Origin of the sequence: Bradyrhizobium diversitatis (genome assembly GCF_016031635.1) — a bacterium.
GTDB lineage: Bacteria > Pseudomonadota > Alphaproteobacteria > Rhizobiales > Xanthobacteraceae > Bradyrhizobium > Bradyrhizobium diversitatis.
Window position 1 is genome coordinate 40,001 of record NZ_JACEGD010000009.1, and the last position, 54,819, is coordinate 94,819.

Here is a 54,819-nt window from a genome sequence, read left to right on the forward strand (position 1 = left end):
GTCGCCGGAAGCAGCCATTGTGACGGTTGAGCTCCAGGGAGCACGCGTGGAGGTGCGGGGGGCGCCTGGCCTTGCTGTGTTGAGTGATGTGTTCTTGGCGCTTCGACGGACACGTTCATGCTGACGCCGCCTGCGAACCTTACGATTTACGTGGCGACGCAACCTGTGGACTTCAGAAAAGGTGCGGAGGGCTTGGCGCTTTTGGCGAAGGAGACGCTGGGCCATGATCCGATGAAGGGCGTGGCGGTGGTGTTCCGCGCGAAGCGCGCCGATCGGGTGAAGATTGTCGTCTGGGATGGCAGCGGCCTTGTGATGTATTGGAAGCGGCTCGATAGCAACGGCTTCAAATGGCCTCCCATCGTGGCCGGCGTGATGCGGATGAATACCGCGCAGTTGTCGGCGCTTCTGGCCGGCATGGATTGGACGCGGATGCACGCGCCTCGGATCCCGCAGCCGAAAGCGCTTGCGTAAAGATACAAATCTCGCTGCATCGGGGCGCGAAGCATGGCAGACTCGGGCCAATGAGTGATTTGCCTGATGAGCTGCCGAGTGATCCAGCTGAGTTGCGTGTCTTTGCCGCGGCTCTGCTGGATCGCTGCGCCAGGCTCGAGCGGTTGCTCAAGCTTGCAAAAGATGCGCAGTTCGGTCGGTCCTCGGAAAAGCTGGACGCTGATCAGCTGCAGCTTGTTCTGGAGGACATCGAAGAGGCCGTCGCGGCCCTCGAAGCAGCCGAGGATCGCGCCAATCCCAGAACCTGCGAGAAGAGGACGGCCGAGCGCAAAGCCAACCGTGGTCAGCTGCCGGAGCATTTGCCGCGCATCATCGAGATCCTGATGCCCGCTGCAACCTGCTGTCCGTCCTGCAAAGGCGATCTCTTTGAGATCGGTCACGATGAGAGCCAGAGGTTGGACGTCGTACCGGCGCAGTATCGCGTGATCGTCACCCGCCGGCCCAAACTGGCCTGCCGCGCCTGTCACGGTGTCATCCTCCAGCATGCTGCTCCCGAGCGACTGATCAGGGGAGGATTGCCCACTGAGCGGCTGGTCGCGCATGTGATCGACGCGAAGTATCATTGGCATTTGCCGCTTTATCGCCAGGCGCAGATGCTGGAGACCCACGGAATAGCGCTGGACCGTTCCACGCTCGCCTTCTGGGTTGGCTACGCCGCCCAGGAATTGAAGCCCTTGTGGCATCGTCTGCGCCAGCTTCTGCTGGCCTCCTCGAAGCTCTGTGTCGATGAGACCCCGGCGCCGGTGCTGGATCCGGGGCGCGGCAGGACAAAAGCCGGCTACTTCTGGGCGCTGTCACGCGATGACAGGCCTTGGGCCGGACCTGATCCGCCTGGGGTGGTCTATGCCTATGCACCGGGCCGCGGCGCCGTTCATGGCTTGCGGCTGCTTGAGGGCTATCGCGGCATCATCCACTGCGACGGCTATCAGGCTTACAAGACCATGACCCGAGAGACGCGTGCGGACGCCCTGTCCGGGACGCTCGCCTTCTGCTGGTCGCATCTGCGGCGCCAGTTTGTGAAGATCGAGCGGGAGGCTGCGCCGGCGCCAGCTCCGGTTGCCCGCGAGGCGCTCGCGCGCATTGCCCAGCTCTACGCGGTCGAGAAGGCACTGCGCGGCCGCTCTGCTTCCGAGCGCTGCGCCGGCCGACAAGCGCATGCCCGGCCTCTGGCTACAGCCTTGAAGCAGTGGTTTGAGGCCAAGCTTGATCACCTTGCGGGGAAGAGCGACACGGCGAAGGCTTTGCGTTATGCGCTACGCCATTGGGACGGCCTGACGCTCTACCTTGATGACGGGCGCATCGAGATGGACACGAATGCGGTCGAGCGTGCGATGCGGCCGATCAAGCTCAACGCCAAGAACTCCCTTTTTGCCGGTTGCGACGAAGGTGCCGAGAATTGGGCATTGCTGGCTTCGCTCATTGAGACCTGTAAGCTCAATGGCGTCAGTGCCGAGCACTGGCTCGCTGACGTTCTCGCCAAGCTCGTCAATGGTTGGCCTGCGGCGCGACTGGACGAGCTGCTTCCCTGGGCGTCGACCTATACGATGCATGCGCACGATCCGAGGCTGGCGGCATGAGCCTGAACACGACCGCGGTCCGGATCAGGGTGACCCTCAAGGATGTGAAGCCGGAGGTGATGCGTCGCCTTGTCGTACCCGTCACCCTGCGCCTTGATCGGTTGCATCTGACGCTTCAGGAGGCATTCGGCTGGACGAACAGTCACCTCTTCGAGTTCTTCGCTGGTGAGGTCCGTTGGGGGATTCCTGATCCGCACAACGATTACGGCCACCAGCCCATGGATGCCCGCAAAGCGCGGCTTTGCGATATCGTTCGCGAGACCGGCGCCAAGACGATCCACTATCTCTATGACTTCGGCGACAGCTGGGACCATGTGATCAAGCTCGAAAAATGGTTCGAGAACACCACGACGGAGGGGCTTCCCTTCCTGCTCGAGGCCGCCGGCCGTTGTCCTCCGGAAGACGTCGGCGGTGCGCCAGGCTATGCCGAATACCTCGCCGCCATCAGCGACCCCGGCCATCCCGAGCACGAACACATGCGCCTCTGGGGCCCGGAGCGGTTCGATCCCAACGTCGTCGACCGGAAGGCGCTCGAAGCCGCCGTCAACGCGTTGTCCGACACATGGATACCGCGGCGACGCGCCACGCGAACAAAATAGGCGTCAAGCGTCATTCAAAAGGGCTGCAGAGCTACGCTTACGATACAGGTGTCTGCGTCCAACGAGCATCGGAGGCCGCGCGCTTCGGCCGGGACGGAATAGAAATACAGCGGCGCCTCGGCCGAATAGCCGGGCATTCCTTCGTGCCATTCGTCGCAGCAAGTGCACCTGAAGCGGAACATGAATCTCACCGTTTCGTGAGGCGATCGAGAAGCGCGATATCAGCGTACCCGCTCCGATTGGTCAAACAGAGCTGCGATCAGCGACCACCGAGTTGTGATCATTCAGCCATGATCTGCCGTTAGCAGGGATGCGCGGAGTTCATGCGTAGTTCATTCCGTGGCCCCTAGCTTCCGGCCACCAAGACCAGCCATCGCCTTCACGAGGAGACCCACATGCCAGCATTGCTTCGTCCCGCCCTCACCGCGCTGAGCGTTGCGTGCCTTCTTTCTGCAGCCTCGTTCGCCTCCTCCGGCGCTGCTTTAGCGCAGGCCAAGCAGCAGGCAGCGCCCACTCAGCCGGCCGCGCCGGCGCAGCAGCAGGCGCCCGCGTTGAAGCAGATCGCGCTGACCGACAAGCAGCTCGACGGCGTGCTCGCTGCGCAGAAGGACATGGACGCGATCACGGAGAAGCTTCCGGAGAACACCGCGCCCGACCAGAAGGTGATGGCGCAGCTCGAGGAGGTCGCCAAGAAGCATGGCTTTGCCAGCTATGACGACTACAACAACGTCGTGGACAATATCAGCCTCGTGATCGGCGGCTTCGATCCCGCGACCAAGAAGTATGTCGGCCCCGAAGCCGTCATCAAGGCGCAGATCGCAGAGGTCCAGGCAGACAAGAAGATGCCGGCCAAAGACAAGAAGGAAGCCCTCGACGAGCTCAACGAGGCGCTGAAGACGCCGGCCCCGCCAATCGAGAACAAGGGCAACATCGATCTCGTCGGCAAGTACTACGACAAGCTGGTCGCTGCGCTCGGTGACGAGGAAAATTGAGGATGCCGGTGCTGCTACCGCGTTCAGTGCAAGCCACACGAAAGGCTGTCATGCCCGCGAAAGCGGGCATCCAGTACGCTGCGGCAGCCGTGGTGAGAGCGAACTCTCGAACGTAGGTCTCTGGAATACTGGATCGCCCGCCTGCGCGGGCGATGACACCTCTTGTATGGCCTAGGCTTTCGTGTACCTGTATCGCCATGAACACAAAAAAGCCCCGGAGAAATCTCCGGGGCCTTCGTCGCTTGCAGCGCGATGCGACTACGTCCTCGTCCGCATCCGCATCATGAATGTGTCGAAGCTGAGCTCGGCCACCTGCATCCAGGCGAGCGACTCGCTGCGGAAGGCGGTGAGGCTCGCATACATCTTGGCGAAATGCGGGTTGCTCTTGGCGAGACCAGCATAGATCTCGTTGGCTGCGCCGTAGCAGGCTTCGAGCACCTCCTGCGGGAAGGGCTTGAGGATCGCGCCGGCAGCGAGCAACCGCTTGAGGGCGGGTGGATTGACCGAGTCGTACTTGCCGGTCACCCAGGTGAACGTATCGAGCGATGCCGTCGAGATCGCCGCCTGATAGTGTTTCGGCAGCGCGTTCCATTTCTCCAGATTCATGATGTTGTGGCCCTGTCCGGTGCCTTCCCACCAGCCCGGATAGTAATAGTACTTTGCCACCTTCACGAAGCCGAGCTTCTCGTCGTCATAGGGCCCGACCCACTCTGCCGCGTCGATCGTCCCCTTTTCCAGCGCCGGATAGATGTCGCCGGCCGCGATCTGCTGCGGCACGCCACCAAGCTTCGAAATGATGGTGCCGGCGAAGCCGCCGACGCGGAACTTCAGGCCCTTGAGATCGTCGACGGTCTTGATCTCCTTGCGAAACCAGCCGCCCATCTGGGCTCCGGTCGAGCCTGTGGGAACGCCGACCGCATTGTGCTCCTTCAGGAGATCGTTGAGCATGTCCTGACCGCCGTTCCACAACAGCCAGGAGATGTGCTGGCGCGTGTTGAGACCGAAGGGCAGCGACGTGCCGAAGGTGAATGCCGGGTTCTTGCCCCAATAGTAATAGAGCGCAGTGTTGCCCATCTCGACCGTGCCGTTGGAGACCGCGTCGAGCACCTGCAGGCCCGGCACGATTTCACCGGCAGCAAAGGGCTGGATCTGAAAGCGGTTGTCCGTGATCTCGGCGACGCGCTTGCAGAAATATTCGCAGCCGCCATAGAGCGTGTCGAGCGATTTCGGCCAGCTCGCCGTCAGCCGCCATTTCACCTCGGGCATCGACTGCGCGATAGCCGGCGAAGCAACGGCACTTGCGGCCAGGCCCAATCCGCCTGCCGTCAGGAATTTACGACGTTCCATGCGTTTCCCTCCTGTGTTGTCGTGTCCTCGACGAGGGATCGCGGTCTTGGCGCCGCTTTCGTCTTCGCCGGTGGCCGACGTTTCCTTATTGTCCGAAATTCAGTATTCCCGGATCGCAGTCAGCATGACCAAAGGGGAACCGCAAATCAAGCGCACTTTGGTTGAGGCGCCGGCAGACCGGTCAATGCTGCGCTGCGAACGCGGCTTCCATGGCCTTGCGCGTCTTCACCGTTTCGTTGCCCGGGTCGAATTCGACATCGTTCCAGCGCACGACCGCGCCATGGGCGACGTCATGTTTCAGCTTCACGCGATGTGCTAGTCCGATGGGCAGGGCGCCGGCCCTCAGGCTCGCAGCCGCCGGTACCAGCTTGCCCCACACCGTATAGCCCCCCTCGCCGTCGAGCATCTCGCCGGCGCGCAGATTGCGTTTGGCCACCGCTGCGACGTCGCCGCGGAAGCCGATGGCCTGCCCGGTCGGTTCGCCCCGCAGCGCGGCCGACAGCACCGAAATGTTCAGCTCGAGCCCGATCAGATGATAGGGCTTGTACATCGCGGCGAAGCGTCCGCTGGCGTCGGTCTTCAGGCCATATTGCCTGAAGCAGTCGGCGGCATAATCGTTCGGCGCCTCCAGCACGACATAGACGCCCCAGCGCAGATCGCGAAACACCGGCCGGCCGTCGCGCTCGAGCGAGGAGACGACCTCGACGACGCCGGACCGCTCCAGTACGCCGCCGCGCGAGCGCGGCCGCATGATGTGCGGCAGATCGTCGACGCCGCAGGGCGGAAACAGCAGGCCGTCCGTGGGCACGTCGAGGCCGCAGGCGTTCGCAATCGCGGCCATCTCGATCGCCGATTTGGTGCCGTCGAGAAAGGAATTGAACATCTGCGGATTCATGCCGGCCGATTGCGCCTCGCCCGCAGTCAGGCCGTAATGCTGCCAGACGCCGTCGGGCGTCACGTCGTGATAGGCCGGCAGATATTTCGTGCCTTTGCCGGCAGCGACGACGCGGAAGCCGGTGGCCCGCGCCCAATCCACCATCTCCGCGGTCAGCGCCGGCTGGTCGCCATAGGCGAGCGAATAGACCACGCCGGCCTTGCGCGCTTCCTCGGCGAGCAGGGGGCCTGCTAGAACATCGGCCTCGACATTCACCATCACGATATGCTTGCCGGCCGCGATCGCGGCGCGCGCATGCTTGATGCCGACCGCAGGATTGCCGGTCGCCTCCACCACCACGTCCATCGCGCCGCCGGCAATGGCGCGCGCGCCGTCATCGGTGAACATGGTTGCGGCGATCCGCTCGGCGCTCCAGCCGACGGTGCGGCAGGCCTCACGCGCGCGGTCACGGTCGATGTCGACGATGATGGGCACCTCCAGCCCAGGCGTGTGCGGCACCTGCGCCAGGAACATCGAGCCGAATTTGCCCGCGCCGATCAGCGCGACTCGGACCGGCTTGCCGGCGGACGCGCGGGCCTGGAGGAGGCGGAAGAGGTTCATGTTGTCATCCGATAAGTCTCGTGTCCCGGACGCGGTGCAGCGCTTCTTCAGCGCTGCTCCGCAGAGCCGGGACCCAGTGCAGGGAATTCGGCGCGGCGTGGGCCCCGGCTCAGCAGCGCAACACACCGGACGATGCTCCGCATCGCCGGGAGTGCTGCGCTGCATCCGGGGCACGAGAGCATCCTACTCGGCCGCCTGCCGAGGTGCACGGGCGAGCCGCACCAGCGCGTCGTCGTCCACCGTCTTGATCGGCGTGAAGTCGCGATGCGCGATGTAGTCCGGCCGGGTCGGTGTGCGGATGTGGTTCGAGACCGCGTTCAGCGTCAGGTACACGATCTTGCGCGGGTAGGGCGTGATGTTGCCGGCAGATCCATGCACGAGATTGCCGTGGAACATCAGCATGCCGCCGGGCTTGCCGGTCGGTGCGACTATGCCGCCCTGCTTGACGAGGCGCGTCACGGTGTCTTCGTCCAGCGTCCACAGCGGATAGGAGGTGGTGGCGAGGTCATGCGAGGCCTCCAGGTCGCCGGCATTCTGGCTGCGCGGCACCAGCATCAGGGGGCCGTTGATCGGCATCACCTCGTCGAGGAAGATCGCGATGTTCATCGCACGCGGCTCCGGCATCCCGTCGTCGCGCTTCCAGGTGCCGTAGTCCTGATGCCACTGCCAGACGTCGCCCGTGAAGGCCGATTTCGCGTTGATCTTGAACTGGTGCATGTAGACTGGCTCGCCGAACACCTGCTCGACCGGCTCGATCATGCGCGGATGCGCGCCGAGGAGTCCGAAGGCCTCGTTGTAGAGGTGTGCGGCAAAGGCCGTGCGCGGCGCGCCGCTCTTCTCGCGCCAGACCTCCGGCCGGTTGGCGTCGTAGATGCCGACCGCCTCGCGCGCCAGCAGATCGACCTCCTCTTGGGCGAACAACTCGGGCAAAAACAGCCAGCCCTCGCGCTGGAAGAACTCCAGTTGCTCCTGAGACAGTTTCATGGGTCGTCCTCCTGTTTTGATTTGTTCTCTTTCTCGTCATGGCCGGGCTTGACCCGGCCATCCACGTCTTTGCGGCTCGTCAAGAAAGAACGTGGGTGCCCGGCACAAGACCGGGCATGACGGCGCCTGCCGCTACGCCGCCGCCTCGTCCGTCGCCCTCAATCTTTCCTCAGTCATCCGTCCCGCCGTCTGCGCATGCGCCAGCGCCGCGCGTTCGGCTCCGTTCACGTCGCCGGCGAGAATGTGTGCGGCGATCTCGGCATGCTCGGCCCAGGCACTGTCGCGATAATCGAGCTCCGACAGCACCGTCGCCATCGAGCGCCGCATATGCGGCCATTGCGGTGCGATCGTTTCCTCGATGACGGGATTGCCGGCGAGCTGATAGATCGCGCGGTGGAAGTCGACATCGAGCGCGATGAGCTCGGCCAGCGTCGTGCTGCGGTCGCTGCGGCGTCCGGCGGCAAGCGCCGCGTCGAGCCGTGCGCGTCCGGCCGCGTCAGTGCCTGCGCGCGCCGCGGCGAGTCGGGCCGCCAGCGCGTCGATGGCACCGCGTACCTCGTAAAGCTGGCGGATGCGCGCGGGATCGAGCTGGGTGACTTCAAATCCCCGGCGGCCGCTTTCGGCGACCAAGCCCTGGCGGTGCAACAGATGCAGTGCATGCGAGACCGGCTGGCGCGACACGCCGAGCTTATCGGCGAGCTCGTTCTGCCGGATGCGCTGGCCGGGGCGCAGCGTGCGGTCGGAGATCGCTTCCAGGATCCGCGCATAGACCTGGTCGATCAGATTCGGGAGCGGGTCGAGAGGGATCACGCCGACGGCTCCTCGTACGGAATACGGAATTCCGTATCGGAAGGTATGCCGGGACGGTTGGGGCGTCAAGGCGAACCTTCGAGATCCCGCTCAAGCGGCTTTTCGGCCTCCGCTAAGCCGTTGATATCTCTAGGCCCTTCTACTGTGCATGGGGTTGTTTTCGAAGTCTGGAGGCGGGCAGCCGCCCCTACTTCGCCAGGAACCTGTTCACGACTTCACCGAACTCCAGCGGCGCCTGCTCGAACATCCAGTGGCCCGCGTTCGGGATCACCGCCGTCTCGGCTCCGGCGATGTGGTCGGCCAGCACGCGCCACATCACCGACAGGCTGCCGGTGGTGGCGCCGCCGCCGACCAGCAGCGTCGGCGTTCTGATCGCCTGCGCGTCGCTGAGCGTGTAGGGCCGGCGCTGCTCGTTGAGCTGGCCGAGAAAGGTCAGCGCATTGTCGCGCAATTGCTGCTTGGCCGCGGCGGGCACGCGCCGCCAGGAGCCGTCGCCCTCGATGCCTTCGTAGAAATTCTGTAGCGCGCCTTCGATATCGCCGGCGCGGATCATCTCGACCGATCGCACGGTGCGGGCCGCCAGCGGCGGATGCGCGGGCGTGCCTTCCGGCACCGGCAGGGACGCGTCGAGATCGCCGCCGGGCTCGGCCAGCACCAGCTTGCGCAACAGGTCAGGCCTCGCCTGCGCGACACGAAAGGCGATATGCCCGCCGCGCGAATGGCCCATGAGATCGACCGGCGCAGGCTCAACCTGCTCGATGAAGGCGATCACGTCAGCAACATGCTGCGCCATCTTGTAGTCGTCGCCGACCGCATCCCAATGCTCGGGGAAGAAATGCCGCAGGCTCACCGAGATCACCCGGTGTGCTCTCGACAGTGGGCCGAGCACCGAATACCAGGTGCGGAAGTCCCCGAGCGTGCCATGCACGCAGACCAGCGGATGGCCGCTTCCGACTTCCAGATAGGCCATGTCGTAGCCGTTGACGCGAATTGTCTGCATGGGTCAGCTCGCCAAAATCAACCTGCTAAGAAATCCAGCACCACTTCGGAATATTTCTGCGGCGCCTGCTCGAACATCGGATGCGTCGCGTTCGGGATGATCGCCGTCTTCGAATAGGGCACATGCGCGGCCAGCGCGTGCAGCACTTTCGGCAGCAGGCCCTTGGTCCGCGCGCCCAGGATGAACAGGGTCGGCATCTTGATGGACTCCGCGTCCGCCTTCGAGAACGGCGGGCGGTTGTCGCGGACCTGGCCGATCAGCGTCATGGCGTTGTCGCGCAGATTCTGCTTCACCATCGCCGGCAGTCGCGGCCAGGTGCCGGGCCCCTCCAGCGTATCGACGAAGACGGCGAGGCCGCCATCGACATCGCCGGCAGCGATCTTCTCTGCGGAAGCCGTGAAGCGCGCCAGCAGGGGAGAGGGGCCGCCGACGTAATCAGGATCGAGGCTCGCATCGAGCTCGCCGCCGGGCTCGGCCAGGACCAGCCGCCGGAGCAGATCCGGCCGCCGTTGCGCCACGCGGAAGCAGATGTGCCCGCCGCGGGAATGTCCCATCAGGTCGACCGGTCCGAGATCGAGCTCGTCGATGAAAGCGATGACGTCTTGGACATGCTGGGCGATCGAATAGGTGTCACCAAGGCCGTCCCAGCGCTCCGGGAAGAAGTGCCGCAGGCTGACGGCGATCACCCGATGTCGCTGCGACAGCGGGCCGAGCACGCAGCCCCAGACGCGGAAGTCGTTGAGCGAGCCGTGTACGCAGACCAGAGGCGGACGGCCTCTGTCTTCGCCCACGTCGAGATAGGGCATGTCGTATCCGTTGACGTGCAGGCTTTGCATTCCGGGCTCGCGCGGGGTTGGAACTCCTGTGCAAGATTCCCGGAAACCGGGTGGATCGCAACTATTTCCAAGCCTAGAGTCGGGCCGAGATCACATTGGGGGCATGCGACAAGGAAGGCAGCCAGGAACCAAGCCATGACCGACCAGCATTTTGCCCTGTTCGACACCCGGATCGGCCTCTGCGCCATCGCCTGGGGCCCGCGCGGCATCAACGGCACGCAATTGCCGATGGGTGGTGAGCAGAAGATCCGCACCCGCATCCAGCAGCGCCATGCCGACGCCAGCGAAGCCGAGCCGACCGCCGAGGTGCAGCAGGCGATCGACCGCATCACGAAACTGCTCGCGGGCGAGCCCGATGATCTCATCGACATTCCGCTCGACCTCGACGGCGTGCCCGAGTTCAACCGCGGCGTCTACGACATCGCCCGCACCATTCCGCCGGGCAAGACGATCACCTATGGCGACATCGCCAAGCAGCTCGGCGGCGTCCAGCTGTCGCGCGACGTCGGCCAGGCGCTCGGCCGCAACCCCTGCCCGATCGTCGTGCCCTGCCATCGCGTGCTGGCGGCCGGCAACAAGCCCGGCGGCTTCTCGGCGAACGGCGGCGTGGTGACGAAGCTGAAGATGCTCGAGATCGAAGGCGCGTTGGTGAACCACACGCCGAGTTTGTTTGATTGAGGTTGCGAAAGCTTGATCGGCGTCATGGCCGGGCTTGACCGGGCCATCCACGTCTTGCTTCGCAGCACAAAGAACGTGGATGCCCGGGACAAGCCCGGGCACGACGGTGTTGGGAGCGGCCGGTCGCCCTAAATCTTCGTCGCCGTCTTCGGCCAATACCGATCGCGCAGATGCCGCTTCACCAGCTTGCCGGTCGGCGTGCGCGGCAGTTCGGCTTCGAAGTCGATCGAGCGGGGGCACTTGATCGCGGAGAGGCGGGTCTTGCAATAGGCGATCAGATCCGCCTCCAGCGCCTTGCCGGCGCGGCTCATGTCGTGGGGCTGCACCACCGCCTTCACCTCTTCGCCCATCTCTTCGTTCGGCACGCCGAACACCGCGACGTCGGCGACCTCAGGATGCGTGATCAGCACGTCCTCGGTCTCCTGCGGGTAGATGTTCACCCCGCCCGAGATGATCATGTAGGACTTGCGGTCGGTGAGATAGAGGAAGCCGTCCTTGTCGAGATAGCCGACATCGCCGAGCGTCGACCAGCCCTTGGCGTTGTAGGCCTTCTTCGTCTTCTCGGGATCATTGTGATAGGTGAAGGCGGGCGCGTCGGCGAAATAGACGGTCCCGATCTCGCCGACCGGCTGCTCCTCATCGTTCTCGTCGAGAATCTTGATCTTGCCGACCACGGCCCGGCCGACGCTACCGCGGTGCTCCAGCCATTGTTGCGAGTTGCAGACCGTGACGCCGTTGCCTTCCGAGCCGGCGTAATACTCGATCAGGATCGGCCCCCACCATTCGATCATCTTGGCCTTGACGTCGACCGGGCAGGGCGCGGCGGCATGGATCGCGCCCCTCAGCGTGGAGACGTCGTACTTCGTGCGAACCTCGTCCGGCAGCTTCAGCATGCGCACGAACATGGTCGGCACCAGCTGCGACTGCGTCACTTTATATTTCTCGACCAGCTTCAAAAATTCTTCGGCATCGAAGTGCTCCATGATGATGGACGTGCCGCCGAGCACGATCGCCATCATGTTGAAGCGCAAGGGGGCAGCGTGATAGAGCGGCGCCGGCGAGAGATAGATGCTATCCGCGTTCATGCCGCACATGTCGGCGCAGAGCACGCGCAGAAGTGGATTCGGCTCGTCGATGGGCTTGCCTTCAAACCCCTTCTTGACGCCCTTGGGTCGGCCGGTGGTGCCCGACGAATACAGCATGTCGTAGCCGGCGACCTCATCGGCGATCGGCGTGGTCGGCTGCGCAGCGGCTTCGTTGTCGTAGGAGCGGAAGCCGGGCAGCGGCTCATCCATCATGTAGAAGATCGGCTCGCCGGCCGTGCCCTTGTTCAGGCCCCTGATCTGGTCGGCGCACTTCGGCGTGGTAATCACGACCTTGGCGCCGCAATCGGCGATGATGTAGTCGATCTCGTCCTGCTTCAGGTAGCGGCTGATCGCGGTGTAATAGAGCCCGCTGCGCTGCGCGGCCCAGCACAGCTCCATGAAGGCGAGGCGGTTCTCCATCAACAGCGCGATGTGGTCGCCGGCCTTTAGCCCGAGCGATCGGAAGAGATGTGCGCCCTGGTTCGAGAGCTCGTCGAGCTCGCGATAGGTGATCGCCTTGCCGGTCCCGGCCATCTGGTAGGCGATCTTGTCGGGCGTGGTGAGGGCGTGGATGGAGGGGTGGGTCATGGCGAAGGTCTCGCAACAAAGAAGGTGTCATCCCGGCAGAAGCCGGGATCCATAACCACAGGGCGTGGTTGTTGAAACGAGATGGAGCTCCGGCGCAGCACAACCACGGAGTCCTGTGGCGATGGATCCCGGATCGGCGCGCGCTTGTGGCGCGCTCGTCCGGGACGACATTGTTTGTGGGACGACGTCTCGGCTTTACAGCCGCTCGACAATCGTCACGTTGGCCATGCCGCCGCCCTCGCACATGGTCTGGAGGCCATAGCGCTTGCCGCGCTGGTGCAGGGCGTGGACCAGCGTGGTCATCAGCTTGGTGCCGGAGCCGCCGAGCGGATGGCCGAGCGCGATGGCGCCGCCGTTGACGTTGAGGCGCTCGGGATCGGCGCCGGTGGTCTTGAGCCAGGCAGTCGGGACCGAGGCGAAGGCTTCGTTGACTTCGAACAGGTCGATGTCGCCGATCTTCATGCCGGCCTTCTCCAGCGCGCGCTTGGTGGCGTGCAGCGGTGCATCCAGCATGATGACGGGATCGCCGCCCGTCATGGTCATGTGGTGGATGCGCGCCAGCGGCTTGACGCCGAGCTGCTTCAGGCCCTTTTCGTTCACCACCATCACGCCGGAGGCGCCGTCGCAGATCTGGCTGGCGCTCGCCGCGGTGAGCTTGCCGTTCTCGGCGATCAGCTTGACTCCCTTGATGCCGTCGAGCGTGACGTCGAAGCGGATGCCTTCGTCGATGTGGTGAGTGTCCTTGGAGCCGTCGGCGCGGGTGATCTCGAGCGGCACGATCTCCTTCTTGAAGTGACCGGCTTGCGTCGCTGCGATCGCGCGCTGGTGGCTGTTGTAGGAGTACTCGTCGAGCTCATCCTTGGAGAGGCCGTACTTCTCGGCCATCATCTCCGCGCCGGTGAACTGGCTGAACACGATGTTCGGATACTTCTTCTCGATGCCCGGGCTCTTGTAGTTGCCAAAGCCGTTCTTGGCCGGAAGTTGCGAGGACAGGCCCATCGGAACCCGCGTCATCGATTCCACGCCGGACGCGATCACGACGTCCATCGCGCCCGACATCACGGCTTGCGCGGCGAAGTGCAGCGCCTGCTGCGAGGAGCCGCACTGGCGGTCGATCGAGGTGCCCGGCACACTCTCCGGCAGCTTCGAGGCCATGATCGCGTTGCGCGCGACGTTGTTGGACTGCTCGCCGACCTGCATCACGCAGCCCATGATCACGTCCTCGACCAGGGCGGGATCGGCCTTGGTGCGGTCGACCAGCTCGTCCAGCACCTTCGCGGCGAGATCGGCCGGATGCCAGCCGGCGAGACGGCCCCCCTTGCGCCCGCCCGCGGTGCGCGCAGCGGCGACGATATAAGCCTCGGCCATGTCGGTCTCTCCCTGAATTTTTGACTGGGTTGGTTGTCGAGGTCGGATTTAAGGGACGAGAGATCGTTTAGTCAATCGATCAATTAACTCTTGTGATGAGGCGCTGCTTGGGCTTATCTGCGCCCGCTTCAAGCGGCGAAAACAGGGATCTCCGTGGCTATCAGCGTACCGAACAGGCTCCCCGGCGGGAAAAATTCCACGGCAGAGAAATTGCTGGTGGCCGCGAGCGAGCTGATGATCGAACGCTCCTCGATCGAGATCTCGCTCTCCGACATCGCGCAGAAGTCCGGCGCCAACGCCGCGCTAGTCAAATATCACTTCGGCAACAAGGACGGCCTGCTGCTGGCGCTGCTTGCACGGGATGCGGCGACCGAGATGTCGAATCTCGAATATCTGCTGGCGCAACCGATCACGTCGACGGCGAAGCTGAAGCTGCATATCGCCGGTATCATCCGTGCCTATCACCGGTTCCCCTACATGAACCGGCTGATCCACTATCTGCTGCACGAGACCAGCGCGGGCTCCGCCGACGAAGTCTCGAAATTCTTCGTCGCGCCGCTGCTGGACTTCCACCGCCGCCTGCTCGCCGAAGGCGTCAGCCGCGGCGAATTCCGGCAGACCGATCCGGTGCTGTTCTACACCAGCCTGATCGGCGCCTGCGATCATCTGTTCTTCGGCCGGCACGCGATGTCCCGCGCGACCGGCGTCGGCCCGGTCACCGACGATGTCTGCCGGCAATACATCAAGCACATGGAAACGCTGATCTGCGGCGGCATCCTCACGCAAGCCGAGGAAGCTGCCGCGGCCGGATAATCGGCCGAACTCCAAGTCCAGAGAAGAAACGCCCAAAGGAAAAGGTAGAGGAAAGGTACAAGCGATGCAGTTGAAAGACGTAGCCGTTCTCATCACCGGCGGTGGTTCGGGCCTTGGTGCCGCGACCGCCCGCGCCATGGCTGCCAAGGGCGCCAAGATCGGCGTGATCGACCAGAGCAAGGAAAACGCCGAGAAGGTCGCGGCCGAGGTGAAGGGCGTCGCGCTGCATGCCGACGTCACCAGCGAGGAGCAGATCAAGGCCGCAATCGCCAAGGCCGAAGCCGCGCACGGCGTCGCCCGCGTGCTGATGAACTGCGCCGGCATCGGCGGCTCGCAGCGTATCGTCGGCCGCGACGGCGTCTACCCGCTGGAAAAGTTCGCGCGCATCATCAACGTCAACCTGATCGGCACCTTCAACTGCCTGCGCCTGTTCGCCGAGCGCCTCGTCACGGCGGAGCCCATCGGCGAAGAGCGCGGCGTCATCATCAACACCGCCTCGGTTGCCGCCTACGAAGGCCAGATCGGCCAGATCGCCTATTCGGCGTCGAAGGGCGGCGTCGTCGGCCTCACGCTTCCGGCCGCGCGCGATCTCGCCAGCCAGAAGATCCGCGTCAACACCATCGCGCCCGGCCTGTTCTTCACACCGCTTCTGATGGGCTTGAACGAAGAGGCCCGCAAGAGCCTGGGCGCCCAGGTGCCGCATCCCTCGCGTCTCGGCGACGCCAATGAATACGGCATGCTCGCGGTGCACATCGTCGAGAACCCGATGCTCAACGGCGAGACCATCCGCCTCGACGGCGCCATCCGCATGGCGCCGCGGTAATTCTTTTCTTTCCTTCTCCCCCTGTGGGAGAAGGTGGCGCGAAGCGCCGGATGAGGGGTTCTCTCCGAGATCTCATCTGTGGAGACAGACCCCTCACCCAAGCGAGTATGTGGCTAGCGATGTACATGCCCTCTCCCACAAGGGGAGAGGGCGCAGCAATCGGCGCCGAGACCCGCGGCAAGCACGAGGCTCCCATGTCCCAACCGCTGCTGATCGAGCATGACGACGGCGTCGACCGGGTGACGCTCAATCGTCCTGACAGTCTCAATGCACTCGATCCCACGCTGATCGACGCGCTCAACGATTATTTCCAAGGCCTGCAGCGCAATCGCGACACGCGCGTCGTCGTGCTGAAGGGCGCCGGCAAGAATTTCTGCGCGGGTCTCGATCTCAAGCACGCGATGCAACGCCGCGCCGGGCAGCAGGAGCCGCCCGGCGTCACGGAGTCGCTGGATTCGCAGCGGCGCATCGCCGACATCGTGATGCTGATGCGGCGTTGTCCGCAGCCGATCCTGGCGCTGGTGCAGGGTGCGGCGGCCGGCGGCGGCTTTGCTCTGGCGCTGGCCTCCGACATCCGCATCGCGACGCGGTCGGCGCGGATGAACTGCGCCTTCATCAAGCTCGGCCTCGGCGGCTGCGACATCGGCACCAGCTATTTTCTGCCGCGGCTGGTCGGCGTCTCCGTGGCATCGGAACTGATCCTCACCGGACGCTTCATCGGCGCCGAGCGAGCGCTCGCGGTCGGGCTCGTCTCGGAAATCGTCGAGGAGGACGGTCTGGATGACGCGGCCGAGCCTTACGTCGAGGCGATGATGACGGCCTCGCCAGTGGGCCTGCGCCTGTCCAAGGAATGTCTCAACATGAGCGTCGATGCCGGATCGCTGGAAGCTGCGATCGCGATGGAGGATCGCAACCAGGTCCTTTGCAGCCGCTCGGAAGAGTTTTCGGAAGGCATCAGGGCCTTCCTCGAGAAGCGAAAGCCTGTCTATATCAAGCGCTGAACGACGAAGATCCGCAAAGGACAATAATTCCGGGAGACGCAAAAATGAGTGGAAGCGCGGCGGCCGTGATGACGAAGCCCGCCTTTCGCAAGGTCCAGTGGCTCGCGCGCGACATCGAGGTCGAGCGCCGCAATGACGGCACTGTGGTGCTGAAGTCGCGCATTCCGCTGCAGCCTTATGAGAAGCACATTCCGGCGTCGCTGGCGAAATGGGCGAAGGAAGCGCCCGAGCGCATCTGGCTGGCGCAGCGCGGCGGTCCGAACCGCGAATGGCGCAAGGTGTCTTACGGCGAAGCCAAGCGCACCGTGGATGCGCTGACGCAAGGCTTGCTCAATCTCAAGCTCGCGGGACGTCCGGTCACGATCCTCTCCGGCAATTCGATCGAGCACGCGCTGATGACGCAGGCCGCGATGCAGGCGCGCGCTCCAGCGGCTCCGGTCTCGCCGGCCTACTCGCTGATGAGCCACGATCACGTCAAGCTGAAATATCTGTTCGACCTGATCAAGCCGGCTGTCGTGATGGTGCAGGATGGCCCGACCTTCGAGAAGGCGCTGAAGGCGCTCGATCTCACCGGCGTCACCGTGGTTCACGTCGCGCGGCCCTGCGACGGCATCGAGAGCGTCAGCTTTGCCGAGCTCGCGGCAACGTCAGTGACGGCGGATGTCGAAGCGTCGATTGCGGAGATCACACCCCAGACCGTCGGCAAGCTGCTGTTCACGTCGGGCTCGACCGGCATGCCCAAGGCCGTCATCAACACGCAGGAGATGATGTGCGCCAATGCGGCGATGATGATGCAGGTGCGGCCGCGCGATCCGAATGGCCCGATCTCGACCATGCTGGACTGGATGCCCTGGAACCACACCATGGGCGGCAATGCGGCGTTCCACCCGATCCTGGTCGACGGCGGCACGCTCTATATCGACGACGGAAGGCCGATGCCGGGCCAGTTCGACGAGACGCTACGCAATTTGCGTGAGATCTCGCCGACCTATTACGCCAACGTGCCCGCCGGCTACGCCGCGCTCGCGGCCGCGATGGAGAAGGACGACGCGCTCTGCCGCTCCTTCTTCAAGAATCTCTCGATCATGGCCTATGGCGGCGCGCGGCTGCCCGACGATCTCTATGAGCGCATGCAGGCCCTCGCCGTGAAGACCACCGGTGAACGCATCGTGTTCTACACCGGCTGGGGGTCGACCGAGACCGCGCCAACGTCGACCGGCACCTATTGGGACACCGAGCGCGTCGGCCTGATCGGATTGCCGTTCCCCGGGGTCGAGCTGAAGATGGTGCCGTGCGGCTCGAAATACGAACTGCGCCTGCGCGGCGTCAACGTCACGCCGGGCTATTTCGGCCAGTCGGATCTTACGACGAAGATGTTCGACGAGGAAGGATTCTACTGCATCGGCGATGCCGGCATCTTCGTCGACGACACCGATCCGGTACAAGGCATCATCTTCGCTGGCCGCGTGGTGGAAGACTTCAAGCTCACCACCGGCACTTTCGTGCATGTCGGCTCGCTGCGGACCGATGCGATCGCCGCGGCGACCCCTGTGGTGCACGACGCGCTGGTCGCGGGGCAGGATCGCGCCTTCATCGGTTTGCTGGCCTGGCCCAATTTGCATGCCTGCCGCCAGCTCGTCGGCAATCCCGATCTGAGCTTTGCCGATGCCGTGAGGCATCCCGAGGTGATCGCCTGCTTCAGGCGCGGCCTGGAAGCGCACAACCGGGAATGCGAGGGCGCCAGCAGCCGCATGATTGCGCGCGCGATGCTGATGGTCGAGCCGCCCTCGATCGACGGTAACGAGCTCACCGACAAGGGCTACATCAACCAGCGCGCCGGCCTCGAGCGGCGCGCCGCGCTGGTGGAGCGGCTCTATGCCGATCGGCCGGATCAGGATGTGATCGTGCTGCGATGAGTGCGCAAATCTTTCACCGCGTCATTCCGGGATGGCCCGAAGGGCCAGGCCCGGAATCCATAACCCCGGCTGGTGGCTATGGATTCCGGGCTCGCGCTACGCGCGCCCCGGAATGACGGTGCCAATAATGACAACGAATAACCAAAGGTAGCCCGCCCATGAACTTCGATTTCTCCGACGACCAGAAGCAGCTCCGCGACCAGGCTCGCAAGTTCCTCGCGGAAAAATGCCCGCCGAAGGCGGTGCGTGTCGTGCTCGATGGCAAGGCGCCTTACGACAAGGAGCTCTGGAAAGGCCTTGCCGAGATGGGTTTTCTCGGCGTCGCGATTCCCGAGGAGTTCGGCGGTGCGGGCGCCGGCCATCTGGAGCTCTGCGTGATCGCGGAGGAGATGGGCCGGGCCAACGCGCCGGTGCCGTTCTCCTCGACGGTCTACCTCGCTGCCGAAGCGCTGCTGATCGCCGGCAGCGACGCGCAGAAGAAGAAATGGCTCCCGGCAATCGCCGCGGGCGAGGCGATCGGCACGCTTGCGCTGTTCGAGGGCAAGGGCAATCCGTCGCCGAAGAACGTCAAGATCACCGCCGCGAACGGTGTCCTTAACGGCGTCAAGAAGCCGGTGGCCGACGGGGCAATCGCCGATTTCGCGGTGGTTGCCGCGCGCACGGGATCGAGCGGACGCGAGAATGACATCTCGCTGTTCCTGGTCGACCTCAAGGCCGGCGGCGTCGAGGTGAAAAGCCTCACCAATCTCGATCCGACCCGCGGGCAGGCCGAGATCAGCTTCAGGGAGTGCAAGGCAGAGCCGCTCGGTGCCGCGGGCGAAGGCTGGAGCATCCTGACCCAGATGCTCGATCGTGCCGCGGTGCTGTGCGCGTTCGAGCAGGTCGGTGGTGCCGATCGCGCGCTGGAGATGGGCCGGGACTACGCGCTCGACCGCATCGCCTTCGGTCGCCAGATCGGCTCCTTCCAGGCGGTCAAGCACATGCTCGCCGACATGTACGTCTCGGCGACCCTGGCACGCTCCAACAGCTATTACAGCGCTTGGGCGCTCTCGACCAACGCGGCCGAACTGCCGGAGGCTGCTGCCGCCGCGCGCATCAGCGCAACGCAGGCGTTCCAGCACTGCGCCAAGAACAACATCCAGGTTCACGGCGGCATGGGTTTCACCTGGGAGTTCGACTGCCACATGTACTACCGCCGCGCCAACGCGATGGCGCTCGGGCTCGGCAGCCTCAGCTATTGGGAAGATCAGTTGATTGAACGGATGAGGAAGAAGAACGCGGCCTGATGACAGGTGCGTAGGGTGGGTTAGCGGAGCGGGTTGCGCGAAGCGCGAGCCGCTCGGCGTAACCCACCTCTTCTGTCGAAGAGGAAACCAAAGAGGTGGATTACGCCTTCGGCTAATCCACCCTACGGACAACAGAGAAAAAGCCATGAACTTCGACGACACCCCGCAGGAAGCCGAATTCCGCGCCACAGCGCGCGCCTGGATCAGCGCGAATGCGCCAAAGCAGTACGAGGAAGAGCTGCGCAAATCCTCGCTCGGCCGCACCGTCCTCAAGAACGCCAACATTCTCGAAGTGGCAAAAGCCTGGCAGAAGAAGAAGGCCGACGCCGGCTGGGCCTGCCTGCACTGGCCGAAGGAGTATGGCGGCCGGGGCGCCTCGCCGATCGAGCGGGTGATCTGGCAGGAGGAAGAGGGGCCGTTCGGCCAGCTGTCCCGCATGTTCATCATCGGCCACGGCATGTGCGGGCCGACCATGATGGCGTTCGCGCGCGAGGAGCATAAGCGCAAATATCTGCCGCCGCTCGCCTCCGGCGAGAAAATCTGGTGCCAGCTGTTCTCCGAGCCCGCCGGCGGCTCTGATGTCGCAGGGCTGCGCACGCGCGCCGAGAAGGATGGCGACGAGTGGGTGGTCAACGGCCAGAAGATCTGGACCTCGGGCGCGCATTATTCCGACTACGGCATTTTGCTCACCCGCACCGATCCGACCGTGCCCAAGCACAAGGGGCTCACCATGTTCTTCCTGGACATGAAGAGCCCTGGCGTCGAGGTCAGGCCGATCAAGCAGGCGAGCGGGGCCTCCGACTTCAACGAGGTCTATTTCACCAATGTCCGCATCCCCGACCATCAGCGCCTCGGCGAGGTCGGGGGCGGCTGGAATGTCTCGCTGACCACGCTGATGAACGAGCGCAGCGCGATCGGCGCGGCCGTCTCGACCGGTTTCCCTGAATTGTTCGAGTACTGCTCCAGCCTGATGCTCGGCGACGGCCCCGCGATCGAGGATCGCGCAGTCCGCTCGAAGCTGGCGAACTGGGCAGTGAAGGCGAGCGGCCTGAAATACACCAGCATGCGCGCGATCTCGGCGCTGTCGAGGGGCGAACGCCCGGGGCCGGAAAACTCCATCGGCAAGCTGGTCGCCGGCTCGATGATCCAGGACGTTGCGACTTACGCGCTGGATCTGCAGGGCGCAGCCGGCGTCGTCAGCGGCGAGGATGCCGAGCTGGCCGGTCGTTTCCAGGCCATGCTGCTGCGTGCGCCCGGCACCCGCGTCGAAGGCGGCACCGACGAGATCATGCGCAACATCATCGCCGAGCGGGTGCTGGGCCTGCCCGGCGATATCCGTGTCGACAAGGACGTGCCATTCAACAAGATCCCGACGAAGGGAAGGAATTAGCCGTCATTCCGGGGCGGCTCGAAGAGCCGAACCCGGAATCTCGAAGTGAATATGCAAGCTCTGGATTCCGGGTTCGCGCGTTGCGCGCCCCGGAATGACAAGAAAGGGAAGCGCCATGAATTTCGACGACACGCCACAGGAAGCCGCATTCCGCGAGACCGCGCGCAAATGGATCGAGGCCAATGCGCCGAAGGAGCTGCATGCCGAGCTGTCAAAATCCTCGCTCGGTCGTATCCGCCTTGCCAATCGCGACATCGTGGATGTCGGCAAGGCCTGGCAGAAGAAGAAGTTCGAAGGCAATTGGGCCTGCCTGCACTGGCCGAAGGAATATGGCGGGCGCGGCGCCACGCCGATCGAGAAGGTGATCTGGCAGCAGGAGGAGGGCGTCTACGGCAAGCTGACGCAGCCGTTCCAGATCGGCGAAGGCATGTGCGGTCCGACCGTGATGGCGTTCGGCAGCGAAGACGCCAAGCGCCGCTACTTACCCAAGCTTGCCTCGGGCGAGGAGATCTGGTGCCAGCTGTTCTCCGAGCCATCGGCCGGCTCGGACGTTGCGGGCCTGCGCACGCGCGCCGAGAAGAAGGGCGACAATTGGGTCGTCAACGGCCAGAAGATCTGGACCTCGGGCGCGCATTACTCCGATTACGGACTCCTGATCGCGCGCACCGATCCGAACGTGCCCAAGCACAAGGGCCTCACCATGTTCTTCCTGGACATGAAGAGCCCCGGCGTCGAGGTGCGGCCGATCAAGCAGGCGAACGGCATGCAGGAGTTCAACGAGGTCTATTTCACCGACGTCGTGATCCCCGACAGCCAGCGGCTGGGGGCCGTCGGCGAAGGCTGGAGCGTGTCGCTGACCACGCTGATGAATGAGCGCATGTCGATCGGCGCGCGGCTTGCGACCGGCGTGCCCGAGATGTTCGAGTTCTGCTCCAGCCTGATGCTGGAGGACGGACTCGCCATCGACGACCCCGCCGTGCGCTCGAAGCTCGCGAGCTGGGCGGCGAAGTCGAGCGGGCTGAAATACACCAGCTACCGCACGATCTCGGCGCTCTCGAAGGGGGAGCGGCCGGGCCCGGAGAATTCGATCGGCAAGCTCGTGTCGGGCATGATGCTCCAGGACATCGCGACCTGCGCCATGGACCTCCAAGGCGCGGCCGGTGTTCTCACCGGCAACGACGAGGAGACGGTGCAGGGCCAGTTCCAGCAGATGCTGCTGTCCTCGCCCTCGATGCGCATCGCCGGCGGCACCGACGAGATCCTGCGCAACATCATCGCCGAGCGCGTGCTGGGACTGCCCGGCGACATTCGCGTCGACAAGGACGTGCCGTATAACAAGATCCCGACCAAGGGGCGGTGATACCAGTCTTGTAGGGTGGGTTAGACGAGCAGGTGGGCGAAGCCCATCTGCTCGGCGTAACCCACCATCTCCGCCGATGCGGAAACCAAAGAGGTGGGTTACGCCTTCGGCTAACCCACCCTACGAAGAGCGAGCTGATTCATGGACGCTACCGTCAAACAAACCGACCGCATCGGCGTGCTCGAGGAGCTGCTCAACGAGCGCTACTCCGTCCGCGCGTTTCTTCCCCGGGAAGTCGATCGCGCGACCATCGAGCATGTGCTGACCACCGCGCAGCGCACGGCGTCCTGGTGCAACAGCCAGCCCTGGCAGGTCATCATCGCCAGCGGCGAGGCCAAGGAGCGCTTTCGCAAGGCGATCTACGCGGAGGCCTCGAAGGGCCTTGGCGATGATTACGATTTCACGCCGCCGCGCGAATATGTCGGGGTCTATCTGGAGCGCCGCCGCGAAAGCGGCTTCCAGCTCTACAACACGCTCGGCATCGCCCGTGGCGACAAGATGGCCTATGCCAGGCAGGCGCTCGAGAACTACAATTTCTTCGGCGCGCCACATGTCGCGATCATTCACACCAACGAGCCGCTCGGCATTTACGGTGCGATCGATTGCGGCGCCTATGTCAGCAATTTCATGCTGGCCGCGCAGGCGCTGGGGCTCGGCACAATACCGCAGGCGGCGCTCGCGCGGCATTCCGGGCTGATCCGCCGGCATTTCAATCTGCCCGACGACCGCCGCATCGTCTGCGGCATTTCGTTCGGTTATGCGGACCATGCGCACAAGGTCAACAGCTACCGCACCTCGCGTGCGAGCGTGGCCGATACCGTGACCTTTGTTGACGAGTGATCGAGCGCCGTGAACCCGGCGCCGCCCGCATCGGACGCGCGCGAAGACGGCCGTGGAAACGGCCGTCTTCGTTTCGTCCGAGTCCGATTGGCGTCGGCTGTCAGCCGCCGCTGCCGCCGATCACGGCCCGCACCGTCTCGTCGGGCCCGAAATCCTCGGCGCCGTCGACATAGAGCAGCGCGGCGAGCTTCGAGCGGGCGCGGTTCACGCGGCTCTTGATCGTGCCGACCGCGCAGCCGCAGATCGAGGCCGCGTCCTCATAGGAGAAGCCGGACGCGCCGACCAGGATCAAGGCTTCACGCTGATCCTGCGGAAGCTTGTCGAGCGCCGTGCGGAACTCCTCGAACTCGAGATGCGCGTTCTGCGAAGGCTGTGTCTTCAGCGTCTTGGCGTAGTTGCCCTCGGCATCCTCGACCTCGCGCCGCCGCTTGCGATAGTCGGAGCGGAACAGGTTGCGGAGAATCGTGAACAGCCAGGCCGGCAGGTTGGAGCCCGGCTGGAACGAGTCGATGTTGGCGAGCGCACGCAGCAGCGTCTCCTGGACCAGGTCGTCGGCCCGGTCCGCATTGCCGCTGAGCGAGATGGCGAAGGCGCGCAAACTGGGCACGGCCGCCAGGATGTCGTTACGAAGGGAGTCCGTGAGAGGCATTAATCCCTCCCATTGTTGTTGTCGTTGGATCCACCCTCATTTTCCACGTGGGGAGTCGCTCCCGGCGCATCAAGCTTCTTGATCAGTTCGGCGAACCGATCCGGAACCCCCTGTCGCACGACGTCGTCGTACATGGCGCGCAATTGATGCCCGATCCGGGATTGAATCTCCGGAGTGAGGCCTCCCTTGCCGGGGGTCGTGCTTCTGCTGGCTTGAGACTTGAGATCTTTCATGACCTGTTCCACGTTTCCCCGAGTTAAGTGACTGCAAATTCGAGAGGTTTTCTCAACCGGGAGCCGTTCCCTGGATAGGCTCAATTCCAGGTCCGCGAAAAAGTTCCGCGCTCTACGGAACTTTTCTTGAGCTGATGCGTAGTCAGCCCAGCAGGGGAACCCGGGCCCCCCGCGTGTCTCCTGACCTCAAGGCTGGCCCGAAGACGAATGGAGTGGGGATGTCCCGTTCACAGCTTGTTGCTGAACACTTGCCGTTGTTGCGCCGGTACGCGCGCGCCCTGACCGGCAGCCAGGCCTCCGGTGACGCCTATGTCGCAGCCATGTTGGAAGCCATGCTGGGAGATCCGTCGGTGCTCGATGAGAGCCATGGGCCTCGGGCCGGCCTGTTCCGGCTGTTCACGCAGATCTGGAATTCGGTCTCGGTCAACGAGGATGCCGAGGTGACGACCCTACCGATGCCGCCGGAGCGGCGGCTGTCGAACATCACGCCGTTGCCGCGTCAGGCCTTCCTGCTGCTTTCGCTCGAGGGCTTCTCGGAAGAGGAAGTCGCCTTCGTTCTCGGCACCGACGTCGCGGAGACGCGGCGCCTTGCAGACGCTGCCGGACGCGAGATGGCGGCCGAGATTGCGACCGACGTGCTGATCATCGAGGACGAGACCTTCATCGCCATGGACCTCGAGAGCCTGGTGAAGAATCTCGGCCACAACGTCGTCGGCGTCGCGCGCACCCATGCCGATGCAGTGGCGCTGGCCAAGAACAAGCGGCCCGGCCTGATCCTAGCCGACATCCAGCTCGCCGACGGCTCGTCGGGCCTTGATGCGGTCAATGAACTGCTGCGTACCTTCGAGGTGCCCGTGGTGTTCATCACGGCCTATCCGGAGCGCTTCCTCACCGGAGAGCGCCCCGAGCCGGCGTTCCTGATCTCAAAACCGTTCCAGCCGGCGATGGTATCGGCAGTGGCGAGCCAGGCCCTGTTCTTCCAGCGCAATTCGCGCAATCGCGCGCCGAAGGCGCCGGCAGCGTAAGAAGGCCTGGTAGCCCGGCAATTGGCGAAGTGATCTGATCCGGCGTGCCGCAAGGCACGCCGGATTTTTCATGTCCGCTGCCATGCTTGACGGCCGTGGAATTCACCGCCCATACCTCATGCAGAGGCTGCGCCTGCGGCCGCACCAATCGGAGATGTCCCCATGGACCAGCAACTCCTCGATCGCCTCGCCATCCGCGACCTCGTCGAGAACTGGGCGGTGTGGCGCGACGCGGGCGACTGGGAGCGCTTTGCCACGGTCTGGCATGACGAGGGCTGGATGTCCGCCACCTGGTTTCAGGGGCCGGCGCGGGATTTCATGCGGGTCAGCCAGGAGGGATTCGCGAAGGGCGTGCGCATCCTGCATTTCCTCGGCGGCACCAGCATCGATCTTGCCGGCGAGCGGGCCATCGCCCAGACCAAGATGACGATCTCGCAGCGCGCCCTCGTGCACGACGTGCTCTGCGACGTCGTCTGCACCGGGCGCTTCTACGATTTCCTGGAGAAGCGGCATGACCAATTCGGTATTGGCAAATGGGGCATCGTCCGCCGCCAGCCGATCTACGAGAAGGACCGGATCGATCCGGTCGATCCCGCCGCGACGCTGCGCCTCGACCAGGAGGCGCTCGCCGCGCTGCCCGAAGGCTATCGCCACCTCGCCTACATGCAGGAGCTGATCGGCTACAAGGTCAAGCGCGACATGCCGGGCCTCACCGGCCCAGAAGTCGAGAAGCTCTATGGCGAAGGGCGGGAATGGCTCGCGGCGAAAGCGACCTAAGCGGCAAACGAGGAAGGCCGGCCGATCGGAGCCGCGCGAAAGCGGTCCGAACAGCCTCGTTCATGTCGGTCTCTCCTAGTGAAACGGGCGCCTGCCCGATCGACGGCTGCAACAAGGATGGCCATAGCCGCACCAAGCGTGCATGCGGGTCAGGGATTTCCTGACGCCGATTGGAGGTTACCTGACTGACGAGACGACATGAGGCCGCGCAAGATCGAGCCGGGACCGTGCAGGAGGAGACCATGGAGCTTGCGATCGGCTTGGGCATGCTGGTGATTGCCATCGTGCTGATCTACGCCGGACTGCCGGACAAGCAGGGCGGCAGTCCTCGCTTCCTGCGGTTCCATGCCGCATCCGTCCTGTATCCACCCTTGATCCTCGTATTCATCGCGCTCGGTACGGCTCAGGTCGTCTTCTCCTTCGACTAGGGCGATGCGTCCGATGCGCATGAATGGTGATGCGGCCAGGAGCTGAGAGAGCTACATAGCCGTCGACGCCACTCCCGTTGAATACGACGTTCCAACCCTTCGATTGGCACGTCGCATGTCAGGAAGAGACGCCGACGTCGTTCGCCTACGCAGGTCTCAAATCACGGACAGGGATGACGTTGCCCGTCATATCCGAGATACGTTCCCGAAGCCGGGTCGTAGGATTTGAATCGTTGCGAACAGTACGCATCGTTTTCGGCTGCCTGGGCGCGGCTGTTCGCGATCGCTCCCCCGATAGCGGCGCCGGCCGCAAATCCACCGAGCGCCGGGGCCCAGCCGTAACGGCGCGGATAGCCATAGCGCCATCCGTGGTGGTGATGGTGATGATACCATCCTCCTCGCCATTGAACGGCGACGATGTTGGAGGGCATACCGGGCGTGCTTTGTACAGCAAGAGGTGCGGCCGTCGCGCTGTTCACGCCGAGACTGTTCATCCCAAGGCTGTTCGCTCCAAGGGTGGTCGCAAGCAGCGCGCCTGCGACGGCCAACTTTTGCAAATGTCTCACTTTCGATCTCCGTTTATCACGCTTCGCGTTGGGCCAATTCATCTGCGAGCCCAAGGTTCAATTGCGCAAGGTACAAACGCGTACCCAAGCGAGCAGCGTAAACGGATGGCAGTGACCCATCGATGGCCTGAAGGAGTGCGTACCGAAACGTACGTTCCGAGCCGGCATGCCGTGACAGCCGCGAGGGCTCATCGTAAGATGTCGTCTCGCGGCAAAGATAAAATTCGGGCCGCCAAGATCATTTCCAGGAGGGAATACGGCTCCGACGCTCGCGTCGGAGCCGTTCTTCGCTGGGCCGCAAACCTCGCACGGCCAACTCTTCTTGAACAGTCACCGAGCCGGTAGCTGTCACGCAAGGCGCTCGAGGGCGGCCGGGCTGACCCGGCGCGGAAGCGTAATCTCGCGCATCGAAAAGAGCGGGGCGGAGCATCACAATTGCCGCGATGCCGGATTCCCCGTTCCGGCGTCAGCCTCAGCTGCAGGGACTCCGGCTCAGCCCACGACCCGGTCCTTATCGAGTCGAGCGGGATAGGAGCCCACACCGCGTTTGGCGCTGGCATTGCCACGTCATTCCTTGGACAGATGATCGAGCCAGCCCTGAGAGACGCCGTAGCGGACGATGTCGGCGCGCTTGTGCAGCCCCAGTTTCTCCACGGCTCTCGATTTATGAGTTTCGATGGTCTTGATGCTGACGTCCAGACGCGCAGCGATCTCCTTGTTGCTAAATCCCTGGGCAATGAAGCGGAGGACCTCGGCCTCGCGCGGCGTGAGCTCCAGCTGAGTTGCGCTTTCGGAAGGTGCGTGATCGCCGGGTGGAGATGGCAGCGCTTTCTCCGCGATCGCCGGGTCCAGATAGATCCCGCCCTCGGCGATCGCACGGATGGCACGCACCAGTTCATCCGCTGCGGATCGTTTGAGCAGATATCCACGTGCGCCGGCCTGCAACATCGGCTGAACGTAAGCACGATCCTCGTGCACCGTGAGTGCCAGCAATCGAACGTTGGGAAACTCGATCGCAATTCGTTGCGCCAGTTCGATGCCGCTAATGATTGGAAGCGAGATATCCAGCACGGCAATATCCGGTCGCTCCCTGCCGATGACGTCGATCGCGTTCTGCCCGTCGGTCGCCTCGCCAACGATGGAGATGTCTTGAACGGGCTCCAGCAAGGCCTTCATGCCTGCAAGGACAAGCGGATGATCGTCAGCCAGCGTGATTCGGATCGGTTTCACGAGCCTGCATCCTGTCCGGAAAGAGGTACCGTCATGAAGAGTGTCGTCCCGATATTGGGCGCGGATTCGACGGTAAGCGAACCGCCGAGCAGCGCCAGCCGCTCCTCCATGACGGAAAGGCCGAGTCTGGAAGCGTTGAGGCCCGACAGTTTCGACGGATCGAAGCCGATCCCGTCGTCTTCGACGATGACGCGAAGTTCGTCCTTTCGCCGGTCGAAGACGAGACTGACGTTGCGCGCATTGCCGTGCTTGGCCACATTGTTGAGAGCTTCTTGAATCGCGCGGTAGAGGGCGATCTCGACTTCGATCGGGAGGCGGTCTGCCGGTCCAATCAACTGGACGTCGGTACTGATTCCGAAGCGCCGGGTCCACTCCGCACAGAATGCTTCGATGGCTCTGTGTAGTCCAAGATCGTCGAGGGCGGTAGGACGAAGGTCTGCAGCGATCTCGTGGATGTCTCGTCCGATCCCGCTGGCGAGCCCCTGCAGCCAGTGCAACTTATCGACCTGAGCCGGATCGGAGGATGTCGTCGCGAGCGATTGTTCGAGATTCTTCAACCCCAGCAGCAGCCCGGTCACCGTCTGACCGATCTGATCGTGCAATTCACGGGAGATTCGCCGGCGTTCGTTCTCCTCGGCGTCGCCGAGCCGCCGCAGCAGGCGCTGGCGATCGAACTCCGCCCGCTTCATCTCGTCAATGTCCAGGAGCACACCGATGATGACTTCGGCGTTGTATCCGTCGATCCGCGAGCTGCGGCCGCTGGCGCGCAGCCAGCGGCCGTCCGGAGGAGCCGTGCGGAACTCTGCGGCGACGGCGTCGCTCTTGCGGGATTGCAGCAATATCTTCTCGAATGAGGCGCGGTCCGCCGGGTCGATGCCGGTCAGGAGCGTCTCGAAGGGCAGGCTCACGTCGCCGGTGGCGGCGCTATTGATGATCTTGAGCATGTCCAGGGCCCGTGGCGAGGCGATGACTTCGCCGGTCGGCACGTTCCAGCTGAATACTCCGAGATCCGCCGCATCGACCATGAGCCGTCGTCTTTCCTCGCTCTGTCTCAGGGCCAGCGCGGCTTGGGCCTCTTGCTCGACGCGTCGCTGCGATATGTCGCGCGCCGTAAACCAGACGAGCGCGAGCCCGAGGGCCAGGCTCACGGCACCTCCACTGGCGAGAAAAATTGCTGACCGGCGGACCGGGGCATCGAGCTGGTCCGTCGGGATGGCGAGGTGAACCGACCAACCGCCTGTGCCAGGCAGTCCCTTGTAGATGGAGTCGACCTTGGCTCCTTCGAGCGTCGTCCCGACATAGCTGCCTTGGGACCCCTGGGCGATTGCTTCCCGCACAGATGCGCTGGCTGGACGGCCGAGCTCAAATTGCTCGGCGACGGTGCGCGCGACGATGTTGCCCTTGCCATCGACGACGACACCGACCCATCCAGGCGGCGCCCCCGCGCTCTTCAGAATCTGGCTGACCGCGTCGGGCACCAGCGCGACAGTCAGGACGAATCTGAGGTCGCCGTTCCGTTCGACGGGGGCTCGCAAGGCGACGAGGCGTTTGCCCGAAATCGGACCCAGAGGTCCAATTCCACCGATCGCCGCCTTGCGGGTCGTCAGGATTCTCTCGAAATTCTCCCGATCTGCAGTTGCCCCGAGATCGGCTCCGATGGGGCGTAGCAGATTGAGCACTTGATTGCCCTTGGGGTCGACCAGCTCGATCGTTTCCCAAAGAGGCCTGGTTTCCTTGACGCGTAGAGCTTCGACATAAAACGACGAGAGATCCGAAGTATCAAGGCTGGCTGAGGCAGCAAGCGTCTCGGCGATCTGGACCTGAAGCGCCAGATCCGAAGAGATGCGCGTCACGACACGGTCGAGCGTTTCGAGAGCGGCGAGGCGCGAGTCGGTCCGCTCTTGGCGGGCATTCAGGAAAACGACCCATCCCGCGAACAGAACGAGCGGAATGGCCGCCGCCATGATGAGCAGGATCAGCGGACGTTGTGCGGCCCGCGCCGAACCTGGTTGGACAACTGCTCTCACTCTCGGTGCCTCACGTTAGCATGGCCGCGGTTCGCAAGCCGCAGCAACCCGCCAAAGCCAACTTGTCAGGTTTTTCCTGACGGGAACCGTCCTTCAGCCCGACTGGGCCAAAAGTGACCCACTCCCCATGATCGGTCAAACGGCAACCGAAAGATGGCACATGCTGGAACTGGATCTTGTAAAGAAGAACGCGCGAAAACCGGGGACTGCTCCGTCGATCGTGTCGAAGATCGCTCCCCAGACGCGCGACGCATCGCCTCCCTCCTTGGGCAACGACCTCATCGCGCATCTCTCGCCTCGGTCGCGTCGATTGCTTCTGGACCGCTGCGATTCGATCCGCTTGACGGCACGACAGGTGCTGCAGGAGCGAGGTCTTCCCCTGCAATACGCATACTTCATCGAGTCCGGCGCGGCGTCGCTCACGACCCGGGTCGGAGATTGCCCGCCTGTTGAAATCCATACCCTGGGGAAAAAAGACTTCGTCGGCGTCCCCCTGGTGCTGGGAATGCGGATCTCTCCGCATCGGTGCACTGTTCACGTTCCTGGAAAGGCGCTGCGGATCCAAACCGAAGCGCTGATCGGGTTGATCAAGACGGACACAGAGGTGGAGAAGCTGTTGTTGCGGTACGTCCAGGCAACGCTGATACACAGCGCTCAGTTGGTCGCATGCAACTCGCGGCATAATCTGTCGCAGCGGCTGGCCCGATGGCTGCTGGTCGCACGCGATCGGATCGGAGACAACGAGGTTGCATTGACTCACAAATGCATGGCGCAAGCGCTCGGCGTACGCCGTGCCGGCATTACGACTGCGGTGGGAGACATGGAGGCAAACGGTCTGATCCGGCGGAGCCGTGGGCGAACGGTGATCGTCGATGAGACCCGCCTGGAGCAGGCATCCTGCGACTGCTTCCGCGTCATTCGATCCGCCCACGAGAATTCTCTGTTGGGACCGATCGCGTTGCGCGTCGCGCATCCTTGACCTCAGGATTTTGCGTGGGGCTTGTGCAAAGGAGTGCATGCGGCATGAGTCTGGCGTCCACGATCGTTGGAAATGGCAAATTGCAATCTGATGCGGAAATTCTTGTAGAGGCGCTTGAGGAGACCAAGCGCCTGCTTGCGTCGGCCGGAGTTGCCGGCGCGACATGCAGGTCCGAGCAGCACGAGCTCCTGAATATGATCGAGTTCGTAATTTATGATCCGGCCGTCGCGCGTGCCGCGGAGCGGCTGAAGCTGCGTGCACGATTGAAAGCGGTCGTCTGACCGACCTTTGGCCCGTCGACCCATTCAGCATATTGAGATATTGCGATATTGCGATATTGCGATATTGCGATATTGCGGAATGAGGCGGCCGAACACGCCGCGCGGATCTGGCCAGGATGCCGCTTCGTCCCATCGCAAGAAGTTCGTGAGTGGTACCTCGGTTCTTCTGACGTCGGCTTGCTGTGCTCCTCGCGTCCTTGATCGCTTGCCTCTACGTAGCGATACGAAGCGGTCACACCTAGGACGAATCCTCGGCCGGACCGTTGATGGCGTCGATCAGGTGCGCCACAAGAATGCTGGCGCTGAAGAACATCATGCAGGCGACCACAATTCCGATCATTCGCGTGCCTTCGATGTGCGGGATGACACGTAGCGCGCCAAGACCGCTTCCCAAACCCGGTCGAGGATAGTTTGGAAGATGGTCGTCCGACGCCATGATTTCCCGGCGTGCGCCGGGATGTTGCGCGCGGCCCGGGGGGCTCCCGGTCCGGGCAACAGAACGCGGGGGCCGTCACCTCGGCCGGTGGATAGCCAGCTGCCGATTTTCGATCGCACGAACAATGTCATATCCAGTCTCCCGGGATGGCAGCGGTGCTCGGTAAAGCTGGAGTTCAAATGGCCTCCGGGCTAGTCGGGCTGACTCCCCGGGCAGTCAGGAAATTCCCCACGTTGCGACGGCGCAACGATATGCGCGCATTGTGCCGGCTTCCGCCGAGCGCGCTCCGGGGCCTTCAACGGAATCTCCGGGGGGGGGGCTTGCGGACAAAAGTAAGGCGCGACCGGCATCACCACAGTCGCGCCCTACGTCGCCGGCTTATGGGGCAGGGGGGAATAGCCGGCTGCTGAGACGACTCCTGACAGTCGGAGTCGTTCCACGGCTTGCGAAATATTTCGCCGACCTGCGGCATTTTTCGCACACGGTTAAGTGATCGTAATGGCCGAGAACCGCCGATCCTGTGGCGGCGTTGTTCCCGTGATCGCCATGGGGCGAGGGATTGACAGCCATGTCACAGATTCAAAAGGTATTTTTAGGCGCCATTGCGACCGTCGCCACGCTCGGTGCTGTGCAATTGGCCTCCGGCCATGACTTGGCCGGTCGCTGGCAGGCGGTCGCCGACACCTCCAGCCGCGGCGCGAACCTCGCCCCGAGCCACAACGTCAATCGCACCGCAAAGGCGGACCGGCTCGCCGAGATCAAGCCGGCGCCGGCTCCGACCCGCACGGTGTCGATGCGGCTGAACGACCTCGCCGACACGTCGGTGCTGCTGCGGCTCCCGGCGGTGATCGAGACCGGCAACGCCAAGCCGCCGGTGCTGCTCCTGAACCAGCAGAAGGTTCGCACCAGGCCGACGACGATCGCCTGTGAGCCGATGGTCAGCTCCCTGACCGAGGTCGCAAAGCTGCTCCAGCCCGGCCGTTGCGTGACCTGATCGGCGCCTCCCGTGACGGGAGCCCTCCGGGCGGATGCTTCACATCCTCTTGATCCGCCGTTGCCTCGCGCTATATCCGGGTTCCTCCCTTTGTTTTGACCGGGTAAGCGCATGACGACGTCAGATACGGCTGTGCATACGCAGCCTTTCCAGGCCGAAGTTTCCGAACTGCTGCACCTGATGGTGCATTCCGTTTATTCGGAAACCGATATCTTCCTCCGCGAACTCATCTCCAATGCCTCCGATGCCTGCGACAAGCTGCGCTACGAGGCCATCGCAAGTCCCGCCCTGCTGGGCGAGGGCGACGCGCTCAAGATCCGCATCATCCCGAACAAGACGGCCAAGACGCTGGCGATCGCCGACAACGGCATCGGCATGGAGCGGCAGGAGCTGATCGATCATCTCGGCACCATCGCTCGCTCCGGTACCAAGGCGTTCGTGTCCAAGCTGAAGGAGGCCAAGGACGGCCTCGGCCTGATCGGCCAGTTCGGCGTCGGCTTCTATTCAGCCTTCATGGTCGCCGAGAAGATCGTCGTGATCAGCCGCCGCGCCGGCGAGAGCGACGTCTGGACCTGGACGTCGTCCGGTGGCTCCGGCTTCGAAATCGCCCGTGCCAGCGAGGAGGACGCGGCGCGCGTGACGCGCGGCACCGAAATCGTCCTGCACCTGAAGGACGACGCCAAGAAGTATCTCGAGACCTACGAGATCGAGCGCATCGCCACGGCCTATTCCGACAACATCCTGTTCCCCATCGAGCTCGTGCCCGAAGAGGGCGAGCCGCGCCAGATCAATTCGGCCAGCGCGCTATGGCAGCGCGCGAAATCCGAGCTGACGGCGGACGACTACAAGAAGGCCTATCAGCAGATCGCCTCCGCCTTCGACGACCCCGCGATGACGCTGCACTACCGCGCCGAAGGCCGCTACTCCTACGCCGTGCTGCTGTTCGCGCCCTCGACCAAGCCGTTCGACCTGTTCGAGCCTAACCGCAAGGGGCGCGTGAAGCTCTATGTCCGGCGCGTCTTCATCACCGACGATGCCGATCTGTTGCCGGGCTATCTGCGCTTCATCCGCGGCGTCGTCGACAGCGAGGATCTCCCGCTCAACATCTCCCGCGAGATGCTTCAGAACAATCCGCAGCTCGCGCAGATCCGCAAAGCCGTGGCGACCCGGGTTGTGTCCGAGCTCGAAAGTCTTGCCGACAAGGACCCGGAGAATTTTGCCAAGATCTGGGACGCCTTCGGCGCGGTGCTGAAGGAAGGCATCTACGAGGATTTCGAGCGGCGCGAAAAGCTGCTTTCGCTGTCGCGCTTCACCACCACGTCGGGCGAGAAGCGTTCGTTGAAGCAGGTCATCGCCGATTTCAAGCCGAACCAGACCGAGGTCTATTATCTGGTCGGCGACAGCATCGAGCGGCTGAAATCCAATCCCCGGCTGGAAGCTGCGACCGCGCGCGGCATCGAGGTGTTGCTGCTGTCCGATCCCGTCGATGCCTTCTGGACCTCGATGCCGTCGGAGTTCGACGGCAAGCCGCTGAAGTCGCTGAGCCAGGGCGATCTCAATCTCGACCTGATTCCGCGCGTCGACGAGGCGGACGAGGCGAAGAAGGACGAGCCGGCCGCGGATGAAGCGGCCACCATCGCCGTGATCAAGGCCGCGCTCGGCGAGCGCGTCAGCGACGTCAAGGCCTCGACGCGTCTCACCAGCTCGGCCTCCTGCCTCGTTGCCGACAGCCAGGGGCCCAGCCGCGAACTGGAGCGCATCCTGTCGCAGCAGAACCGCGGCATGAAGACCAAGCCGATCCTCGAGATCAATTTGCGCCATCCGCTGGTCACCGCGGTCACCAAGGCGCAAACCGGCTCGAAGGTCGTCGACGATCTCAGCCTGTTGCTGCTCGAACAGGCGCAGATTCTGGACGGCGAATTGCCGGAGGACCCGGCGGCGTTCGCGGCAAGGCTGAATCGGCTCGTGCTGCAGGGGCTCGGCGCCTGATGGCCGAGGCAGGTCCGGCATGACGAGGGTGCGCCGCTGGAGCGCCCCCACTCACCTTGCCGTCAACTGTCCCGAGGAACAGGTGCCTCGAGCGTGGTGTTATGCCATATGAGGTGGCCGGCATCCGTGCCGGCACCGTGATCGATTCGAGGATTTCTCCATGCGCTTGCCGATCTTGACCCTCACCGCGATTGCGACCCTGTTCGTCGCGGCAGATGCCAGCGCCCAGACCTATGATCCGCGCTATCCGGTGTGCATGCACGTCTATACACCCGGCGGCGGCTTCGGCGGTGGCGGCGGAGACTATTTCGACTGCTCTTTCACCTCGCTGCCGCAGTGCCGCGCGACCGCGTCGGGGCGCTCGGCGAGCTGCGACCTCAACCCGTATTACGCCTTCGATCAGCCCCCGCCGCGCCCGCGCAAGCGGCAGAAGCAGCAATACTAGCGGTCCACCATGCGTCTCTCTCGGATCTTCGCCGCGCGAATCTCGCTCGCCCTGATCGCGGCGAGCGGCGCCCTGCTCGCCGCCGCGCCGTCGCATGGTCAAACCTTCGATCCCCGCTATCCCGTCTGCATGCACGTCTATTCCGGCGCGAATGGCGGTGGCGGGGACTGGTACGACTGCTCCTTCACCTCGCTGCCGCAGTGCCGCGCGACCGCCTCGGGCCGCGCCGCGACCTGTGACCTCAATCCGTATTATCCGTTCACCGCGCCGCCGCGCCCGCGCCACAGGCGAAGCGGTTAGCGCTGGGGGGATCGCCGGCCGCCAATCCGATGGAGCATGCGGGATGATTTGCCGCGTGTTCCTCGAGATTGCGGTGCCATGTCGACCGCCGCGTTGATGGCGGTGGCCAGCTCATCTTGTCCGTCGTCCAGTCGCTTGCATGCAGCCTGGTATCATCGCCGGGGTCGACCATCCGGTCGAAAGAGATCTTGGCGACTTCGTGCCAGCCCTGCATCAGCTCGAAGCGAATGGCGCCGGCCTGCACGCCGATCCCGCCGGCCTGGTAAAGGATCGCTAGAGTTAATCGCGCACTAACGGAGTTTTACCTTGTCTCTTAACACCTGGGCAGCGCGCGCGGGCTAAGCTGCCGGACACAAGCAGACGGCCCGAAAGAGTGAACAATATGACTACCGGCGTCATCGAGCAGCCGAAAGCCGTACACGCACCGTCGGCCTCGAAGATCTGGCTGAAGGCAATCGAGCTCACTGCGCGGATCGAGGCATTGCCCGGGCGTCTGTTCGCGGACGTCATCGACGATTGGGCACAACGCCAGCCCGGCCGCGTTGCGCTGGTCACGGCTGACACAAGTCTGGACTATCAAGGCCTGTCGAAGCGCATCAATCGCTACGCGCGTTGGGCGCGCTCGGTCGGGGTAGCCAAGGGCGATACCGTGGCGCTCATCATGCCGAACGGTATCGACTATCTCGCGGCCTGGCTTGGCATCAGCCGCGTCGGAGGCGTGGTGGCGCTGCTCAATACAAAGCTGGTGGGACAGTCGCTTGCGCATTGCATCGACGTCGCACGACCGGCGCACATCATCGTCGCGCACGAGCTGACGGAGATGCTGGACGGCGCAACGCCGCATCTGAAGGCGCAGCCCAAGGTCTGGACCCACGGTGATGCCCGCAGCCAGCGCGCGATCGATGTCGCTCTCGCCGTCCTCGACGACGGCCCGCTCTCGTCGGACGAACATGGCGACGTCACGATCGATGATCGCGCGCTGCTGATCTACACCTCGGGCACCACTGGCCTGCCGAAAGCGGCCAGCATCAGCCACCGCCGTATCCTCAACTGGGGCTTCTGGTTCGCCGGCCTCACCGGCGCGACTCCGCAGGACCGGCTCTACGATTGTCTCCCGTTGTTCCACTCGGTCGGCGGCATCGTCGCGCCGTGCAGCATGCTGGCTGCCGGCGGCTCGGTCGCCATTGCGGAAAAATTCTCGGCTTCGCACTTCTGGTCCGACATCGTCCGGCATGACTGCACGATGTTTCAGTATATCGGCGAGCTCTGCCGCTATCTGCTGAAGGCGGCGCCGTCGGAATACGAGACCACGCACCGCCTGCGGCTCGTCTGCGGCAACGGTCTGCGCGGCGACATCTGGGAAGATTTCCAGGCGCGCTTTTCCATTCCGCGCATCCTCGAATTCTACGCGGCGACTGAAGGCAATTTTTCGCTGTTCAATGTCGAGGGGCAGCCGGGCGCGATCGGGCGCATTCCGCCGCTGCTCGCACATCGCTTTCCCGCCGGTCTCGTCAAGCTCGACCCCGGCAGCGGCGTGCCGCTGCGCAATGACGAGGGCTTTTGCATCGCCTGTGCTCGCGGCGAGGCCGGCGAAGCCATCGGCCGCATCGGCACCGCGGACGAGGGCGGCGGCCGCTTCGAAGGCTACACCGATGCGGGCGAGACCGAGAAGAAGATCCTGCGCGACGTCTTTGCCAGAGGCGATGCCTGGTTCCGCACCGGCGATCTGATGCGGATCGACGACAAGGGCTTCTTCCATTTCGTCGACCGCATCGGCGACACCTTCCGCTGGAAGGGCGAGAACGTCGCGACCTCGGAGGTGAACGACGCCGTGCGCGATTTCGCCGGCGTGGTTGATGCCACCACCTACGGCGTCGCCATCCCCGGCGCCGACGGCCGCGCCGGCATGAGCGCGATCGTCGTGAACGAGGGCTTTGACATCGCCGCGCTGCCTGCGCATCTCGCGCAGCGCCTGCCGGCTTACGCCCGGCCAGTCTTCATTCGCATCTCGCGCGAGCTCGATGCGACCGAGACGTTCAAGCAGAAGAAGGGCGATCTCGCGCGCGAGGGATTTGACCCGGCTGCGATCTCCGATCCGTTGTTCATGCTCGACCCGAAATCCGGCGCCTATGTCGCGCTCGATTCCAGCACATTTGCCGGGATCGTAGACGGCATGATCCGGCTGTAACGGCAACAAAATCCGCCAGATGGGTCCAATTTTATCTGAATTGTCCAAGAGGCCATTTACTTCTGTCGGGTAAACAGAGGGTCATTGGGAGGCGGTCATCAAGAGCCGCCGGAACACGAATGATAACGAAAAGCGAGCCAGCCATGTCGGTAAGGTCAAAGGTCATCGAAGCGATCCAGCAGATCGCCAGAGAGCAGCATGTCGCGCTTCCCGCACTCTCGGACGATCTGTCCCTGCACGAGACGGGTTTCGACTCGCTCGCCTTCGCCATTCTTGTGGCGCGCCTCGAGGACGAGACCGGCATCGACCCATTCACCATTTCCGAGGACGCTGCGTTCCCCGCCACGGTAGGCGATTTCGTGCGGGCCTACGAAAATGTCCCCGCGTGAGATATTTGCGCTTCGCGACCATCTCGGCGCGGAGCTGAAAGGCCGCACGATCTCCGATGCGCATGATGTCGTGTCGCTGACCGACATCCTGTCGCACACGGTTCTCGGCGGCCGTCTGAGCGAGCTGTCCGGCCGCGCGGTACTGCTGAAACTGTCGGACCAGCTCCGGTCCGGCCTTGCCATGATCGAGCTCGACGGCATCGCCCGCCGCATGCTGCTGTGTCCGCCGGATCTCAACCCGGCGCATCTTGACACGTTGATCGCTGATGCCGGCATCGATGCCGTCGTCACCGACGAGCCTGATCGCTGGGCCGGCACCGGCGTTCCGCTGGTCGTCACCGCGCATTTGCCGCTTCAAGCCACCGCGCCGGCCACGAGCGAGCGTGCGACCGAATGGTTGATGTTGACTTCGGGTACCTCTGGCGTGCCAAAGATCGCTGGCCATACGCTGGAGGCGCTGACCGGGGCGATCGTTGCCGAGGGCCCTGCGCGCGGACCGGCGCCGGTATGGGCGACGTTCTACGACATCCGCCGCTATGGCGGCCTGCAGATCTTCCTCCGCGCTATCCTGTCCGGCGGCTCGATGGTGCTGTCCGATCCGCATGAAGCGCTCGGCGATCACATCGCGCGGTTGAATGCGCGCGGCGTCTCGCACATCTCGGGCACGCCCTCGCACTGGCGCAAGCTCCTGATGAGCGGCGCGGCCGCGCAATTCGCCCCGGCTTACGTCCGCCTCTCCGGCGAGATCGCCGACCAGGCCGTGCTCGACGGCTTGAAGGCGGCGTTCCCCGATGCTTCGGTCGGCCACGCCTATGCCTCGACCGAGGCCGGAGTCGGCTTTGCCGTGAATGACGGGCTGGAGGGCTTTCCGGCCGACTATCTCGGCAACCGCAACGGCGTCGAGATGAAGGTCGTCGACGGCTCGCTGCGGATTCGCTCGGCGCGCACGGCGCATGCCTATGTCGGCCGCGACGCGGCGGCGCTTACCGATGCCGACGGCTTCGTCGACAGCGGCGACATCGTCGAGCTGCGCGGTGACCGTTACTACTTCGTCGGCCGTCGCGGCGGCATCATCAATATCGGCGGGCTGAAGGTCCATCCCGAGGAGATCGAGGCGGTGATCAATCGCCATCCTGACGTGCGGATGTCGCGCGCCAAGTCGCGCCGCAGCCCGATCACCGGCGGCATCGTCGTCGCCGACGCGATCCTCACTGAGGGCACCGATGCGGCGCGCGCGAAAGAGATACGCGACCAGATCCTGGATCAGTGCCGCGCCCAGCTCGCGTCCCACAAGGTGCCGGCGGTGATCCGTTTCGTCGAGGCGCTCGACGTCACCCCGGCCGGCAAACTGGCGCGCACCGATGCATAACGTTCTCGTCACCGGCGGCAGCCGCGGTATCGGTCTTGCCATTGCAACGCGCCTCGTCGGAGGTGGCTTCAACGTGATCGCGGCCGCGCGGCGCGAGAGCGACGAGCTCAAGGCGGCGATTGTCCGGTCCGAGGGGCGGCTGCATTTCCGCGCCTGCGATCTTGCGGTGATCGATGCGATCCCGGCCTTCGCAAAACTGGTGCGCGACGAATTCGGCCCGATCTACGGCCTCGTCAACAATGCCGGCCTCGGCACTGAAGGCCTGCTCGCCACCATGCACAATTCGGAGATTGCGGCGCTGGTGCAGCTCAACGTGCTGTCGCCGATCGTCCTCACCAAATATGTCGCGCGGCAGATGATGGCCGATGGTGCCGGCCGCATCGTCAACATCTCCTCGATCATCGCGACCACGGGCTACAACGGCCTGTCGGTTTACGGCGCGACCAAGGCGGCCGCGACCGGCTTCACCCGATCCCTCGCGCGCGAGGTCGGCAAGCTCGGCATCACAGTGAATGCGATCGCTCCGGGCTTCATCGACACCGAGCTCACCCACAATCTCTCCGACGAGGGACGCAGGCGCATCGCGGGCCGCAGCGCGCTGCGTCGCCTGCCGGAGACGGACGACGTCGCGCGCATGGTGGAATACCTGCTGGGCGAAGGCGGCCGCAACGTCACCGGGACGGTGTTCACCATCGACGCGGGGAATACGGCGTAAGCGGAACTCTGACGCCATGATCGTGTTGATCCGGCCCAATGACATTCAGCCGGATTTGGTCGTAAGATGCCCCGCAATCGGTTGGGTTACGTCAATCGATCTGCCCTAATCGACAGGGAGCAGTCCATGACGACATCAAACATGACCGCTTCAAATCAGGTCCGCGCGGAGCAATCCCCTGCGAAACCGAATGATGTCCGCTGCCCGCCGATGACACATCAGAATTCCGGCAGTCACGGCCATGAAATGTACCCGCAGCAATTCGTCCGTCTGGTCGGCTGCCATGATGCGTCTCTCGATGCCTTGCGCAAGCTTCAGGATGAGCGGCTGCACTAAGCCGCTCATGTCCGCAGCTTCGGCGAGTCCTTCGGAAGGTCAATTCGCTCGTGTGAGAATTCCGGCGGGCCTTCGGTGAGGCGGCGGATGCGGCGCTCGCGTTCGTCCGCCGGTAATGCGGGATCGAGCAGCGTCTCGATCTCATGGACTGCGATCTCTTCGATCCTGGTGGCGTCCGATTCGAGCGGGTGCACCGGCGTGAGGACCGGGGATGCGGTCTTCAAGCCCAGCTCGATCAGCTTGCAGATTGCATCCGAGCGAGTCAGCCGATGAGATTCGGCCCAAGCGTCGACGGCCGCCGTCAGCCTTTCGGGCATCTTCACGGCGCTGATCGGGTCGATGCCCGTGCGCCGCCTGACCGGAGAGGTGGAGTCCTTGTTGCCGAAGTCGGGCACCTCGATCATCCCATGCAACCCTTGGAGGCGATCGACGATAGCCGTTCTCCCCGGGCCGTCGTTTGATGCCGATCAATGACTCCGCCGCGGCAATTGCAGCGGGGCCGTATCTTGTTGTCCGGGTCGGTTTCGGCCAATGATTGAATTTGGGGGCGCCGTTCGGCGAACCCGGATCGATCCTGCCACGTATTTGCTTCGTACTCCAACCATCCGGCAACCCCGATGACCTCAGGCGAATCCTTCTATGGCGGCATTCCCGTCTTCCGAGGCTTCACCAGCCTGATGGACCCGGCGCTGTATTCGCCGCTGCCGGAGGACTGGAGCATCGGCATTGCCGACATCGTCGATTCGACCAGGGCGATCGCGGCGCAGCGCTACAAGGCGGTCAACATGGCCGGAGCCGCCGTGATCGCGGCGGTGACGAATGCGTTGGGGGGACGCGAATTCCCCTTCGTGTTCGGCGGCGATGGCGCGAGCTTTGCGGTTGCGCCGGAGGATGTCGAACTTGCCCGCGAGGCGCTGGCCGCGACCGCGACTTGGGTGCGGGAAGATCTCGATCTGACCATGCGCGTCGCACTGGTGCCGGCCAGCGCCATCCGCGTGCAGGGGCTTGACGTGCGCGTCGCCCGGTTCGGGCCGTCGGCCAACCTGTCCTATGCGATGTTTTCGGGCGGCGGGCTCGCCTGGGCCGACGCCGCGATGAAGCGCGGCGAGTTTGCCGTCGAGGAGGCGCCCGCCGGGGCACAACCGGACCTCTCGGGCCTGTCGTGCCGCTTCGAAGTGATGCCGGCGGCGCGCGGCCTGATCCTGTCGGTGCTGGTGATGCCGGCGCGCGGCGTTGATCCGCAGGCCTTCCGCAAGGTGATCGAGGACATCATCCATCTCGTCGAGCGCAGCCCGGAAGGGGGCCGCCCGGTGCCGCCGCAGGGCCCGCCGCTGAAATGGCCGCCGCAGGGCGTGGAATTCGAGGCCCGCACCAGGCGCGGGGGTCCGCTGCTCGCGCGCAGAGCCAGCGTGCTGGCCTATACGCTGTTCGCCTATTTCATCATGCGCTTCGACATCAAGATCGGCGGTTTCGTGCCCAGCCTCTACAAGCGCCAGGTCGTCGAGAACTCGGACTTCCGCAAGTATGACGACGGCCTGCGCATGATACTCGACTGCACCCCGCAGCTCGAGCGCTTGTTGAGCGAACGTCTCGCGGCCGCCGCGCGCGACGGCATCGTACGCTACGGCCTCCATCAGCAGGACGCCGCGATGATGACCTGCTTCGCGCCGTCGGCGCTGCGCAGCGATCACGTCCATTTCATCGACGGCGCGCGCGGCGGCTATGCCTCGGCGGCGACGGCGCTGAAGGCGATGATGTGAAAGACTCTCGTGCCCCGGACGCAGCGCAGCACGTAGTGATGCGCTGCTGAGCCGGGGCCCATATCTCGGTGTCGCACCGTGCTGCTGTCTGGGCCCCGGCTCTGCAGCGCACCGCAAGAGCGCCGCGCTGCGTCCGGGGCACGAGAGTTCAGAAGCTCACCGCCCCGCGCGCGTCCAGGTTTCACCGCCAAAGAGCGCCCCGAGGCAGCCTTCGACCCGCAGCGAGTCCGCGCCCGTCAGGCTAATGTTGCTCGCATAGGTGCTGCCATCGTCGGCGTTGTAGATCTGCCCCGACCATTTGTTCAGTCCCGCCGGCTCCATGCCGCTGAACAAGGGCAGGCCGATTATCGGACGCCTGGCGAGTGCGGGATTGGGATTCTTGCTGTCGGTGGCGGGCTGGCCGGTCGAAGTATCATAGGGCTCGCGCAGCCAGACGATGTGGCCGCAGATGCCGCCGCCGCATTTGCTGATCTTCACGCGCGCATCGCCCGCCTGCGTGAGCCAGGTCCCGTCGGCGCTCTGCGCACGAGCGGCAGATGTGCCAAGCAACGCGGCGAAGAGGACGATGAGAGCTGCGAATCTGGACGTCATGGAAGGCCCCGAAAATGGAGCGCCTCCATAGCAGCCCGGCAGGATAGTGCAACGCCGGCCGGAATCACTTTCCTGCGTTCAACGGCCTGAACGTTTTGCCTGCGCTCATTTGCCCCATCGCACGAAGGCGACCGAGGCCGCGGTCGACAGCCCGAACGCCACCATGGCGCCGCCGACCAGCGCGAACAGGGTCCAGGCCGGAGCTTGCGCGGTCATGAGTCCGACGCCGCCGATCGCGACGATCAGGAGTCGTGCAGTGGACGCGAGTACGGGGCCGCCGACGCGTGCGGCGCCCTGCGAGGAGAAGTAAAGCGACACGCCCATTCCGAAGAACACGAAGGCCGGACCTGCCCAGTGGAAATAGCTGTGCGCGGCGGCGGTGACGCCGGGATCCCGCGTGAAGAGCCCGACCCACAGCGACGGAGCGAGCGCAACAGTGAGGCCGATCAGGCCGACCGTGAGTCCGGAGGCCGCAGCCGCCGTCCAGGCCACACGCCGCGCGCGCTTCACATGTCCGGCGCCGATCGCCATGCCGACCATCGGCACCGAGGCGATGCCGAAGGCGAAGGTGATCGGGATCAGCAAAAATTCCAGCCGCGATCCGATGCCGTAGCCTGCCAGCATCTCGGTGCCGAAGGTCGCGAGAATCTTCGTGAAGATCAGGATGGTGAGCACGGTCTGGAGCGGCGACAAACAGGCCACCGCGCCGACCTTGAGGATGTCCAGGAACATCGCGCGCTCGAAATGAAACGCGCGGATATCGAGCGGCAGCCGGCTGCGCCCGGACAGCAGATACCAGAGGAAGTAGATCGCCGCGCAGCTGAACGCGATCAGCTGGCCGCTCGCGACACCCGGCATGCCGAATTGCGGCACGCCGAACAGGCCGAGCCCGAGCGTGCCGCCGAGCGCGATCTGGAGTACGCTCGCTCCGATCAGAATCATCGAGGGCAGGCGCATGTCGCCGGTGCCGCGGATCACCGAGGCCAGCGTGTTGACGAGCCAGATCGCGACCGCGCCGGAGAACAGCACCTGCGAATAGCCGCTGGCTTCCTCGAGCACCTGCTCGCGCCCGCCGAGCAGCGCGAAGAAGGAGCGGCCGAAGACGAGCATCGTCACCGTGAAGAACAGCCCGCCGCAGAGGCCGATGATGGCGGCATGCAGCGCCAGCGTCGCGGCGCGGTCGCGATTCCCTGCACCGAGCGCGCGGCTGATCGCGGAGGAGACGCCGCCGCCCATCGCGCCGGCGCTCATCATCTGCGTCAGCATCGCGAACGGAAACACCAGTGCGATCGCGGCGAGCGGAATGGTGCCGAGCCGGCCGATATAGGAGGTCTCGGCCACTGCAACGAGCGCGCTGCCGACCATCGCGATCATGTTGGGGATCGCGAGCCGCAGCAGCGTCGGCAGGATCGGCGCGGTCAGGAGGCTGGCGATGGGGGAGGCGACCGGCGCAACCGGCGGGACGGCGTCTGCTGTGGCGTCGATCGTCATGTTCACCGGGCGGAATATTAAATGATGGCCGACATATTATAAGGCCTGCGGCAGCCGGCGCAGCCCTCGCTCACGCAGGGCTCACCATGGCAGGCCGCATAGGTCGATCGTGCCCAGCGTCGGCGCGCGCACGATGTCGAAGACGTAGGGCGCCATGTAGTCGAAGCGGATCCGCCCCTCCGGCTGCTCGCAATAGACCTCGCCCTTGAAGCGCTGCCATTTGCGGGCCTCGTAGAACGCGAAATTGTGCGGCTCGCAGAACAGCAGGCCGAAGCGGACCGCCTCGTTGGCGCGCATGGTATGCACCGCCGCATCGATCGCGATGGTCGCGTAGCCGCGGCCGCGCCGGTCCTCCCGCGTGGAGACGCCGCCGATGCCGCCGACGTGAACCTTCTGTCCGTTCCAGCTGATGGTCCGGAAGTAGATGCCGACATGGCAGACGAGACCGTCCTCGGGCGTCTCGAGCAGCACGCGGAGATCGGCATTGGCCCATTTGACGTGAGCCCAGGACTTGCCTGCGACCAACTGCGGTGCCCAGACCGCCTGAAGCAGCGGCTCGGCAATCTGCCACGAGGCGTCGCCGTTCAAAATGTCGATCTCGATGCTCATGGCGTGCTCCTTCGCAACTCCGTTCCTTGGCGCGTCAGTTCTGTCTTAAGCGCTTCAAAGGCAATGATATTTCCCGGCGCCCGCAGGCCCGATCGACGGCGGCCGGTTGCGATGAATTTGTGCATCGGACAAGGCTCGCCCGGTCACGCCTTTTCGTAAATTCTCAGGTATTTAATGACGGCGGAACCTTCTATAAGGGGTGACCGTTAGAACTCGTTCCCCACCAGTTGCGGACAAGAACCCATGACCTTTACGCTGCCCCCACTCCCTTACGCCTATGACGCCCTCGGCCAGTATATGTCGAAGGAGACGCTGGAATATCATCACGACAAGCATCATCAGGCCTACGTCACCAACGGCAACAACGCGCTCAAGGGAACCGAATGGGAAGGCAAGTCCCTTGAAGAGATCGTCAAGGGCTCGTTCGGCAAGAACCCTGCGGTGTTCAACAATGCCGGCCAGCACTACAACCACATCCACTTCTGGAGCTGGATGAAGCCAAATGGCGGCGGCACCAAGCTGCCGGGCAAGCTCGAGAAGAAGATCAACGAGGACCTCGGCGGCTTCGAGAAGTTCAAGACCGACTTCCAGGCGGCCGGCGTCGGCCAGTTCGGCTCCGGCTGGTGCTGGCTCCAGGTCAAGAACGGCAAGCTCGAAATCTCCAAGACCCCGAATGGCGAGAATCCACTGGTGCACGGCGCCACCCCGATTCTCGGCTGCGACGTCTGGGAGCACTCCTACTACATCGACTATCGCAACCGTCGCCCCGACTATCTCAAGGCGTTCGTCGAGAACCTCGTGAACTGGGACTACGTGGAGTCCCTGTTCGAGAAGGCGTGAGTATCATTCCGGGGCGCGCGAAGCGCGAGCCCGGAATCCATTTATCCGTTCGGGTGACGCCCGATGGATTCCGGGCTCGGCGCTGATGCGCCGCCCCGGAATGACAAAGAGGCGGTCGCATCAGCGGCTGCCTTTTTGCTGTGCGGAATTGCCCTGCACGGTGCGCGTATCGGCCTGTGATCGTTCCGTTTGCATCGCCCGGCCGGCGCTCCTAATCAGAACGGGCCATCCCCTCGAGCCGACCCGAGCCCGTTGTCAGAACCTTCCCCGAAAGACCCGGCGCCTGCCGAGGACGCAGACTCCGAGCCGCGGCCGGGGCGTGTGCGCAAGCCGATCGGCTGGTCGACCATCATCATTGCGGTCCTGGTGGCGGTGAGCGCGGGACTGGTCTGGCGGCGTGACGGTGCCGACGGCGTCCTCGACATCCTGACCCACGATCTCTCGTTGTTCTCAGGCATCCTGCCGCGCGTGCTCGCGGGCTGCCTGCTCGGGGCCTTCATCTCGGAAATCCTGCCGCACGAAAAGGTCTCGCGCTCGCTGGGGCCGAAATCCGGCCTGATGGGGCTTCTGATCGGCACCGCCTTCGGCGCGATCCTGCCCGGTGGTCCCTTCACCGCCTATCCGGTCGCGAGCGCGTTGCTCGCGGTCGGCGCCGATTTCGGCGCCACCATCGCCATGGTCGTGAGCTGGACGCTGATCGGCTATGGCCGGGCGGTCGCCTGGGAGATCCCGATCATGGGCACCGACTTCACGCTGTGGCGGATCGTCATCTCGCTGCCGCTGCCGGTGCTGGCGGGTGCCCTCGGCCGCTTCGTCTATGTCAGGCTCTATCCGAAGCCGCTCGCGAAGGACGACGAGAATTGAGCGCGGCGCTTCTGATCGACATCCTGTTGTGGGGCTCGGTGCTGGGCGTCGGCCTGATCGCGTTCCGCCGCGGCCCTGCCGTGTTCATGGCCTCGCTGCGCGAAGGCTCGATGGACTTCATCAACATCGTGCCGCGGATCGCGCTGGGTGTGATCGGCTCCGGGTACATCGCCGCCATCATCCCGCAGGAGGTGATCACCGGCTGGCTGGGCCCGGACAGCGGCTGGCTCGGGGTCGCAACTGCCGTGGTCGCCGGCGCGGCCACGCCCGGTGGTCCCGTGATCGGCTTCTCCATCGGCACCGTGGCGCTGAAGTCCGGCGGCGGGATGCCCCAGGTGGTTGCCTATGTCGTCGCCTGGGCGCTGTTCGCTTTTCAGCGCGTGATTTTGTGGGAAATCCCGTTCATGCCGGCCCGTTTCGTCTGGTTCCGCTGTGCCGTGTCCGTGCCATTCCCGTTCGTGGCCGCCGCGATCGCGATGGTGATCGGCAAGCCCTGAGCCCGGCGTGGACAGAGGTGATGTTATAATATAACGTTCTCGGCATGGTTCCCGCCGCATCCCGCGCCCAGCATCATGACCATGTCCAGGGCCACGCCCTTGGCCACGGGCATTCGCATGGGCACGACCACAGCCATGCCCATGTTCATGATGCGACGTCTCCGCATCCGGCCCAGGCGGCGCGCTGGTCGATCCTGCGCATGACCGTGGCAGGCCGCCTCGCGGCCGCGGCCGCCGTTTGTGCCGTGCTCTGGGGCATCGTTTTTCTGGCGATGAGGTGAGGATGGCGGCGCTGCATTTCCACAACGTCACGCTGGGCTATGACCGTCATCCGGCGGTGCACCATCTCAGCGGCGAGGTCGCCGCGGGTGCACTTGTCGCCGTGATCGGCCCGAACGGCGCCGGCAAGTCGACCCTGCTGCGCGGCATCGTCGGCATCCTCAAACCGCTCGATGGCACCATCCATCTCGGCGGCCTCGATGCCCGCGACATCGCCTATCTGCCGCAGAGCGCGGAGATCGACCGCAGCTTCCCGATCTCGGTGTTCGATTTCGTCGGCACCGGGCTGTGGCGCGCCACCGGTCTGTTCGGTGGCATCGGCAGGGCCGCGCGCGAGAAAATCCTCGGCGCGATCGCCTCCGTCGGCCTCAATGGATTCGAGAACCGTCCGATCGGCACGCTCTCGGGCGGCCAGATGCAGCGCGTGCTGTTCGCGCGCGTGCTGCTCCAGGATGCGAGCCTGATCGTGCTCGACGAGCCCTTCAACGCCATCGACACCAAGACCACGGCCGATCTGCTCGCGCTGGTGAAACGATGGCAGGGCGAAGGCCGCACCGTGCTCGCCGCGCTGCATGACATGGAGATGGTGCGCAACCATTTCAGCGACACGCTGGTGCTGGCGCGCGGCCCCGTGGCATGGGGCCCGACCGCTGAGGTGCTGACGCCGGAAAACCTGATCGTCGCGATGCGGATGTGCGAGGCCTTCGACGACAGCGCCGCCGCCTGCGCGGCCGATGATGTCAGCTCGCGGGCGGCTTGATATCCGATGATCCATGACGTGCTGATCGGTCCGTTCACCGAATTCGAGTTCATGCGGCGGGCGCTCGCCGCCGTGATTGCGCTGGCATTGGCGGGCGCGCCGATCGGCGTATTCCTGATGCTGCGACGGATGAGCCTCGTCGGCGATGCCATGGCGCACGCCATCCTGCCCGGCGCGGCCGTCGGATTCCTGCTCTCGGGCCTCAGTCTGTTCGCGATGACGGCCGGTGGCCTCATCGCCGGCTTTGCAGTCGCGATCCTCGCCGGCGTGGTCGCGCGCTCGACCGGGCTGAAGGAGGACGCGTCGCTTGCGACTTTCTATCTGGCCTCGCTCGCGCTCGGCGTCACCATCGTCTCGATCAAGGGCACGAATATCGACCTGCTGCACGTGCTGTTCGGCAACATCCTCGCAATGGACGATCAGACGCTGCTGGTCGTCGCCTTCAATGCCACCGTGACGCTGCTGGTGCTCGCGGTGATCTATCGCCCGCTGGTGATCGAGAGCGTCGACCCCTTGTTCTTGCGCACCGTGAGCCGCGCCGGCGGCCCCGCGCATCTCGCCTTCCTCGCGCTCGTTGTCATCAACCTCGTCAACGGCTTTCAGGCGCTCGGCACGCTGCTTGCGGTCGGACTCATGATCCTGCCCGCGGGCATCGCCCGGTTCTGGTCGCGCGATCTGACCACGATGATCTGCATCGCCGTCGTTGCCGCCGCGGTCTCGGGCTATGCGGGGCTCGTGCTGTCGTTCCAGACCCGTGTGCCGTCAGGCCCGGCCATCATCCTCGTGGCGACGATGCTCTACATCGTCTCCGTCCTGTTCGGCCGCGTCGGCGGCATCGTCCGGCAACTGTTTCCCGGCCGGCACCTGGAAGCATGACGATGCGACTCATCCTTCTTTGTGCGCTGTTGCTGATCGCCGCGCCGCTGCATGCCGCCGAGCGGCTCAACGTCGTCGCGAGCTTCTCGATCCTCGGCGATTTCGTCCGCAACGTCGGTGGTGACCGCATCAATCTGACGACGCTGGTCGGCGCGGACGGCGACGTCCACGTCTACACGCCGGCCCCGGCCGATGCGAAGCGGGTCGCGGATGCAAGGCTCGTCATCGTCAATGGACTCGGCCTCGAGGGCTGGCTGCCGCGTCTCGTCCAATCCTCCGGCAGCAAGGCAACGGTCGTCGTTGCCAGTGCCGGCATCGCGCCTCTGAAGCTTGGCTCAGCCGCGGATCCCCATGCCTGGCAGTCTGTCCCGAACGCCAGGATCTACGTGACCGACATCGCCAATGCGTTGGCCGCCGCCGTCCCGGCTGAGGCGGACTTCTTCCGCACTCAGGCCAAGGCCTATCTGGAAAAGCTCGAAACGCTGGACCGCGATATCCGCGACGCCGTGGCGAAGATCCCGCCGGACCGGCGCAAGGTGATCTCCACCCACGACGCTTTCGGCTATTTTTCCGCCGAATACGGTATCCGGTTCATCGCCCCCCTGGGCGTCTCCACGGAAACCGAACCCAGCGCGCGCGACATCGCGGCCATCATCAGCCAGATCAAGGCCCAGAAAATTCCGGCCGTATTCCTGGAAAATATCAGCGACGACCGCCTGATCCGCCGGATCGCGGCCGAGAGCGGCGCCAAGGTCGGCGGGACCCTGATTTCGGACGGTTTGACCGGCGAAAAGGGGCCTGCACCCACTTACATTGACATGGTCAGGCACAATATAAAGGCCCTGACCAGCGCGCTTGACCATTAGGGCAGGGGCCACCCCGCCTCGCGTCGCGCGACAAGCCCGAAGTCCGGAGTTGTTATGTCTGAAGCGACCGCCCAAAAGATTCCCGTGACTGTCCTGACCGGCTATCTCGGGGCCGGCAAGACCACGCTCCTGAACCGTATCCTGTCCGAAAACCACGGCAAGAAGTACGCCGTCATCGTCAACGAATTCGGCGAGATCGGCATCGACAACGACCTCATCATCGGCGCCGATGAGGAAGTGTTCGAGATGAACAATGGTTGCATCTGCTGCACCGTGCGCGGCGACCTCGTCCGCATCATGGACGGACTGATGAAGCGCAAGGGCAAGTTCGACGCCATCATCGTCGAGACCACCGGCCTTGCCGATCCCGCGCCAGTCGCGCAGACCTTCTTTGTCGACGAGGACGTGCAGAAGAACGCGCGGCTCGACGCGGTCGTCACGGTCGCCGACGCCAAATGGCTGTCCGACCGGCTCAAGGATGCACCCGAGGCCAAGAATCAGATCGCCTTTGCCGACGTGATCGTCCTGAACAAGACCGACCTCGTCTCCAAGGGCGAGCTTGCCGAGGTCGAGGCCCGCATTCGCGGCATCAACCCCTATGCGAAACTTCACCGCACCGAGCGCTGCTCGGTCGCCCTGGCCGACGTGCTCGACCGCGGCGCGTTCGACCTCGACCGCATCCTCGACATCGAGCCGGACTTCCTGGAGGCCGACGATCATGACCATGATGATCACCATCACGGCCACGACCATCACCACCATGATCACGGCCACGGCCTGAAGCACTATCACGACGAGGAAATGCAGTCGCTCTCGCTCAAGACCGACAAGCCGCTCGATCCGAACGTGTTCATGCCCTGGCTCCAGAATCTGGTGCAGGTCGAGGGCGGCAAGATCCTGCGCTCGAAGGGCATCCTCGCGTTTCACGACGACGACGACCGCTACGTCTTCCAGGGCGTCCACATGATGCTGGAGGGCAACCACCAGCGGAAGTGGAAGGAGGGCGAGCCGCGCGAGAGTCGTCTCGTTTTCATCGGCCGCGAATTGCCGGAAGAGGCCATCCGCAAGGGTTTCGAGAGCTGCATCGTCTCGTGATGAAAGAGTTCACGCCGCCTCCCGATTCCGCCTCGATCGTCTCCGTGACCGACCGCGTCAAGCCTGTTACGCTCGGCATGGCCGTGACCTCGGTGCATTTCCTCGGTCCCCGCGCTGCCTTCGTCGGTGGCGAGGAGAACGTTGCGTTCGTCGATGGCAAAGGCGAGATCGACACGGTTGCCGTGCACAGCGGCGGCATTCTCTCGACCGCTTCCGACGGCAAGCGCCTCGTGATGGGCGGCGACGACGGCAAGGTCGTCTCGCTCGATGCCAAGGGCGAAGTGACGTTGCTCGCCACCGACCCTAAGCGGCGCTGGATCGATGCGGTGGCGCTGCACGCCGACGGTGCCTTCGCCTGGTCGGCCGGCAAGACGGCCACCGTCAAGAGCGGCAAGGCCGAGGAGAAGTCGCTCGAGGTGCCCTCGACCGTCGGCGGCCTCGCTTTCGCGCCGAAAGGCCTGCGGCTCGCGATCGCGCATTACAACGGCGTGACGCTGTGGTTTCCGAACATGGCGGGATCAGCCGAATTCCTGCCCTGGGCCGGTTCGCATCATGGCGTCAGCTTCAGCCCGGACAACAAATTCCTGGTCACCGCGATGCACGAGCCGGCGCTGCATGGCTGGCGGCTGGCCGACAACAGGCACATGCGCATGACCGGCTACCCCGGCCGGGTCCGCTCGATGTCCTGGAGCGCGGGCGGCAAGGGGCTCGCGACCTCGGGGGCCGACACCGTCATCGTATGGCCGTTCGGCAGCAAGGACGGCCCGATGGGCAAGGAGCCCGCGATGCTCGCCCCGCTGCAGGCGCGCGTGTCGGTCGTCGCCTGCCATCCCAGGGATGATATCCTCGCCGCCGGCTACAGCGACGGCACCGTGCTGATGGTGCGCCTGAAGGATGGCGCCGAGATCCTGGTCCGCCGCAACGGCACGCCGGCCGTGGCCGCGCTTGCCTGGAACGCCAAGGGGACGCTGCTGGCCTTCGCCGATGAAAATGGGGACGGCGGCCTGCTGGAGCTTTAATCTGTCATCGTTCCGGCCGTATAGGGGGCCATGCGGTTTCTGACGACCTTCCAGCTTGCCGACTTCGGCGACACGCTGATCAGCCTGACCACGGCCTTCGTGCTGGGAACGCTGATCGGCGCCGAGCGGCAGTACCGCCAGCGCACCGCGGGCCTGCGCACCAACGTGTTGGTTGCCGTCGGCGCTGCCGCCTTCGTCGATCTCGCCATGCAGCTGGACGGCGCCGACGGTGCTGTGCGGGTGATCGCCTATGTCGTCTCGGGCATCGGCTTCCTGGGCGCCGGCGTCATCATGAAGCAGGGCATGGACGTGCGCGGGCTCAACACCGCGGCGACGCTATGGGCTTCGGCCGCGGTCGGCTCCTGCGCCGGTGCCGACATGATCGCGCAGGCGGCCGCGTTGACGGTCTTCGTCATCGCCGGCAACACCATGCTGCGCCCGCTGGTCAATGCCATCAACCGCATCCCGCTGAACGAGAAGGCGCTGGAGGCGAGTTACTATTTCAAGCTCGCGGTTGCGGCCGACGCTCTTCCGGATATGCGCGACCGGCTTGTCGAGAAGCTCGAGGCCGCGAAATATTCGGTGGCCGATATCGACGTGGCCGAAATCGGTGAGGACGTTCTCGAGATCGCCGCACGGCTGGTCGCGACCGCGGTCGATCCGAACGAGCTGAACGCGGTGGCGACAGATCTCCAGCATTTGCCGGGCGTGCGCCACGCCACCTGGGAGGTGAGCACGACCGATTGAGCGGCGCGGCGTTTTGGCGCGCAAGGGGCGGGTTCCCGCTTCTTTGGCCCTGGAACCGGCGCGCCGCGGTTTCGTTGATTCCGCGGACAAAGGCGGTGATCGATATGCCCGGCCAAGATGAGAAGCGCAGACTGAAGCTCGATCTGACAATTGCCGGCGCGTTGTTCGCAGCAGGCGTCGTGGTGTCAGTGATATCCCTCGCGCAAATCCGCGCCGAAAGCCGGATGGAACTGGCCCAGGCGACGCCACCGCTCCAGGGCACTCCGTCCGACGATCAGAACAAGACGCCCGCGGAGTCCAAGCCCGGCGGTGACCGGCCGACCACGCCGGCCCCCGAGCCCGCGCGACCGGATTCCCAGACGCAGGGTGCTGCCACCAAGCCCGCATTGCCGCAGGCGCCGGCCGAGAAGATCGCGCCGCCGATCGAGAAGAAGTAGCTGGCGGCCGCGCTCCCAGCCACGCACTCGGTGTCATCCCCCGCGAAGGCGGGGGATCCAGTATTCCAGAGACAGCGATGGGATACGGAGAAGCCGCGGCTTACTGGGATGCCCTGGTCAAGCCGGGGCATGACAATCGAGCTTGGGGCGAGAAGCATTGGCCCCCTCACCGCACCAGAATATTCCGGAACTGCCAGGGATCGCTGGTGTCAATATCCTCCGGAAACAGTCCAGGACGATCCGTCAGCGGCGTCCAGTCGGTGTAGAAACCCCTGACCGGGCCGAGATAGGGCATCTGGATCTCCAGCAGGCGATCGAAATCCATCTCGTCGGCTTCGACGATGCCTTCGTTTGGGTTCTCCAGCGCCCACACCATGCCGCCGAGCACGGCGGAGGTCACCTGCAGGCCGGTGGCGTTCTGATAGGGCGCGAGCTTGCGGGTCTCTTCGATGGAGAGCTGCGAGCCGAACCAGTAGGCGTTCTTGTCGTGGCCGAACAGCAGCACGCCGAGCTCGTCGATACCGTCGACGATCTCGTTCTCGTCGAGGATGTGGTGCTTCTCCTGCATCCTCCCGGCGCGGCCGAACATTTCATGCAGCGACAGCACGGCATCGTCAGCCGGATGGTAGGCGTAGTGGCAGGTCGGCCGATAGACCGCCGTGCCCGATGCGTCACGCACGGTGAAGTAGTCGGCGATCGAGATCGACTCGTTGTGGGTGACGAGGAAGCCATATTGCGCGCCGCGGGTCGGGCACCAGGTGCGCACGCGCGTATTTGCGCCGGGCTGCATCAGATAGATGGCGGCGCCGCAGCCGGCTTCGTGGGTCCGTGCATTCTCGGGCATCCATTTTTCATGGGTGCCCCAACCGAGCTCGGACGGCTGCACGCCTTCCGACAGGAAACCTTCCACCGACCAGGTGTTGACGAAGACATCAGGCTCTTTCGGCGACTTGGAGCGCTGGGTGTCGCGTTCGGCAATATGGATGCCCTTGATACCGGCCTGCCGCATCAGATCCGCCCATTCTCCCTTGGTCTTCGGCCGGGGGGCATTGAGCTTCAGGTCGGCGGCAACATTGAGCAGCGCCTGCTTGACGAAGAATGAGACCATGCCGGGATTGGCGCCGCAGCAAGAGACGGCCGTCGTCGAGCCCGCCGGGCGCGCCTTCTTGGCGGCCAGCGTCACTTCGCGAAGGGCGTAGTTCGAGCGCGCATCCGGGCCCTTCGACGCATCGAAATAGAAGCCGAGCCAAGGCTCGTTGACGGTGTCGATATAGAGAGCGCCGAGTTCGTTGCAGAGCTCCATGATGTCGGTCGAGCCGGTATCGACCGAGAGATTGACGCAAAAACCCTGGCCGCCGCCCTCGGTGAGCAGCGGGGTCAGCACCTCGCGATAATTGTCCTTGGTCAGGCCCTTCTGGATGAACCTGACATTGT

Annotated in this window: 61 protein-coding genes (2 of these 61 only partly in view); 41 read left to right on the forward strand and 20 right to left on the reverse strand. The window is 64.4% G+C overall.

Annotation, left to right across the window (positions count from 1 at the left end; translation table 11 throughout):
* The 4 genes in view from tnpA to H1B27_RS10485 are tightly spaced (at most 50 nt apart) and all read left to right on the forward strand, a layout consistent with a single transcriptional unit that may run on beyond the window.
* On the forward strand, window positions 1-124 hold the final stretch of the coding sequence (gene tnpA, locus H1B27_RS10470) for an IS66-like element accessory protein TnpA (RefSeq protein WP_197965999.1). It extends 299 nt beyond the left edge of the window; 124 of the gene's 423 nt are visible here — the last part of the coding sequence; its start codon lies off the left edge, out of view; the stop codon is at window positions 122-124.
* Window positions 118-471, forward strand: coding sequence for an IS66 family insertion sequence element accessory protein TnpB (gene tnpB / locus H1B27_RS10475; protein WP_197966000.1), 354 nt, complete (start codon window positions 118-120; stop codon window positions 469-471). The genes tnpA and tnpB overlap by 7 nt, the downstream gene beginning before the upstream one ends.
* A gap of 50 nt (window positions 472-521) precedes the next feature.
* On the forward strand, window positions 522-2,087 hold the full coding sequence (gene tnpC / locus H1B27_RS10480) for an IS66 family transposase (protein ID WP_197966001.1): 1,566 nt from the start codon (window positions 522-524) through the stop codon (window positions 2,085-2,087).
* Window positions 2,084-2,686, forward strand: coding sequence for a plasmid pRiA4b ORF-3 family protein (locus H1B27_RS10485; RefSeq protein WP_197966002.1), 603 nt, complete (start codon window positions 2,084-2,086; stop codon window positions 2,684-2,686). The genes tnpC and H1B27_RS10485 overlap by 4 nt, the downstream gene beginning before the upstream one ends.
* 14 nt (window positions 2,687-2,700) lie before the next feature.
* On the opposite strand, the gene H1B27_RS41175 is transcribed toward H1B27_RS10485, so the two are convergent.
* A complete protein-coding gene (locus H1B27_RS41175) occupies window positions 2,701-2,868 on the reverse strand; it encodes a DUF2199 domain-containing protein (protein WP_197966003.1) in 168 nt (55 codons plus the stop codon).
* A gap of 213 nt (window positions 2,869-3,081) precedes the next feature.
* Between H1B27_RS41175 and H1B27_RS10495 the strand changes: the two genes are divergently transcribed.
* Entirely contained in the window at window positions 3,082-3,678 is a 597-nt protein-coding gene (locus H1B27_RS10495; protein ID WP_197966004.1) for a hypothetical protein, read from the forward strand.
* Window positions 3,679-3,936: 258 nt separating this feature from the next.
* On the opposite strand, the gene H1B27_RS10500 is transcribed toward H1B27_RS10495, so the two are convergent.
* The 6 genes from H1B27_RS10500 to H1B27_RS10525 all read right to left on the reverse strand — a co-directional run bounded on the left by H1B27_RS10500 (window position 3,937) and on the right by H1B27_RS10525 (window position 10,150).
* Window positions 3,937-5,025: a TRAP transporter substrate-binding protein gene (locus tag H1B27_RS10500; RefSeq protein WP_061879180.1), complete on the reverse strand. Its 1,089-nt coding sequence runs from the start codon at window positions 5,023-5,025 to the stop codon at window positions 3,937-3,939.
* 181 nt (window positions 5,026-5,206) lie between these two features.
* Window positions 5,207-6,520, reverse strand: a complete 1,314-nt coding sequence (locus tag H1B27_RS10505) for an NAD(P)H-dependent oxidoreductase (protein WP_061879181.1) — start codon at window positions 6,518-6,520, stop codon at window positions 5,207-5,209.
* A gap of 183 nt (window positions 6,521-6,703) precedes the next feature.
* Window positions 6,704-7,504, reverse strand: coding sequence for a phytanoyl-CoA dioxygenase family protein (locus H1B27_RS10510; RefSeq protein WP_061879182.1), 801 nt, complete (start codon window positions 7,502-7,504; stop codon window positions 6,704-6,706).
* A 132-nt stretch (window positions 7,505-7,636) separates the two neighbouring features.
* On the reverse strand, window positions 7,637-8,314 hold the full coding sequence (locus H1B27_RS10515; protein ID WP_197966005.1) for a GntR family transcriptional regulator: 678 nt from the start codon (window positions 8,312-8,314) through the stop codon (window positions 7,637-7,639).
* Between the two features lie 187 nt (window positions 8,315-8,501).
* Complete coding sequence (locus H1B27_RS10520) at window positions 8,502-9,314, reverse strand: alpha/beta fold hydrolase (RefSeq protein WP_197966006.1); 813 nt, start codon at window positions 9,312-9,314, stop codon at window positions 8,502-8,504.
* Between the two features lie 17 nt (window positions 9,315-9,331).
* Entirely contained in the window at window positions 9,332-10,150 is an 819-nt protein-coding gene (locus tag H1B27_RS10525; RefSeq protein ID WP_197966007.1) for an alpha/beta fold hydrolase, read from the reverse strand.
* Window positions 10,151-10,285: 135 nt separating this feature from the next.
* Between H1B27_RS10525 and H1B27_RS10530 the strand changes: the two genes are divergently transcribed.
* The gene (locus tag H1B27_RS10530; RefSeq protein WP_061879186.1) at window positions 10,286-10,828 is read left to right on the forward strand and encodes a methylated-DNA--[protein]-cysteine S-methyltransferase; all 543 of its coding nucleotides are present in this window, start codon (window positions 10,286-10,288) and stop codon (window positions 10,826-10,828) included.
* 128 nt (window positions 10,829-10,956) lie between these two features.
* Here H1B27_RS10530 and H1B27_RS10535 read toward each other — a convergent pair whose 3' ends face one another.
* Both H1B27_RS10535 and H1B27_RS10540 read right to left on the reverse strand, forming a co-directional pair.
* Entirely contained in the window at window positions 10,957-12,501 is a 1,545-nt protein-coding gene (locus H1B27_RS10535; RefSeq protein ID WP_197966008.1) for an acyl-CoA synthetase, read from the reverse strand.
* Between the two features lie 195 nt (window positions 12,502-12,696).
* Window positions 12,697-13,869, reverse strand: a complete 1,173-nt coding sequence (locus tag H1B27_RS10540; RefSeq protein ID WP_197966009.1) for an acetyl-CoA C-acetyltransferase — start codon at window positions 13,867-13,869, stop codon at window positions 12,697-12,699.
* A gap of 210 nt (window positions 13,870-14,079) precedes the next feature.
* Between H1B27_RS10540 and H1B27_RS10545 the strand changes: the two genes are divergently transcribed.
* The 8 genes from H1B27_RS10545 to H1B27_RS10580 all read left to right on the forward strand — a co-directional run bounded on the left by H1B27_RS10545 (window position 14,080) and on the right by H1B27_RS10580 (window position 23,298).
* Entirely contained in the window at window positions 14,080-14,682 is a 603-nt protein-coding gene (locus tag H1B27_RS10545) for a TetR family transcriptional regulator (protein WP_035707126.1), read from the forward strand.
* A 64-nt stretch (window positions 14,683-14,746) separates the two neighbouring features.
* The gene (locus H1B27_RS10550; RefSeq protein ID WP_024337318.1) at window positions 14,747-15,505 is read left to right on the forward strand and encodes an SDR family NAD(P)-dependent oxidoreductase; all 759 of its coding nucleotides are present in this window, start codon (window positions 14,747-14,749) and stop codon (window positions 15,503-15,505) included.
* 194 nt (window positions 15,506-15,699) lie between these two features.
* Window positions 15,700-16,506: an enoyl-CoA hydratase/isomerase family protein gene (locus H1B27_RS10555; RefSeq protein WP_197966010.1), complete on the forward strand. Its 807-nt coding sequence runs from the start codon at window positions 15,700-15,702 to the stop codon at window positions 16,504-16,506.
* 44 nt (window positions 16,507-16,550) lie between these two features.
* Entirely contained in the window at window positions 16,551-18,422 is a 1,872-nt protein-coding gene (locus H1B27_RS10560) for an AMP-binding protein (protein ID WP_197966011.1), read from the forward strand.
* Between the two features lie 158 nt (window positions 18,423-18,580).
* Window positions 18,581-19,708 carry an acyl-CoA dehydrogenase family protein gene (locus H1B27_RS10565; protein ID WP_197966012.1) on the forward strand — a complete coding sequence of 376 codons (1,128 nt, stop codon included), beginning with the start codon at window positions 18,581-18,583 and terminating at the stop codon, window positions 19,706-19,708.
* A gap of 145 nt (window positions 19,709-19,853) precedes the next feature.
* A complete protein-coding gene (locus H1B27_RS10570) occupies window positions 19,854-21,098 on the forward strand; it encodes an acyl-CoA dehydrogenase (RefSeq protein WP_197966013.1) in 1,245 nt (414 codons plus the stop codon).
* Between the two features lie 115 nt (window positions 21,099-21,213).
* A complete protein-coding gene (locus H1B27_RS10575) occupies window positions 21,214-22,458 on the forward strand; it encodes an acyl-CoA dehydrogenase (protein ID WP_197966014.1) in 1,245 nt (414 codons plus the stop codon).
* A gap of 141 nt (window positions 22,459-22,599) precedes the next feature.
* Entirely contained in the window at window positions 22,600-23,298 is a 699-nt protein-coding gene (locus tag H1B27_RS10580) for a nitroreductase (RefSeq protein ID WP_197966015.1), read from the forward strand.
* A 100-nt stretch (window positions 23,299-23,398) separates the two neighbouring features.
* On the opposite strand, the gene H1B27_RS10585 is transcribed toward H1B27_RS10580, so the two are convergent.
* Both H1B27_RS10585 and H1B27_RS10590 read right to left on the reverse strand, forming a co-directional pair.
* Window positions 23,399-23,947: a sigma-70 family RNA polymerase sigma factor gene (locus tag H1B27_RS10585; protein WP_018316216.1), complete on the reverse strand. Its 549-nt coding sequence runs from the start codon at window positions 23,945-23,947 to the stop codon at window positions 23,399-23,401.
* Window positions 23,947-24,180: a NepR family anti-sigma factor gene (locus H1B27_RS10590; protein WP_024337325.1), complete on the reverse strand. Its 234-nt coding sequence runs from the start codon at window positions 24,178-24,180 to the stop codon at window positions 23,947-23,949. Before H1B27_RS10590 ends, H1B27_RS10585 begins: the two co-directional genes overlap by 1 nt.
* 218 nt (window positions 24,181-24,398) lie before the next feature.
* Between H1B27_RS10590 and H1B27_RS10595 the strand changes: the two genes are divergently transcribed.
* From H1B27_RS10595 to H1B27_RS10605, 3 genes are all read left to right on the forward strand, one after another.
* Window positions 24,399-25,205 carry a response regulator gene (locus H1B27_RS10595; protein ID WP_028179299.1) on the forward strand — a complete coding sequence of 269 codons (807 nt, stop codon included), beginning with the start codon at window positions 24,399-24,401 and terminating at the stop codon, window positions 25,203-25,205.
* A gap of 162 nt (window positions 25,206-25,367) precedes the next feature.
* Window positions 25,368-25,982 carry a nuclear transport factor 2 family protein gene (locus H1B27_RS10600; protein WP_197966016.1) on the forward strand — a complete coding sequence of 205 codons (615 nt, stop codon included), beginning with the start codon at window positions 25,368-25,370 and terminating at the stop codon, window positions 25,980-25,982.
* 242 nt (window positions 25,983-26,224) lie between these two features.
* The gene (locus H1B27_RS10605) at window positions 26,225-26,410 is read left to right on the forward strand and encodes a hypothetical protein (protein ID WP_061879196.1); all 186 of its coding nucleotides are present in this window, start codon (window positions 26,225-26,227) and stop codon (window positions 26,408-26,410) included.
* Between the two features lie 161 nt (window positions 26,411-26,571).
* On the opposite strand, the gene H1B27_RS10610 is transcribed toward H1B27_RS10605, so the two are convergent.
* From H1B27_RS10610 to H1B27_RS10620, 3 genes are all read right to left on the reverse strand, one after another.
* Window positions 26,572-26,976, reverse strand: a complete 405-nt coding sequence (locus H1B27_RS10610) for a BA14K family protein (protein WP_311976942.1) — start codon at window positions 26,974-26,976, stop codon at window positions 26,572-26,574.
* Window positions 26,977-27,543: 567 nt separating this feature from the next.
* The gene (locus H1B27_RS10615) at window positions 27,544-28,206 is read right to left on the reverse strand and encodes a response regulator (RefSeq protein ID WP_197966017.1); all 663 of its coding nucleotides are present in this window, start codon (window positions 28,204-28,206) and stop codon (window positions 27,544-27,546) included.
* The gene (locus H1B27_RS10620) at window positions 28,203-30,170 is read right to left on the reverse strand and encodes a sensor histidine kinase (RefSeq protein ID WP_210343295.1); all 1,968 of its coding nucleotides are present in this window, start codon (window positions 30,168-30,170) and stop codon (window positions 28,203-28,205) included. The genes H1B27_RS10615 and H1B27_RS10620 overlap by 4 nt, the downstream gene beginning before the upstream one ends.
* 223 nt (window positions 30,171-30,393) lie before the next feature.
* Here H1B27_RS10620 and H1B27_RS10625 point away from each other — a divergent pair, with 223 nt between their 5' ends.
* Both H1B27_RS10625 and H1B27_RS10630 read left to right on the forward strand, forming a co-directional pair.
* On the forward strand, window positions 30,394-31,212 hold the full coding sequence (locus H1B27_RS10625) for a Crp/Fnr family transcriptional regulator (protein ID WP_197966018.1): 819 nt from the start codon (window positions 30,394-30,396) through the stop codon (window positions 31,210-31,212).
* A 44-nt stretch (window positions 31,213-31,256) separates the two neighbouring features.
* A complete protein-coding gene (locus H1B27_RS10630) occupies window positions 31,257-31,493 on the forward strand; it encodes a hypothetical protein (RefSeq protein WP_061879198.1) in 237 nt (78 codons plus the stop codon).
* Window positions 31,494-31,731: 238 nt separating this feature from the next.
* Here the strand turns inward: H1B27_RS10630 and H1B27_RS10635 are convergent, their stop codons facing one another.
* Window positions 31,732-31,929, reverse strand: a complete 198-nt coding sequence (locus H1B27_RS10635; protein WP_131869020.1) for a hypothetical protein — start codon at window positions 31,927-31,929, stop codon at window positions 31,732-31,734.
* A 568-nt stretch (window positions 31,930-32,497) separates the two neighbouring features.
* Here H1B27_RS10635 and H1B27_RS10640 point away from each other — a divergent pair.
* The 10 genes from H1B27_RS10640 to H1B27_RS10685 all read left to right on the forward strand — a co-directional run bounded on the left by H1B27_RS10640 (window position 32,498) and on the right by H1B27_RS10685 (window position 40,654).
* Window positions 32,498-32,923: a hypothetical protein gene (locus tag H1B27_RS10640; protein ID WP_197966019.1), complete on the forward strand. Its 426-nt coding sequence runs from the start codon at window positions 32,498-32,500 to the stop codon at window positions 32,921-32,923.
* Window positions 32,924-33,034: 111 nt separating this feature from the next.
* A complete protein-coding gene (gene htpG, locus H1B27_RS10645; RefSeq protein WP_197966020.1) occupies window positions 33,035-34,912 on the forward strand; it encodes a molecular chaperone HtpG in 1,878 nt (625 codons plus the stop codon).
* A 160-nt stretch (window positions 34,913-35,072) separates the two neighbouring features.
* A complete protein-coding gene (locus H1B27_RS10650; RefSeq protein ID WP_061879201.1) occupies window positions 35,073-35,357 on the forward strand; it encodes a DUF3551 domain-containing protein in 285 nt (94 codons plus the stop codon).
* A 9-nt stretch (window positions 35,358-35,366) separates the two neighbouring features.
* Window positions 35,367-35,657 (forward strand): DUF3551 domain-containing protein, encoded by a 291-nt coding sequence (locus H1B27_RS10655; RefSeq protein WP_061879202.1) that lies wholly within the window; start codon window positions 35,367-35,369, stop codon window positions 35,655-35,657.
* A gap of 139 nt (window positions 35,658-35,796) precedes the next feature.
* Window positions 35,797-35,934, forward strand: coding sequence for a hypothetical protein (locus tag H1B27_RS10660; RefSeq protein WP_197966021.1), 138 nt, complete (start codon window positions 35,797-35,799; stop codon window positions 35,932-35,934).
* Between the two features lie 96 nt (window positions 35,935-36,030).
* Entirely contained in the window at window positions 36,031-37,845 is a 1,815-nt protein-coding gene (locus H1B27_RS10665) for a long-chain-acyl-CoA synthetase (protein ID WP_197966022.1), read from the forward strand.
* Window positions 37,846-37,988: 143 nt separating this feature from the next.
* Window positions 37,989-38,234, forward strand: coding sequence for an acyl carrier protein (locus H1B27_RS10670; RefSeq protein WP_061879258.1), 246 nt, complete (start codon window positions 37,989-37,991; stop codon window positions 38,232-38,234).
* On the forward strand, window positions 38,221-39,603 hold the full coding sequence (locus H1B27_RS10675; RefSeq protein ID WP_197966023.1) for a class I adenylate-forming enzyme family protein: 1,383 nt from the start codon (window positions 38,221-38,223) through the stop codon (window positions 39,601-39,603). The genes H1B27_RS10670 and H1B27_RS10675 overlap by 14 nt, the downstream gene beginning before the upstream one ends.
* A complete protein-coding gene (locus H1B27_RS10680; protein WP_197966024.1) occupies window positions 39,596-40,318 on the forward strand; it encodes an SDR family NAD(P)-dependent oxidoreductase in 723 nt (240 codons plus the stop codon). The genes H1B27_RS10675 and H1B27_RS10680 overlap by 8 nt, the downstream gene beginning before the upstream one ends.
* Window positions 40,319-40,444: 126 nt before the next feature.
* A complete protein-coding gene (locus H1B27_RS10685; protein WP_197966025.1) occupies window positions 40,445-40,654 on the forward strand; it encodes a hypothetical protein in 210 nt (69 codons plus the stop codon).
* A 5-nt stretch (window positions 40,655-40,659) separates the two neighbouring features.
* Here the strand turns inward: H1B27_RS10685 and H1B27_RS10690 are convergent, their stop codons facing one another.
* Window positions 40,660-41,058, reverse strand: a complete 399-nt coding sequence (locus H1B27_RS10690) for a hypothetical protein (RefSeq protein WP_197966026.1) — start codon at window positions 41,056-41,058, stop codon at window positions 40,660-40,662.
* Between the two features lie 213 nt (window positions 41,059-41,271).
* Between H1B27_RS10690 and H1B27_RS10695 the strand changes: the two genes are divergently transcribed.
* Entirely contained in the window at window positions 41,272-42,414 is a 1,143-nt protein-coding gene (locus H1B27_RS10695) for a DUF3095 domain-containing protein (RefSeq protein WP_061879208.1), read from the forward strand.
* Between the two features lie 156 nt (window positions 42,415-42,570).
* Here the strand turns inward: H1B27_RS10695 and H1B27_RS10700 are convergent, their stop codons facing one another.
* The 3 genes from H1B27_RS10700 to H1B27_RS10710 form a co-directional block, all read right to left on the reverse strand.
* Window positions 42,571-43,005, reverse strand: a complete 435-nt coding sequence (locus tag H1B27_RS10700) for a DUF2147 domain-containing protein (protein WP_197966027.1) — start codon at window positions 43,003-43,005, stop codon at window positions 42,571-42,573.
* Between the two features lie 105 nt (window positions 43,006-43,110).
* Entirely contained in the window at window positions 43,111-44,496 is a 1,386-nt protein-coding gene (locus H1B27_RS10705; protein ID WP_197966028.1) for an MATE family efflux transporter, read from the reverse strand.
* Window positions 44,497-44,577: 81 nt separating this feature from the next.
* Complete coding sequence (locus tag H1B27_RS10710; RefSeq protein WP_061879211.1) at window positions 44,578-45,105, reverse strand: GNAT family N-acetyltransferase; 528 nt, start codon at window positions 45,103-45,105, stop codon at window positions 44,578-44,580.
* Between the two features lie 243 nt (window positions 45,106-45,348).
* Here H1B27_RS10710 and H1B27_RS10715 point away from each other — a divergent pair, with 243 nt between their 5' ends.
* The 11 genes from H1B27_RS10715 (at window position 45,349) to H1B27_RS10765 (ending at window position 53,385) form a co-directional block, all read left to right on the forward strand.
* Window positions 45,349-45,945: a superoxide dismutase gene (locus H1B27_RS10715; protein ID WP_061879212.1), complete on the forward strand. Its 597-nt coding sequence runs from the start codon at window positions 45,349-45,351 to the stop codon at window positions 45,943-45,945.
* 252 nt (window positions 45,946-46,197) lie between these two features.
* On the forward strand, window positions 46,198-46,809 hold the full coding sequence (locus H1B27_RS10720) for a permease (protein ID WP_197966029.1): 612 nt from the start codon (window positions 46,198-46,200) through the stop codon (window positions 46,807-46,809).
* Window positions 46,806-47,306 (forward strand): hypothetical protein, encoded by a 501-nt coding sequence (locus H1B27_RS10725; protein ID WP_197966030.1) that lies wholly within the window; start codon window positions 46,806-46,808, stop codon window positions 47,304-47,306. The genes H1B27_RS10720 and H1B27_RS10725 overlap by 4 nt, the downstream gene beginning before the upstream one ends.
* Before the next feature lie 44 nt (window positions 47,307-47,350).
* Entirely contained in the window at window positions 47,351-47,587 is a 237-nt protein-coding gene (locus H1B27_RS10730; protein ID WP_082822030.1) for a hypothetical protein, read from the forward strand.
* Between the two features lie 2 nt (window positions 47,588-47,589).
* A complete protein-coding gene (locus H1B27_RS10735; RefSeq protein WP_197966031.1) occupies window positions 47,590-48,345 on the forward strand; it encodes a metal ABC transporter ATP-binding protein in 756 nt (251 codons plus the stop codon).
* A gap of 6 nt (window positions 48,346-48,351) precedes the next feature.
* The gene (locus H1B27_RS10740; protein ID WP_197966032.1) at window positions 48,352-49,221 is read left to right on the forward strand and encodes a metal ABC transporter permease; all 870 of its coding nucleotides are present in this window, start codon (window positions 48,352-48,354) and stop codon (window positions 49,219-49,221) included.
* A 2-nt stretch (window positions 49,222-49,223) separates the two neighbouring features.
* A complete protein-coding gene (locus tag H1B27_RS10745) occupies window positions 49,224-50,087 on the forward strand; it encodes a metal ABC transporter solute-binding protein, Zn/Mn family (RefSeq protein WP_061879259.1) in 864 nt (287 codons plus the stop codon).
* A gap of 54 nt (window positions 50,088-50,141) precedes the next feature.
* Window positions 50,142-51,182 (forward strand): CobW family GTP-binding protein, encoded by a 1,041-nt coding sequence (locus tag H1B27_RS10750; RefSeq protein WP_197966033.1) that lies wholly within the window; start codon window positions 50,142-50,144, stop codon window positions 51,180-51,182.
* Entirely contained in the window at window positions 51,182-52,201 is a 1,020-nt protein-coding gene (locus H1B27_RS10755; protein ID WP_197966095.1) for a WD40 repeat domain-containing protein, read from the forward strand. Before H1B27_RS10750 ends, H1B27_RS10755 begins: the two co-directional genes overlap by 1 nt.
* Before the next feature lie 30 nt (window positions 52,202-52,231).
* A complete protein-coding gene (locus H1B27_RS10760; protein ID WP_061879219.1) occupies window positions 52,232-52,948 on the forward strand; it encodes an MgtC/SapB family protein in 717 nt (238 codons plus the stop codon).
* A 104-nt stretch (window positions 52,949-53,052) separates the two neighbouring features.
* Window positions 53,053-53,385 carry a hypothetical protein gene (locus H1B27_RS10765; RefSeq protein ID WP_197966034.1) on the forward strand — a complete coding sequence of 111 codons (333 nt, stop codon included), beginning with the start codon at window positions 53,053-53,055 and terminating at the stop codon, window positions 53,383-53,385.
* 166 nt (window positions 53,386-53,551) lie between these two features.
* On the opposite strand, the gene H1B27_RS10770 is transcribed toward H1B27_RS10765, so the two are convergent.
* Window positions 53,552-54,819, reverse strand: the 3' portion of a protein-coding gene (locus tag H1B27_RS10770) for a homospermidine synthase (RefSeq protein ID WP_197966035.1). The gene runs 175 nt beyond the window's last position; 1,268 of the gene's 1,443 nt are visible here — the last part of the coding sequence; its start codon lies beyond the right edge, outside the window; the stop codon is at window positions 53,552-53,554.

Bases quoted from the DNA above. Each gene is read 5' to 3' on its own strand.
- tnpB (WP_197966000.1), top strand. From the start codon at position 118: ATGCTGACGCCGCCTGCGAACCTTACGATTTACGTGGCGACGCAACCT.
- tnpC (WP_197966001.1), top strand. From the start codon at position 522: ATGAGTGATTTGCCTGATGAGCTGCCGAGTGATCCAGCTGAGTTGCGT.
- H1B27_RS10485 (WP_197966002.1), top strand. From the start codon at position 2,084: ATGAGCCTGAACACGACCGCGGTCCGGATCAGGGTGACCCTCAAGGAT.
- H1B27_RS41175 (WP_197966003.1), bottom strand. From the start codon at position 2,868: ATGTTCCGCTTCAGGTGCACTTGCTGCGACGAATGGCACGAAGGAATG.
- H1B27_RS10495 (WP_197966004.1), top strand. From the start codon at position 3,082: ATGCCAGCATTGCTTCGTCCCGCCCTCACCGCGCTGAGCGTTGCGTGC.
- H1B27_RS10500 (WP_061879180.1), bottom strand. From the start codon at position 5,025: ATGGAACGTCGTAAATTCCTGACGGCAGGCGGATTGGGCCTGGCCGCA.
- H1B27_RS10505 (WP_061879181.1), bottom strand. From the start codon at position 6,520: ATGAACCTCTTCCGCCTCCTCCAGGCCCGCGCGTCCGCCGGCAAGCCG.
- H1B27_RS10510 (WP_061879182.1), bottom strand. From the start codon at position 7,504: ATGAAACTGTCTCAGGAGCAACTGGAGTTCTTCCAGCGCGAGGGCTGG.
- H1B27_RS10520 (WP_197966006.1), bottom strand. From the start codon at position 9,314: ATGCAGACAATTCGCGTCAACGGCTACGACATGGCCTATCTGGAAGTC.
- H1B27_RS10525 (WP_197966007.1), bottom strand. From the start codon at position 10,150: ATGCAAAGCCTGCACGTCAACGGATACGACATGCCCTATCTCGACGTG.
- H1B27_RS10530 (WP_061879186.1), top strand. From the start codon at position 10,286: ATGACCGACCAGCATTTTGCCCTGTTCGACACCCGGATCGGCCTCTGC.
- H1B27_RS10535 (WP_197966008.1), bottom strand. From the start codon at position 12,501: ATGACCCACCCCTCCATCCACGCCCTCACCACGCCCGACAAGATCGCC.
- H1B27_RS10540 (WP_197966009.1), bottom strand. From the start codon at position 13,869: ATGGCCGAGGCTTATATCGTCGCCGCTGCGCGCACCGCGGGCGGGCGC.
- H1B27_RS10550 (WP_024337318.1), top strand. From the start codon at position 14,747: ATGCAGTTGAAAGACGTAGCCGTTCTCATCACCGGCGGTGGTTCGGGC.
- H1B27_RS10555 (WP_197966010.1), top strand. From the start codon at position 15,700: ATGTCCCAACCGCTGCTGATCGAGCATGACGACGGCGTCGACCGGGTG.
- H1B27_RS10560 (WP_197966011.1), top strand. From the start codon at position 16,551: ATGAGTGGAAGCGCGGCGGCCGTGATGACGAAGCCCGCCTTTCGCAAG.
- H1B27_RS10565 (WP_197966012.1), top strand. From the start codon at position 18,581: ATGAACTTCGATTTCTCCGACGACCAGAAGCAGCTCCGCGACCAGGCT.
- H1B27_RS10570 (WP_197966013.1), top strand. From the start codon at position 19,854: ATGAACTTCGACGACACCCCGCAGGAAGCCGAATTCCGCGCCACAGCG.
- H1B27_RS10575 (WP_197966014.1), top strand. From the start codon at position 21,214: ATGAATTTCGACGACACGCCACAGGAAGCCGCATTCCGCGAGACCGCG.
- H1B27_RS10580 (WP_197966015.1), top strand. From the start codon at position 22,600: ATGGACGCTACCGTCAAACAAACCGACCGCATCGGCGTGCTCGAGGAG.
- H1B27_RS10585 (WP_018316216.1), bottom strand. From the start codon at position 23,947: ATGCCTCTCACGGACTCCCTTCGTAACGACATCCTGGCGGCCGTGCCC.
- H1B27_RS10590 (WP_024337325.1), bottom strand. From the start codon at position 24,180: ATGAAAGATCTCAAGTCTCAAGCCAGCAGAAGCACGACCCCCGGCAAG.
- H1B27_RS10595 (WP_028179299.1), top strand. From the start codon at position 24,399: ATGTCCCGTTCACAGCTTGTTGCTGAACACTTGCCGTTGTTGCGCCGG.
- H1B27_RS10600 (WP_197966016.1), top strand. From the start codon at position 25,368: ATGGACCAGCAACTCCTCGATCGCCTCGCCATCCGCGACCTCGTCGAG.
- H1B27_RS10605 (WP_061879196.1), top strand. From the start codon at position 26,225: ATGGAGCTTGCGATCGGCTTGGGCATGCTGGTGATTGCCATCGTGCTG.
- H1B27_RS10620 (WP_210343295.1), bottom strand. From the start codon at position 30,170: ATGGCGGCGGCCATTCCGCTCGTTCTGTTCGCGGGATGGGTCGTTTTC.
- H1B27_RS10625 (WP_197966018.1), top strand. From the start codon at position 30,394: ATGCTGGAACTGGATCTTGTAAAGAAGAACGCGCGAAAACCGGGGACT.
- H1B27_RS10630 (WP_061879198.1), top strand. From the start codon at position 31,257: ATGAGTCTGGCGTCCACGATCGTTGGAAATGGCAAATTGCAATCTGAT.
- H1B27_RS10635 (WP_131869020.1), bottom strand. From the start codon at position 31,929: ATGGCGTCGGACGACCATCTTCCAAACTATCCTCGACCGGGTTTGGGA.
- H1B27_RS10640 (WP_197966019.1), top strand. From the start codon at position 32,498: ATGTCACAGATTCAAAAGGTATTTTTAGGCGCCATTGCGACCGTCGCC.
- htpG (WP_197966020.1), top strand. From the start codon at position 33,035: ATGACGACGTCAGATACGGCTGTGCATACGCAGCCTTTCCAGGCCGAA.
- H1B27_RS10650 (WP_061879201.1), top strand. From the start codon at position 35,073: ATGCGCTTGCCGATCTTGACCCTCACCGCGATTGCGACCCTGTTCGTC.
- H1B27_RS10655 (WP_061879202.1), top strand. From the start codon at position 35,367: ATGCGTCTCTCTCGGATCTTCGCCGCGCGAATCTCGCTCGCCCTGATC.
- H1B27_RS10660 (WP_197966021.1), top strand. From the start codon at position 35,797: ATGCAGCCTGGTATCATCGCCGGGGTCGACCATCCGGTCGAAAGAGAT.
- H1B27_RS10670 (WP_061879258.1), top strand. From the start codon at position 37,989: ATGTCGGTAAGGTCAAAGGTCATCGAAGCGATCCAGCAGATCGCCAGA.
- H1B27_RS10675 (WP_197966023.1), top strand. From the start codon at position 38,221: ATGTCCCCGCGTGAGATATTTGCGCTTCGCGACCATCTCGGCGCGGAG.
- H1B27_RS10680 (WP_197966024.1), top strand. From the start codon at position 39,596: ATGCATAACGTTCTCGTCACCGGCGGCAGCCGCGGTATCGGTCTTGCC.
- H1B27_RS10685 (WP_197966025.1), top strand. From the start codon at position 40,445: ATGACGACATCAAACATGACCGCTTCAAATCAGGTCCGCGCGGAGCAA.
- H1B27_RS10690 (WP_197966026.1), bottom strand. From the start codon at position 41,058: ATGATCGAGGTGCCCGACTTCGGCAACAAGGACTCCACCTCTCCGGTC.
- H1B27_RS10695 (WP_061879208.1), top strand. From the start codon at position 41,272: ATGACCTCAGGCGAATCCTTCTATGGCGGCATTCCCGTCTTCCGAGGC.
- H1B27_RS10700 (WP_197966027.1), bottom strand. From the start codon at position 43,005: ATGACGTCCAGATTCGCAGCTCTCATCGTCCTCTTCGCCGCGTTGCTT.
- H1B27_RS10705 (WP_197966028.1), bottom strand. From the start codon at position 44,496: ATGACGATCGACGCCACAGCAGACGCCGTCCCGCCGGTTGCGCCGGTC.
- H1B27_RS10710 (WP_061879211.1), bottom strand. From the start codon at position 45,105: ATGAGCATCGAGATCGACATTTTGAACGGCGACGCCTCGTGGCAGATT.
- H1B27_RS10715 (WP_061879212.1), top strand. From the start codon at position 45,349: ATGACCTTTACGCTGCCCCCACTCCCTTACGCCTATGACGCCCTCGGC.
- H1B27_RS10730 (WP_082822030.1), top strand. From the start codon at position 47,351: ATGGTTCCCGCCGCATCCCGCGCCCAGCATCATGACCATGTCCAGGGC.
- H1B27_RS10735 (WP_197966031.1), top strand. From the start codon at position 47,590: ATGGCGGCGCTGCATTTCCACAACGTCACGCTGGGCTATGACCGTCAT.
- H1B27_RS10740 (WP_197966032.1), top strand. From the start codon at position 48,352: ATGATCCATGACGTGCTGATCGGTCCGTTCACCGAATTCGAGTTCATG.
- H1B27_RS10745 (WP_061879259.1), top strand. From the start codon at position 49,224: ATGCGACTCATCCTTCTTTGTGCGCTGTTGCTGATCGCCGCGCCGCTG.
- H1B27_RS10750 (WP_197966033.1), top strand. From the start codon at position 50,142: ATGTCTGAAGCGACCGCCCAAAAGATTCCCGTGACTGTCCTGACCGGC.
- H1B27_RS10755 (WP_197966095.1), top strand. From the start codon at position 51,182: ATGAAAGAGTTCACGCCGCCTCCCGATTCCGCCTCGATCGTCTCCGTG.
- H1B27_RS10760 (WP_061879219.1), top strand. From the start codon at position 52,232: ATGCGGTTTCTGACGACCTTCCAGCTTGCCGACTTCGGCGACACGCTG.
- H1B27_RS10765 (WP_197966034.1), top strand. From the start codon at position 53,053: ATGCCCGGCCAAGATGAGAAGCGCAGACTGAAGCTCGATCTGACAATT.